This window comes from Bradyrhizobium sp. JYMT SZCCT0428 (assembly GCF_018131075.1).
In the GTDB taxonomy this organism is placed as follows: domain Bacteria; phylum Pseudomonadota; class Alphaproteobacteria; order Rhizobiales; family Xanthobacteraceae; genus Bradyrhizobium.
Window position 1 is genome coordinate 57,290 of sequence record NZ_JAFCLS010000021.1, and the last position, 56,677, is coordinate 113,966.

At 62.5% G+C, this 56,677-nt stretch carries 51 protein-coding genes and 3 pseudogenes (2 of these 54 cut by a window edge); 26 read left to right on the forward strand and 28 right to left on the reverse strand.

The genetic code is table 11. The annotated features are described in order from the left end of the window. Nucleotides 1-160: the start of an aminotransferase class III-fold pyridoxal phosphate-dependent enzyme gene (locus JQ575_RS22125; RefSeq protein WP_212035272.1), read on the reverse strand. It extends 1,088 nt beyond the left edge of the window; 160 of the gene's 1,248 nt are visible here — the first part of the coding sequence; it begins with the start codon at nt 158-160; the stop codon falls past the left edge of the window. Nucleotides 161-395: 235 nt separating this feature from the next. Here JQ575_RS22125 and JQ575_RS22130 point away from each other — a divergent pair, with 235 nt between their 5' ends. Next, entirely contained in the window at nt 396-2,702 is a 2,307-nt protein-coding gene (locus JQ575_RS22130) for a penicillin acylase family protein (RefSeq protein ID WP_312015989.1), read from the forward strand. A gap of 139 nt (nt 2,703-2,841) precedes the next feature. Here the strand turns inward: JQ575_RS22130 and JQ575_RS22135 are convergent, their stop codons facing one another. From JQ575_RS22135 to JQ575_RS22145, 3 genes are all read right to left on the reverse strand, one after another. After that, the gene (locus JQ575_RS22135) at nt 2,842-3,300 is read right to left on the reverse strand and encodes a RidA family protein (RefSeq protein WP_212035273.1); all 459 of its coding nucleotides are present in this window, start codon (nt 3,298-3,300) and stop codon (nt 2,842-2,844) included. An 88-nt stretch (nt 3,301-3,388) separates the two neighbouring features. After that, entirely contained in the window at nt 3,389-5,068 is a 1,680-nt protein-coding gene (locus tag JQ575_RS22140; RefSeq protein WP_212035274.1) for a benzoate-CoA ligase family protein, read from the reverse strand. A gap of 160 nt (nt 5,069-5,228) precedes the next feature. Continuing rightward, nucleotides 5,229-5,723 carry a MarR family winged helix-turn-helix transcriptional regulator gene (locus JQ575_RS22145; RefSeq protein WP_192734383.1) on the reverse strand — a complete coding sequence of 165 codons (495 nt, stop codon included), beginning with the start codon at nt 5,721-5,723 and terminating at the stop codon, nt 5,229-5,231. Between the two features lie 231 nt (nt 5,724-5,954). Between JQ575_RS22145 and JQ575_RS22150 the strand changes: the two genes are divergently transcribed. Further along, entirely contained in the window at nt 5,955-7,130 is a 1,176-nt protein-coding gene (locus JQ575_RS22150; protein WP_212035275.1) for an ABC transporter substrate-binding protein, read from the forward strand. Between the two features lie 47 nt (nt 7,131-7,177). Beyond that, nucleotides 7,178-7,633: a cupin domain-containing protein gene (locus JQ575_RS22155; protein WP_212035276.1), complete on the forward strand. Its 456-nt coding sequence runs from the start codon at nt 7,178-7,180 to the stop codon at nt 7,631-7,633. Between the two features lie 167 nt (nt 7,634-7,800). Here JQ575_RS22155 and JQ575_RS22160 read toward each other — a convergent pair whose 3' ends face one another. The 4 genes from JQ575_RS22160 to JQ575_RS22175 all read right to left on the reverse strand — a co-directional run bounded on the left by JQ575_RS22160 (nt 7,801) and on the right by JQ575_RS22175 (nt 13,306). After that, nucleotides 7,801-9,045 (reverse strand): flavin-dependent oxidoreductase, encoded by a 1,245-nt coding sequence (locus tag JQ575_RS22160; RefSeq protein WP_212035277.1) that lies wholly within the window; start codon nt 9,043-9,045, stop codon nt 7,801-7,803. Nucleotides 9,046-9,123: 78 nt separating this feature from the next. Beyond that, on the reverse strand, nt 9,124-11,475 hold the full coding sequence (locus tag JQ575_RS22165; protein WP_212035278.1) for a bifunctional salicylyl-CoA 5-hydroxylase/oxidoreductase: 2,352 nt from the start codon (nt 11,473-11,475) through the stop codon (nt 9,124-9,126). A 120-nt stretch (nt 11,476-11,595) separates the two neighbouring features. After that, nucleotides 11,596-12,432, reverse strand: a complete 837-nt coding sequence (locus JQ575_RS22170) for an enoyl-CoA hydratase family protein (RefSeq protein ID WP_212035279.1) — start codon at nt 12,430-12,432, stop codon at nt 11,596-11,598. Between the two features lie 112 nt (nt 12,433-12,544). Next, nucleotides 12,545-13,306: an SDR family NAD(P)-dependent oxidoreductase gene (locus JQ575_RS22175; protein WP_212035280.1), complete on the reverse strand. Its 762-nt coding sequence runs from the start codon at nt 13,304-13,306 to the stop codon at nt 12,545-12,547. Between the two features lie 156 nt (nt 13,307-13,462). On the opposite strand from JQ575_RS22175, the gene JQ575_RS22180 reads away from it, so the two are divergent. Further along, on the forward strand, nt 13,463-13,912 hold the full coding sequence (locus JQ575_RS22180; RefSeq protein ID WP_211996955.1) for a cupin domain-containing protein: 450 nt from the start codon (nt 13,463-13,465) through the stop codon (nt 13,910-13,912). Nucleotides 13,913-14,443: 531 nt separating this feature from the next. Here the strand turns inward: JQ575_RS22180 and JQ575_RS22185 are convergent. The 4 genes and pseudogenes from JQ575_RS22185 to JQ575_RS22195 all read right to left on the reverse strand — a co-directional run bounded on the left by JQ575_RS22185 (nt 14,444) and on the right by JQ575_RS22195 (nt 17,419). Next, nucleotides 14,444-15,642, reverse strand: a pseudogene (locus tag JQ575_RS22185) (ABC transporter substrate-binding protein). Nucleotides 15,643-15,721: 79 nt separating this feature from the next. Then, nucleotides 15,722-16,558 (reverse strand): SDR family NAD(P)-dependent oxidoreductase, encoded by an 837-nt coding sequence (locus tag JQ575_RS22190; RefSeq protein WP_212035281.1) that lies wholly within the window; start codon nt 16,556-16,558, stop codon nt 15,722-15,724. 17 nt (nt 16,559-16,575) lie between these two features. After that, nucleotides 16,576-16,734, reverse strand: a pseudogene (locus JQ575_RS44795) (carboxymuconolactone decarboxylase family protein); the annotation flags it as partial. Continuing rightward, the gene (locus JQ575_RS22195) at nt 16,712-17,419 is read right to left on the reverse strand and encodes a TetR/AcrR family transcriptional regulator (RefSeq protein WP_212035282.1); all 708 of its coding nucleotides are present in this window, start codon (nt 17,417-17,419) and stop codon (nt 16,712-16,714) included. The pseudogene JQ575_RS44795 and the gene JQ575_RS22195, both read right to left, overlap by 23 nt. A gap of 111 nt (nt 17,420-17,530) precedes the next feature. On the opposite strand from JQ575_RS22195, the gene JQ575_RS22200 reads away from it, so the two are divergent. Together JQ575_RS22200 and JQ575_RS22205 are read left to right on the forward strand one after the other, a co-directional pair. Further along, entirely contained in the window at nt 17,531-18,745 is a 1,215-nt protein-coding gene (locus JQ575_RS22200) for an ABC transporter substrate-binding protein (protein ID WP_212035283.1), read from the forward strand. A gap of 10 nt (nt 18,746-18,755) precedes the next feature. Further along, nucleotides 18,756-19,646, forward strand: coding sequence for an MBL fold metallo-hydrolase (locus JQ575_RS22205; protein ID WP_212035284.1), 891 nt, complete (start codon nt 18,756-18,758; stop codon nt 19,644-19,646). Between the two features lie 3 nt (nt 19,647-19,649). Here JQ575_RS22205 and JQ575_RS22210 read toward each other — a convergent pair whose 3' ends face one another. Genes JQ575_RS22210 through JQ575_RS22220 form a run of 3 tightly spaced genes read right to left on the reverse strand, consistent with a single transcriptional unit; the run spans nt 19,650 to nt 22,563 of the window. After that, on the reverse strand, nt 19,650-20,699 hold the full coding sequence (locus JQ575_RS22210; protein WP_212035285.1) for a hydroxyacid dehydrogenase: 1,050 nt from the start codon (nt 20,697-20,699) through the stop codon (nt 19,650-19,652). 15 nt (nt 20,700-20,714) lie between these two features. Further along, entirely contained in the window at nt 20,715-21,599 is an 885-nt protein-coding gene (locus tag JQ575_RS22215) for an amidohydrolase (RefSeq protein ID WP_212035286.1), read from the reverse strand. A gap of 16 nt (nt 21,600-21,615) precedes the next feature. After that, nucleotides 21,616-22,563, reverse strand: coding sequence for a tripartite tricarboxylate transporter substrate binding protein (locus tag JQ575_RS22220; protein ID WP_212035341.1), 948 nt, complete (start codon nt 22,561-22,563; stop codon nt 21,616-21,618). Between the two features lie 216 nt (nt 22,564-22,779). Here JQ575_RS22220 and JQ575_RS22225 point away from each other — a divergent pair, with 216 nt between their 5' ends. The 3 genes from JQ575_RS22225 (at nt 22,780) to JQ575_RS22235 (ending at nt 24,457) form a co-directional block, all read left to right on the forward strand. Then, a complete protein-coding gene (locus JQ575_RS22225) occupies nt 22,780-23,337 on the forward strand; it encodes a thiamine pyrophosphate-binding protein (RefSeq protein ID WP_212035287.1) in 558 nt (185 codons plus the stop codon). 8 nt (nt 23,338-23,345) lie between these two features. Beyond that, nucleotides 23,346-23,951 (forward strand): thiamine pyrophosphate-dependent enzyme, encoded by a 606-nt coding sequence (locus JQ575_RS22230; RefSeq protein ID WP_212035288.1) that lies wholly within the window; start codon nt 23,346-23,348, stop codon nt 23,949-23,951. A gap of 140 nt (nt 23,952-24,091) precedes the next feature. After that, the gene (locus tag JQ575_RS22235; RefSeq protein ID WP_212035289.1) at nt 24,092-24,457 is read left to right on the forward strand and encodes a VanZ family protein; all 366 of its coding nucleotides are present in this window, start codon (nt 24,092-24,094) and stop codon (nt 24,455-24,457) included. Between the two features lie 73 nt (nt 24,458-24,530). On the opposite strand, the gene JQ575_RS22240 is transcribed toward JQ575_RS22235, so the two are convergent. From JQ575_RS22240 to gcl, 4 genes are all read right to left on the reverse strand, one after another. Next, the gene (locus JQ575_RS22240) at nt 24,531-24,920 is read right to left on the reverse strand and encodes a DUF1236 domain-containing protein (protein ID WP_212035290.1); all 390 of its coding nucleotides are present in this window, start codon (nt 24,918-24,920) and stop codon (nt 24,531-24,533) included. A 120-nt stretch (nt 24,921-25,040) separates the two neighbouring features. Beyond that, on the reverse strand, nt 25,041-25,928 hold the full coding sequence (locus JQ575_RS22245) for a 2-hydroxy-3-oxopropionate reductase (protein WP_212035291.1): 888 nt from the start codon (nt 25,926-25,928) through the stop codon (nt 25,041-25,043). A gap of 26 nt (nt 25,929-25,954) precedes the next feature. Further along, entirely contained in the window at nt 25,955-26,740 is a 786-nt protein-coding gene (hyi, locus tag JQ575_RS22250; protein ID WP_212035292.1) for a hydroxypyruvate isomerase, read from the reverse strand. Nucleotides 26,741-26,754: 14 nt separating this feature from the next. Further along, nucleotides 26,755-28,548 (reverse strand): glyoxylate carboligase, encoded by a 1,794-nt coding sequence (gcl, locus tag JQ575_RS22255; RefSeq protein WP_212035293.1) that lies wholly within the window; start codon nt 28,546-28,548, stop codon nt 26,755-26,757. A gap of 1,088 nt (nt 28,549-29,636) precedes the next feature. Here gcl and JQ575_RS22260 point away from each other — a divergent pair. The 4 genes from JQ575_RS22260 to JQ575_RS22275 all read left to right on the forward strand — a co-directional run bounded on the left by JQ575_RS22260 (nt 29,637) and on the right by JQ575_RS22275 (nt 33,159). Next, nucleotides 29,637-31,055 carry an APC family permease gene (locus JQ575_RS22260; RefSeq protein ID WP_249166812.1) on the forward strand — a complete coding sequence of 473 codons (1,419 nt, stop codon included), beginning with the start codon at nt 29,637-29,639 and terminating at the stop codon, nt 31,053-31,055. A gap of 119 nt (nt 31,056-31,174) precedes the next feature. Then, entirely contained in the window at nt 31,175-31,762 is a 588-nt protein-coding gene (locus JQ575_RS22265; protein ID WP_212035294.1) for an N-acetyltransferase, read from the forward strand. 138 nt (nt 31,763-31,900) lie between these two features. Next, nucleotides 31,901-32,044 carry a bacteriocin gene (locus JQ575_RS22270; RefSeq protein ID WP_212035295.1) on the forward strand — a complete coding sequence of 48 codons (144 nt, stop codon included), beginning with the start codon at nt 31,901-31,903 and terminating at the stop codon, nt 32,042-32,044. A gap of 392 nt (nt 32,045-32,436) precedes the next feature. Then, the gene (locus JQ575_RS22275; protein WP_212035296.1) at nt 32,437-33,159 is read left to right on the forward strand and encodes a hypothetical protein; all 723 of its coding nucleotides are present in this window, start codon (nt 32,437-32,439) and stop codon (nt 33,157-33,159) included. A gap of 96 nt (nt 33,160-33,255) precedes the next feature. On the opposite strand, the gene JQ575_RS22280 is transcribed toward JQ575_RS22275, so the two are convergent. The 6 genes from JQ575_RS22280 to JQ575_RS22305 all read right to left on the reverse strand — a co-directional run bounded on the left by JQ575_RS22280 (nt 33,256) and on the right by JQ575_RS22305 (nt 39,998). Further along, nucleotides 33,256-33,576, reverse strand: a complete 321-nt coding sequence (locus tag JQ575_RS22280) for a DUF6665 family protein (protein WP_212035297.1) — start codon at nt 33,574-33,576, stop codon at nt 33,256-33,258. A 74-nt stretch (nt 33,577-33,650) separates the two neighbouring features. Continuing rightward, on the reverse strand, nt 33,651-35,150 hold the full coding sequence (locus JQ575_RS22285) for a tripartite tricarboxylate transporter permease (protein ID WP_212035298.1): 1,500 nt from the start codon (nt 35,148-35,150) through the stop codon (nt 33,651-33,653). After that, the gene (locus tag JQ575_RS22290) at nt 35,150-35,599 is read right to left on the reverse strand and encodes a tripartite tricarboxylate transporter TctB family protein (RefSeq protein WP_212035343.1); all 450 of its coding nucleotides are present in this window, start codon (nt 35,597-35,599) and stop codon (nt 35,150-35,152) included. The genes JQ575_RS22285 and JQ575_RS22290 overlap by 1 nt, the downstream gene beginning before the upstream one ends. A 31-nt stretch (nt 35,600-35,630) precedes the next feature. Next, nucleotides 35,631-36,599: a tripartite tricarboxylate transporter substrate binding protein gene (locus tag JQ575_RS22295; RefSeq protein ID WP_212035299.1), complete on the reverse strand. Its 969-nt coding sequence runs from the start codon at nt 36,597-36,599 to the stop codon at nt 35,631-35,633. A gap of 193 nt (nt 36,600-36,792) precedes the next feature. Next, nucleotides 36,793-37,641 carry an IclR family transcriptional regulator gene (locus JQ575_RS22300; protein ID WP_212035300.1) on the reverse strand — a complete coding sequence of 283 codons (849 nt, stop codon included), beginning with the start codon at nt 37,639-37,641 and terminating at the stop codon, nt 36,793-36,795. A 227-nt stretch (nt 37,642-37,868) separates the two neighbouring features. Beyond that, entirely contained in the window at nt 37,869-39,998 is a 2,130-nt protein-coding gene (locus JQ575_RS22305; RefSeq protein ID WP_212035301.1) for an acetate--CoA ligase family protein, read from the reverse strand. 214 nt (nt 39,999-40,212) lie between these two features. Here JQ575_RS22305 and JQ575_RS22310 point away from each other — a divergent pair, with 214 nt between their 5' ends. The 8 genes from JQ575_RS22310 (at nt 40,213) to oxlT (ending at nt 49,693) form a co-directional block, all read left to right on the forward strand. Continuing rightward, the gene (locus tag JQ575_RS22310; protein ID WP_192734726.1) at nt 40,213-40,908 is read left to right on the forward strand and encodes a GntR family transcriptional regulator; all 696 of its coding nucleotides are present in this window, start codon (nt 40,213-40,215) and stop codon (nt 40,906-40,908) included. A 95-nt stretch (nt 40,909-41,003) separates the two neighbouring features. Further along, entirely contained in the window at nt 41,004-42,737 is a 1,734-nt protein-coding gene (oxc, locus tag JQ575_RS22315) for an oxalyl-CoA decarboxylase (RefSeq protein ID WP_212035302.1), read from the forward strand. A gap of 61 nt (nt 42,738-42,798) precedes the next feature. Then, a complete protein-coding gene (gene frc / locus JQ575_RS22320; RefSeq protein WP_212035303.1) occupies nt 42,799-44,076 on the forward strand; it encodes a formyl-CoA transferase in 1,278 nt (425 codons plus the stop codon). Nucleotides 44,077-44,281: 205 nt separating this feature from the next. Next, the gene (locus tag JQ575_RS22325) at nt 44,282-44,419 is read left to right on the forward strand and encodes a hypothetical protein (protein ID WP_212035304.1); all 138 of its coding nucleotides are present in this window, start codon (nt 44,282-44,284) and stop codon (nt 44,417-44,419) included. 528 nt (nt 44,420-44,947) lie between these two features. Continuing rightward, entirely contained in the window at nt 44,948-45,958 is a 1,011-nt protein-coding gene (locus tag JQ575_RS22330) for a tripartite tricarboxylate transporter substrate binding protein (RefSeq protein WP_212035305.1), read from the forward strand. An 84-nt stretch (nt 45,959-46,042) separates the two neighbouring features. Continuing rightward, nucleotides 46,043-46,537 carry a tripartite tricarboxylate transporter TctB family protein gene (locus JQ575_RS22335; RefSeq protein ID WP_212035306.1) on the forward strand — a complete coding sequence of 165 codons (495 nt, stop codon included), beginning with the start codon at nt 46,043-46,045 and terminating at the stop codon, nt 46,535-46,537. 118 nt (nt 46,538-46,655) lie between these two features. Next, on the forward strand, nt 46,656-48,158 hold the full coding sequence (locus JQ575_RS22340; protein WP_212035307.1) for a tripartite tricarboxylate transporter permease: 1,503 nt from the start codon (nt 46,656-46,658) through the stop codon (nt 48,156-48,158). A gap of 242 nt (nt 48,159-48,400) precedes the next feature. Next, nucleotides 48,401-49,693 carry an oxalate/formate MFS antiporter gene (oxlT, locus tag JQ575_RS22345; protein ID WP_212035308.1) on the forward strand — a complete coding sequence of 431 codons (1,293 nt, stop codon included), beginning with the start codon at nt 48,401-48,403 and terminating at the stop codon, nt 49,691-49,693. Between the two features lie 108 nt (nt 49,694-49,801). On the opposite strand, the pseudogene JQ575_RS22350 reads toward oxlT, so the two are convergent. Next, nucleotides 49,802-50,226, reverse strand: a pseudogene (locus tag JQ575_RS22350) (Lrp/AsnC family transcriptional regulator). A 141-nt stretch (nt 50,227-50,367) separates the two neighbouring features. Here JQ575_RS22350 and JQ575_RS22355 point away from each other — a divergent pair. The 5 genes from JQ575_RS22355 to JQ575_RS22375 all read left to right on the forward strand — a co-directional run bounded on the left by JQ575_RS22355 (nt 50,368) and on the right by JQ575_RS22375 (nt 55,693). Then, complete coding sequence (locus JQ575_RS22355; protein ID WP_212035309.1) at nt 50,368-51,423, forward strand: ornithine cyclodeaminase; 1,056 nt, start codon at nt 50,368-50,370, stop codon at nt 51,421-51,423. 103 nt (nt 51,424-51,526) lie between these two features. Continuing rightward, nucleotides 51,527-52,456, forward strand: coding sequence for a citrulline utilization hydrolase CtlX (ctlX, locus tag JQ575_RS22360; RefSeq protein WP_212035310.1), 930 nt, complete (start codon nt 51,527-51,529; stop codon nt 52,454-52,456). Between the two features lie 204 nt (nt 52,457-52,660). After that, the gene (locus tag JQ575_RS22365) at nt 52,661-53,089 is read left to right on the forward strand and encodes a CBS domain-containing protein (RefSeq protein WP_192734339.1); all 429 of its coding nucleotides are present in this window, start codon (nt 52,661-52,663) and stop codon (nt 53,087-53,089) included. 225 nt (nt 53,090-53,314) lie between these two features. After that, nucleotides 53,315-54,394, forward strand: coding sequence for a hypothetical protein (locus JQ575_RS22370; protein ID WP_212035311.1), 1,080 nt, complete (start codon nt 53,315-53,317; stop codon nt 54,392-54,394). A gap of 234 nt (nt 54,395-54,628) precedes the next feature. Continuing rightward, entirely contained in the window at nt 54,629-55,693 is a 1,065-nt protein-coding gene (locus JQ575_RS22375; RefSeq protein WP_212035312.1) for a ketopantoate reductase family protein, read from the forward strand. A gap of 188 nt (nt 55,694-55,881) precedes the next feature. On the opposite strand, the gene JQ575_RS22380 is transcribed toward JQ575_RS22375, so the two are convergent. Both JQ575_RS22380 and JQ575_RS22385 read right to left on the reverse strand, forming a co-directional pair. Then, on the reverse strand, nt 55,882-56,100 hold the full coding sequence (locus JQ575_RS22380; RefSeq protein ID WP_212035313.1) for a hypothetical protein: 219 nt from the start codon (nt 56,098-56,100) through the stop codon (nt 55,882-55,884). A gap of 330 nt (nt 56,101-56,430) precedes the next feature. Beyond that, nucleotides 56,431-56,677, reverse strand: the end of a protein-coding gene (locus tag JQ575_RS22385; RefSeq protein ID WP_212035314.1) for a DUF6647 family protein. The gene runs 338 nt beyond the window's last position; the window shows 247 of its 585 coding nt (coding positions 339-585); the start codon falls outside the window, past its right edge; it ends in the stop codon at nt 56,431-56,433.

The window sequence follows — 56,677 nt, forward strand, 5'->3', positions numbered from 1 at the left end:
GGCATCCCTCGGCGGAGGCGAAGAACTGCGGATAGCCTTCCGGCAGCCGCGCGGCGTTGAGATGTCCCCACATGCCGCCGGGCACCACGCGCTCGGCTCGCGCCCGCAACATCGCATCCGCGCTCTGCGCTTCGCTCAATACCGCTGCTGGCTTGTTCATGGCGTCCTCTTGTGTGCGCTTATTGTTTTTCTCGCGTGCCGCAGACGTGGTGGCTCCCCGCTTCGATGAAGGGGGCGGCTCCATCCCGCCATCAAAGCATCGCACGCGAATAACGGCAAGATGCCGACGCAGCGAACCCGTTCCGGCGCAGCTATCAGGCATGGCTTTGCATGCGCGCATGCGTATGATGCGTCCGTCGCAAGAACAACAAATCAGAAAAACCCGGGAGCGCCCTGTGACCGCAACCTCCAACCGGATCAACCCAGCCGATCACCTGCCGGACTATGTCAGCCCGGCGCAGGTGAAGGGGCTGCTCGGCCATGTCGACATCTGGCGCGATGCGTGGGGCATCCCGCATGTCCGCGGCGGCACCTATCAGGATGCTTTTGCCGGGCTCGGGTTTGCACAGGCGCAGGACCGGCTCTGGCAGATGGAGGCGCTGCTGCGGCGTGGCACCGGCCGCTATGCCGAATGGCTCGGCGCCCGCGCTGTTGCCGGTGATGTGATTGCCCGGCAGATGAATGGCGACGCCGCTTCGCGCCGCGACTACGCCCTGCTCGGCGACGAGGCCAAGGCGATGCTGGTGGCGTACGCGCGCGGCGTCAACGCGTTCATCGCGCTGCGCCGATGGCCGGTCGAATACAAAATCCTCGGCTGCGAACCTGTCGCCTGGGAGCCCTGGCATTCCATCGCCGTGATGCGGCAGATCGGATTCCTGATGGGATCGGTGTGGTGGAAACTTTGGCGCGCCGCGGCGCTGCCGATCGTCGGCGCCGACAACATCGCCAAGCTGCGTTTCGATGATGGCGGCAGCGATCTGCTGTGTGTGCCGCCGGGCGTGGAAGGCAAGCGGCTCGCGGCTGTTCTTGCCGATCTCAAGCCCGGCATAACCGCCCTGCTGGCGACCGCACAGGAGCAGATGGGCGCCGAACTCGACGGCGGTAGCAACAATTGGGCGATCTCGGCCGAGCGCACCGCGACCGGCCGGGCGATCGTCGCCGGCGATCCGCATCGCGTACTGGAAATGCCGAACATGTACGCGCAGGCGCATCTCGCCTGCGACGAGTTCGACGTCATCGGCCTCACCGTCCCCGGCGTGCCCGGTTTCCCGCATTTTGGACACACGGCCAACGTCGCCTGGTGCGTGACGCATGCCTTTGTCGACATCCACGATCTTTATGTCGAGCAATTCGACGCCGACGCCCGCCACTATCGCTTTAAAGAAGAGATGCTGCCCGCGACGCATCGGCCCGAGACCATCAAGGTGCGCAACGGCAATGACGTCACGATCGACGTGGTCGAGACCCAACATGGGCCCGTTATTGCGGGTGATCCCAACAAGGGCACCGCACTGGCGCTGAAATCCGTGCAGTTCGCGGTGCCTGATTCGTCATTCGATTGCATGGTGCGGATGCTGCGCGCCAAATCGGTTGAGCAGTTATACGAAGCGACGCGCGGCTTTGCGCTGTTGGACCACAATGTCGTCGCCGGCGACACGTCAGGCAAAATCGGCCATCGCGTGCGCGCCTTGGTGCCGAAGCGGCCGCGCTCCAATGGCTGGCTGCCGGTACCGGGGTGGACCGGCGAGCACGAATGGGACGGCATGGTGCCGTTCGAAGATATGCCGCACACGATCGCGCCGGATAAGGGAATGATCGTCACCGCCAACAATCGCGTGGTGAAGCCCGAGCGCGAACCATATCTCTCGACCGACCCGATGCCGCCGCACCGCACCCGCCGTATCTGGCTGCGGCTCAAGGAGTTGAAGCGGCCCTCGCCCGAGCAGATGCCGGCGATTCACCGCGACCTCCTCAGCATTCCCGCCATCGAAATCCGTGAACGCCTGCGCGCGATCGGGCTGCCGGCGGAGACGAAGCAATTGTGCGACCTGATCCTCGGCTGGGATGGCGAGATGCGCGGCGACTCGGTCGCGGCCGCGGCCTATTCCGCCGTCCGGCGGGAACTGACAAAACTCGCGCTGCGCCGATCGGGGCTCGACAAGACCACTGAGAGCGATTTCACCAAGGTGGCTCCGGGCCTGTTTCCGGAAGTCCAGTTCTGGTGGACGCTGCCGCAACTGCTGCGCAGCAATGACGAGAGCCTGTTGAAGGGCGCGACCTGGAATGAGCTGCTGCGCGAGGCCGTGGTCACGGTGTCGAAGAATGCGCCGACCGCCGATTGGGGTACGCTGCATACGCCAAAGCTCAAGCACGCACTCTCGGTCGCTTTCCCCGACTATGCCGGCCAGCTCGACAAGGATTGCGCCAAGATTTCCGGCGACAATGATTGCGTATTCATGGCGGGATATTCGATGAAGCTCGGCTTCCAGGCCACTTCGTCCGCACTGTCCCGCTACGTCTTCGACGTCGGCGCATGGAACAACTGCCGGTGGATCGTCTTCCATGGCGCATCGGGCCATCCGGCCAGTCCGCATTACGCGAACCAGAATGCGACATGGGCGAAAGGCGAGATGGTGCCGATGCTCTACGATTGGGAGGCGATCAAGCGCGGGGCGAGTTCACACCAGACGCTCAGCAGGTGATGAGAGCCGGACAAAATAGGAGCGCGCTGTCCAGCAACTCCGTCATGCCCGGCCTTGTGCCGGGCATCCACGTCTTTGGTTGCGCTGCGCAAGGAAGTCGTGGATGGCCGGGGCAAGCCCGGCCATGACGAAGGAGGAACTACCGCGGCACCACGGCCGTCGCCTCGATCTCGACCCGTGCGGCCTTCTCGACCAGCCGCACCACCTGCACCAGCGCCATCGCCGGGTAATGCGCGCCAAAAATTTCGCGATACACTTTTCCGAGCGCTTTGAGATTCGCCAGGTATTCCTCGATGTCGACGACGTACCAGGTCAGACGCACGAGGTGTTCAGGCTTCGCGCCTCCCTCTGCCAGGATCGCCGAGATGTTCTCCAGCGTCTGCCGCACCTGCGCGATGAAGCCATCGGCCAGAACGTTGCTGGCGTCCCAGCCGATCACGCCGCCGGTCACCACCAGGCGGCCGTCGGCCGCCATGCCGTTGGCGTAACCTTTCGGCACCGGCCAGCCGCTCGGCTGCAGGATCTGCAGGCCTGAAGCCGGCCCCTCGCCCTTCGCCACCGGCAACACCGCCAGCGTGGGCCCTTTTTGCGTGCTCACAAAAATCTCTCCATCACTTCCAAATTGTTGTTTGACGCGTTTTCTTTACGCGAACCGGTATCCACTTCGCTCGAAAACGCTATGCGCTTCATTCCGCGGCCATGCCCGCCGAGGCCGGATTGGCGTGCGCCATCTGCCGCAGGGCGAAACGCTGCAATTTGCCGGTCCCGGTCTTGGGCAATTGCGCGACGAATTCGATTGCGCGCGGATATTTGTACGGCGCGATCTCGCGCTTGACGTGCTCTTGCAGCGCCGTCACCAGCGCGGCGTCGGCGTCGACGCCGGAGGCGACCACGATGTAGGCCTTGACGATCATGCCGCGTGCTTCGTCGGGCGCGCCGACGACGCCGCATTCGGCGACCGCCGGATGCGTCAGCAGTGCCGCCTCGATCTCGGGACCTGCGATGTTGTAGCCGGAGGAGACGATCATGTCGTCCGACCGCGCCACGAACGACAGGCGTCCCGTCTCGTCGCGGACGAAGGAATCGCCGGTCAGGTTCCAGCCGTCGCGCACGTAATTCGATTGCCTGCTATCCGCGAGATAACGGCATCCGGTCGGGCCGCGCACCGCGAGCTTTCCGACGGTGCCCGCCGGCAACTCCTTCATGTCATCGTCAACGATCCTGGCCTCGTAACCGGAGACCGGGAGCCCGGTCGTTCCCGCCACCGCCTCGCCGATCCGGTTGGTGATGAAGATGTGCAGCAACTCGGTGCTGCCGATGCCGTCAAGAATTGGCTTTCCGGTCTTGCGGGTCCAGCTGTCGAACACCGGCGCCGGCAAGGTCTCGCCGGCCGACACCGCCAGCCGCAACGACGACAGATCCGCGCCCTTGTCCATCGCGGCCATCATCGCGCGATATGCCGTCGGCGACGTAAAGCAGATCGTGGCCTTGTAGGTCTCGATGATCTTGACCATCTCGGGCGGTGAAGCGTTTTCCAGCAAAGTCGCAGTCGCGCCGAACCGCAGCGGAAAGATCGCAAGACCGCCGAGGCCGAACGTAAAGGCCAGCGGCGGCGAACCAACGAACACATCGTCTTCGGTGACGTTGAGCACTTCCCGCGCATAGCCATCGGCCACGATCAGGAGATCGCGATGGAAATGCATCGTCGCCTTCGGCTCGCCCGTGGTGCCCGAGGTAAATCCCAGCAGCGCGACATCATCCCGGCCGGTCTTGACGGCATCGAAGCGGACCGGCTTGTTGAGCGCCACCCGGTCGAGTTCGGCGTCATGGTTCGACGTGCCGTCGAAGTTCACCACCTGCTTGAGAAACTTGCTGGTCTTGGCACAGGCAACCAGCTCGTCGGCGATGCGGCTGTCGGTCAGCGCCAGCGCGATCTCGGCCTTGTCGACGATCTTGGTCAGTTCACCGGCGCGCAGCATCGGCATGGTGTTGACGACGACGGCGCCCGCTTTGGTCGCCGCGAGCCACGCCGCCACCAGCGCCGGATTGTTGCCGGAGCGGATCAGCACGCGGTTGCCGGGCTTGACGCCGTAATTCTCCACCAGCGCATGCGCCAGGCGGTTCGACCAATCGGCAAGTTCCTTGTAGGTCCGCTGCCGGCCATTGCCGATCAGCGCGGTGCGGTCACCAAAACCTTTCTCGACGATCCGGTCGGTCAGTTCGACCGCGGCGTTGAGATATTCGGGGTATTGAAATTCCGGCCGGTCGAGAACCAGTTCCGGCCATTGGTCCGGCGGCGGCAGATTTCGCCGCGCGAAATCATCGACGTGACCCGATGGGCCAAGATCTAAATTTCTACCTGACATTTCCATCGCCCTCGCGTTCGGGATGAAAGGCTTGTGAAGACCGTCCGGCAGTGCTCCATTGGCAATCATTTTATACTTAAAGTAATTTGGCGCAAGGGCCCAGATCAGGGCTGCTCCACTCTTTTTTGGAAGCCGGCGCGCCGCCCGTTCCCGGCTGCGCCTACGCGGTCCGCGCCTTCGCGGATTTCTGCGCGGAAGCCTTGGTCTTGGCCAGCAGCCGCATCAATTCGCGGACATCCTTCGGCGTCAAATCCCCGAAGATGTCGGCGATCCATAATTCATGCTCGGCCGCCATCTTGCGGAACTCGACACGGCCGGCCTTGGTCAGGCGGATCACCTGGACGCGGCGGTCGGCATCCGAAGTGCGGCGGTCGAGGTGACCGGATTCGACGAGGCGTTCGACCAGCCCGGTGACGTTGCCGTTCGACACCATCATCCGCTTCGAGACGTCTGACAGCGTCATGCCGTCGGGCACCTTGTCGAGCTGGGCCATCAGGTCGAAGCGCGGCAGCGTCACATCGAAGCGTTCGCGCAGACGGCTGCGAACCTCGCCCTCGATCAGGGTGGTACAGGTCAGAAGGCGGAGCCACAGCCTGATTTCATCCCCGTGATCCTCGGGGAGTTCGACCGCCTTGGTCTCTGAATCAAGCATCATGACGCCATCTTGTCTGATTTGCGTGCGCGGGGAATCGAGCAGGACCGCAGCTTGCTATCATGGTCCAGATTTCTTTAGGGTTCAAGCATTTGGCGCGCAGCTTGCATGGCTTTCTTACACGGATTCTTATCTGGTGCCTTGTTGCTTGCGGCGGCTGTCATCCTCAGAATAAGCTGCTTTGCGAGAAGCGATTTGTGGTGGTTTCGGCTGCGGCCGAATGAAGGAGTAGTCATGATGCAGCCGTTGAAACTGGCCGGACTTGCGGTCTTGCTGAGTGTCGCCGCAGAACAAGCCGCGGCGCAGGAGAAGATCAAGATCGGCGTCATCGTGACATTGTCCGGCCCTCCGGCGGCGCTCGGCCAGCAGGTCCGCGACGGCTTTGCGCTCGCGGTCAAGGACCTCGGCGGCAAGATGGCAGGCAAGGACGTCGAACTCGTCGTGGTCGATGACGAACTCAAGCCGGACGGGGCCGTGACCAAGGTCAAGGGCCTCCTGGAACGCGAAAAGGTCGATTTCGTCGTAGGCCCGATCTTCTCCAACATCCTCCAGGCCATTCACAGGCCGGTCACAGAAAACAAGACGTTTCTGATCAGCCCGAACGCCGGTCCGTCGACCTATGCCGGCAAGGAGTGCAGCCCGTTCTTCTACGTCACCTCCTACCAGAACGATCAGGTCCACCAGGTCCTCGGCAAGGTTGCCCAGGATCGCGGCTACAAGCGCGTCTATGTGCTGGTGCCGAACTATCAGGCGGGCAAGGATTCCGCCGCCGGATTCAAGATCGACTACAAGGGCGAGATCGTCGAGGAAAGCTATTTGCCGCTGAACACCTCCGATTTCCAGGTCGAGCTGACCAAGATCTCCTCATCGAAGCCCGACGCGCTGTTCACCTTCATGCCGGGTGGCCTCGGTGTCGGCCTTGTCAAGCAATACCGGCAGGCCGGCCTTGCCGATCGCATTCCCGTGCTGTCCGCCTTCACGGTCGATGAATCGACGCTGCCGGCACAGCAGGATGCGGCCGTCGGCATGTTCGGCGGTTCCAACTGGGCACCCAACCTCGACAATCCGCAGAACAAGAAATTCGTCGCCGGCTATGAGGCGGCCTACAACATCGTGCCGGGCACCTATGCCTTCCAGGCCTATGATGCGGCGATGCTGATCGACAGCGCCGTCAAGGCGGTGAAGGGCGATCTTGCCAACAAGGACGCGGTGTCGGCGGCGTTGAAGAAAGCCGACTTCACCTCCCTGCGCGGCGACTTCAAGTTCAACGTCAATGGCTATCCGATCCAGAACTTCTACCTGACCAAGGTGGCGAAACGCCCGGACGGCAAGTTCCAGACCGAGATCGTCGAAAAGGTCTTTTCGAACTACGCCGACCGCTACGCCAAGGATTGCGCATCCGGCAAATAGCCGGGCGAAGAAAACGCTGGCAAGAAAATCTGGGAGGAAACAACACAATGAAAACTGAAATCGCCGGCATCACCCGCGCCAACGAAGGCACCCAGGGAATCTCCTGGAACATCCTTGGCCAGACCTATGTGCCCAAAAGCGTCACCGAGCATTCCTTCTCATGGCATGCGACCTTCCCGCCCGACACTTTTGTGCCGCCGCACATCCACCCCGATCAGGACGAGTATCTCTACATCCTGGAAGGCAAGCTCGACTTCTTCCTCGACGGATCAGAGACGCAGGCTTCCCCGGGCGATCTGGTGCGGCTGCCGATGGGCAAACCGCACGGCATCTTCAACAAATCGGGCCGGACCTCGAAGGTGCTGTTCTGGGTGTCGCCGACGCGGCGGCTCTACGACCTGTTCTGGGGCATCCACAACATGAAAGAGCAGACGCCCGACGCCGTCGTGGCGTTGGCGGCCGAGCACAACATCCACTTCCTGCCGCCGCCTCCGGGGGCTTGAGATTGTCGTGCCCGCCACCCGGTCGGCCGAATGGCCGCCCGATGACAGGCTCCAGCGGGGCACCCGGTACGCCGCGGCTTCTCGATTCAATCACTGACGTCTCTGGAATACTGGATCGCCCGCTTTCGCGGGCGATTACAGTTTAGCGTGTGGCACTTACGCTGGCACTACCGCACCGCCGCCAGTGACGGCGCGGCAAAGCCGGCCTTTGAGGCATACCCCCGAACGATGGCTTCGCGCTGGCCGTAGCTCAGCACCTTCTCGATATCCGTAAAGCCGTCGGGCGCGAGTTGTTCGACAGCGTCGATGACGCCTTCGGGACCGCCGCGGCGGTTCGCGCGCACGATCTCTGCCGTCATCGGCAGCCGCTTCTGCTCGTAGGCCAGCAGCGCCTGGCGCGGATGCTCGGCGTGGGCCAGCGAATCCGCAAGCGCCCGCGCATCGAGGATCGCCTGCGAGGCGCCGTTCGATCCGACCGGATACATCGGATGCGCAGCGTCGCCGAGCAGCGTCACCCTGCCCCAGGTCCAGTACGGCAGGGGATCGCGGTCGCAGCAGGGGTATTCATAAAATTCCGGCGTCGCCGAGATCAGGTTGCGGACGTCGACATGCGGCACCGAGAACCGCGCGACATGCGGCATCAATTCCTCGCGCTTGCCCTGCCGCGACCAGTCCTCGCGGCGCGGCGGCGGCGCATTGCCTTCGCCAACCCTGACCATTACTGCCCAATTGGTCAGCCGGCTGGCGGGACTCGATCCTTCCGCGATCGGATAGACCACGACTTTTGCATTCAATCCGCCGGCCACGATCATCGAACTGCCGGTCAGGAACATCGGCCAGTCGCGCGCGCCGCGCCACAGCATCAGTCCGTTCCAGCACGGCGGCCCCTCGTCCGGAAACAGCATTTCGCGCACGCGCGAATGGATGCCATCGGCCCCGATCAGGACATCGCCGCGTGCGGACTTGATATGCGCACCGGTGCGGTCGAAGAAATGCGCGATCACGCCGCCTTCGTGCTGCGCGAAAGCGCCAAGCCGGCAGCCGGTATGGATCGCCTCCTTGCCGAGCCGTTCCTCGACGGCGCGATGGATGACGCTCTGCAGGCGGCCGCGATGGACCGAGAATTGCGGAACGTCGTGACCGGCGCCGAGGCCGCGCGGCTCGCGCCAGACTTCCTGGCCATGACGGTTCAGATAATACAAATCATCGGTACGAACAGCGGCCGCATCCAGCCAGTCCAGCAGGCCAAGGCCTGCGAGTTCGCGGATCGCATGCGGCAGCGTGTTGATGCCGACGCCGAGTTCGCGAATGCTGTCGGCCTGTTCGAACAATTCGCAGTCGATGCCGCGGGCGCGCAGCATCAGCGCGGTGGTGAGGCCTCCGATGCCGCCTCCGACGATGATCGCCTTCATCCGCTCAAACTCCACTCAACTGTCTACCCCTCTGCCCGCTAGCGCGGGGCGAGGGAGAGATAGAGCGTGCCATCCAGCCTATTCGGCCGCAAGCGGCTTTGTCGCCTCAGCCTTGAGCTCGGCGCGGGTTTTCGGCTTACCCTTAATTTTGAGGTCGTCGAAATCCTGCCGGTCACGGACAGAGTTGCGGAAAATCTGCTCTTTTCCGGGGAGATATTGCGGCGGACAGGCGATATCGGAGGCGCCATACCAGGCCGCCGCCCGCATGGTGAAGGAAGGATCAACCAGATGCGGCCGGCCCAGCGCCACCAGGTCGGCGCGGCCGGCGGCGAGGATGGTGTTGACCTGATCTGACGTCGTGATGTTCCCGACGCACATGGTCGCAACCCTTGCCTCGTTGCGGACCTGTTCGGAGAACGGCGTCTGGAACATGCGGCCGTAAATCGGCTGCGCGTCGCGCACGGTCTGTCCGGTGGAGACGTCCACGAGATCGACGCTGGCCTCGCCGAACGCGCGGGCAATCGCCACCGCATCGTCGCCGGTGACGCCGCCTTCGGCCCAGTCGGTCGCGGAGATGCGCACCGACATCGGCTTGTGCGCCGGCCACGCCGCGCGCATCGCCTCGAATATTTCGAGCGGATAACGCAACCGGTTCTCGAGCGTACCGCCATATTCATCGGTGCGCCGGTTGGTCAGCGGCGAGATGAAACTCGCGAGCAGATAACCGTGCGCACAGTGCAATTCCAGCATGTCGAAGCCGCAGGCATCGCCGCGCAGCGCGGCGGCCACGAACTCAGCCTTGACGCGATCCATCGCTGATCGGTCCATCTCGCGCGGCACCTGGCTGTCCGGGAAGTAAGGGATCGGCGATGCCGACAGCGTGTCCCAGCCGCCCTGCTCCAGCGGCCGGTCCATGCCTTCCCACATCAGCTTGGTGGCGCCCTTGCGGCCGGCATGGCCGAGCTGCAGGCAGATCCTGGCGGCCGAATTGGCGTGAACGAAATCCACGATCCGCGTCCAGGCGGCCTGCTGCGTGTCGTTCCACAGTCCGGTGCAACCCGGCGTGATCCGGGCGTCGCGGCCGACGCAGGTCATCTCGGTGAAAATCAGCCCGGCGCCGCCGATCGCGCGCGAGCCGTAATGCACCAGATGGAAATCGCCGGGTACACCCTCCTCGGCCGAATACATGCACATCGGCGACACCACCGCGCGGTTGGCCACCTCCATCTCGCGCAATTTGAACGGCTGGAACATCGGCGCGACCGGTTTTTCGATGTCGACGTCAAACCCTTTGGCGCGAACGGTCTTTGCAAACGCCTGGTCGACCTCGCTGACAAAGCCCGGCGCGCGCAGCGTGAGGTTATCGTAGGTGATCGCCTTGGCGCGGGTCATGACGCCGAACGCGAACTGCACGGGATCGAAATCCCAGAAGCGGTCGACATGCTCGAACCAGACCAGCGACACGTCGGCGGCGTGCTGGGTCTTCTCGACCTCCTCGCGCCGACCCTGCTCGTAGGTCTGCAAGGCAGCATCCACCGTGGGCGCCTGCGCCATCGCCTCTGCGAGCGCGATGGCGTCTTCCATGGCGAGCTTGGTGCCGGAGCCGATCGAGAAATGCGCGGTCGCCTTGGCGTCGCCGAGCAGCACCATGTTGTCCTTGACCCAGCGCTCGCTGCGGATCATCGGGAAATTGCGCCACATCGAACGGTTGGTCAGCAGCTTATGCTCGCCGAGGAACCAGCCGAAGATTTCCGCCATGCGATCGGCGGATTGCTGCTCGCTCAAGCCTTCGAGCCCGGCGCGCGCAAACGTCTCGGCATCGGTCTCGAAGATCCAGGTCGAGCGGCCGGCTTCATATTGGTAGGCGTGGGCGATGAACGGTCCCCACTCCGTCTCCTGGAAGATGAAGGTGAAGGCATCGAGCGGCCGGGTGGAGCCCATCCAGGCGAACTTGTTGGAACGCAGATCGATCTCGGGACGGAAATGCTCGGTATGCTTGTCGCGAAAACGGCTGTTGATGCCATCGGCGAGCACGATTAAATCGGCATCGGCAAAACGGGTTTCGTCGTCGACATCGGTTTCGAACAGCAGCGTGACGCCGAGTTCGCGGGCGCGCTCCTGCAGGATCAGCAGCAGCATGCGGCGCGAACAGCCGCAAAAGCCGTTGCCGCCCACCCGGTGCACGGTGCCGCGGAAATGCACGGCAATGTCATCCCAATAGGCGAATTCCTGGGTGATGCGGCGGTAGCTCGGCGGGTCGTACTTTTCGAAATTGTCCAACGTGGCGTCGGAGAACACCACGCCGAAGCCGAACGTGTCGTCGGCGCGGTTGCGCTCGTACACCGTGATCTCGGCCTGCGGCCGCTGCTTCTTCAAAAGGATCGCGGCATAAAGACCCGCCGGTCCGCCGCCGATTATCGCCACCTTCATCAGCGCCTCCGAAGCAAGCTAACAGGCCATCTGGGAAATTACTTTAAACCTAAAGCAATTTTCCCGCAAGGCCCAGCTGTAGCCCGGATGAGCGGAGCGACGCCCGGGCTACTTGGTTGCTCAATTCCCCTGGAACACCGGCGACCGCTTGTTGGAAAACGCCTCGAACGCCCGGGCAAAGTCCTCCGTGGTCATGCACAGGGCCTGGGCAACGGCTTCCGCCTCGATCGCCTCTTCCACCGACATCGCCCATTCCATCGCCAGCATCCGCTTGGTCATGGTGTTGGCGTAGGTCGGCCCGTCGGACACCTGTTTCGCCAGCGCTTGCGCCTGCGCCAGCACCTGGTCGGGCGCTACGATCCGGCTGAAGAAGCCCCAGCGTTCGCCCTCCTCCGCGGCCATGAAGCGGCCGGTGTAGAGCAGCTCCGACGCCCGCGACTGGCCGATGATGCGCGGCAGGATCGCACAGGCGCCCATGTCGCAGCCGGAGAGCCCGACCTTGTTGAAGAGGAAGGCGACCTTGGCGCCGGGCGCTGCCAGGCGCATATCCGAGGCCATCGCGATGATCGCGCCGGCGCCGGCGCAGATGCCGTCGACGGCGGCGATGACCGGTTGCGGACAGGCGCGCATCGCCTTCACGAGATCGCCGGTCATCCGGGTGAACGCGGTGAGGCCCTTGGTGTCCATCTGCACCAGCGGGCCGATGATCTCAAAGACGTCGCCGCCCGAAGAGAAGTTCCCGCCGGCGCCGGATACCACGATGGTCTTGACTTCTTCATCCATCGCGCAGGCGCGGAAGAAATCCGTCAGTTCGCGGTAGCTGTCGAACGTCAGTGGATTTTTCCGCTCGGGACGGTTCAGCGTCACGGTGGCGATCTTGCCGTCGACCTCAAGCAGAAAATGCTTCGGCGAATATTCTGATAGCGGCAGCGTGACGGGGTTGGCGGGTTTGCTCATGGGATCTCCCTTGTATCATTCGTCATTGCGAGGAGCGAAGCAACGAAGCAATCCATTCTTCCTTCGTGACAGATGGATTGCTTCGCTGCGCTCGCAATGACGGTTTCGGATTTCAAACCTCGCCGCCGGCAACCGCAACGGCCTGTCCGGTGATGGCGCCGGCGCCCGCGCCGCACAGCCACAGCACGGCATCGGCGACTTCCGACGGCGCAACGAGGCGGCCCTGCGGATTGTGCTTCGACAGCTCAGCCACCGCCTGCTCACGGCTGCGGCCGGTCTTCTTGATGATGTTGTCGATACTGCCCTCGAGCAGATCGGTTTCGGTGAAACCGGGACAGACGGCATTGACGGTGACGCCGCTCTTGGCCGTTTCCAGCGCCAGCGAACGGACCAGACCAATCACCGCGTGTTTGGCCGCACTGTAGGCGCTGACATAGGCGTAGCCCTTCAGGCCGGCGGTTGAGGCGATCGCAACCACCCGCCCCCGGCGGCGCTCCAGCATGCCGGGCAACACGGCCTGCGTGGCATGCACCACGCCCATGAGATTGACGTCCATCATGCGCTGGAACAGCGCCGCATCGGAGCGGCCGAACGGCGCGGATTCTGCCGCGCCCGCATTGGCGATCAGGATGTCGATCGGCCGCCGCGCGGCGGCCTCCGCAACGGCTGATTTCACGGAAGCCGCATCGGCGACATCGGCAGCAACCGCGAACTGCGCGGCGCCTGAGGCAACGGCTTCATCCAGCGTCGCCCGATTGCGGCCGAGCACGGTGACGACAGCGCCGGCTTCGGACAGTGCTGCCGCGATCGCGCGGCCAATGCCTCGCCCGCCGCCGGTGACGAGCGCATGCTGGGAATGCAACGGTTTGGACATCGGTCGGCCTCCCGGAACTGACCCCCGACATTTATTTTAAACTTCAAGCTTTTGCAAGGAAGCAAGTAAGGAAGCATTCCTTGCCTGCCCACATCCGCTTGACAGGAGGCCGGCCCGGGGTAGCGTCGTCGCGACAGCCAAAGAGGGATCAACAACATGGCGGCGCTCGAAAAAGGCATCACACAGAACGGCACCGGTTATTCCGGCAAGACCTGGAACATCCTCGGCCAGGTGTATTTCCCCAAGGCCGTGACGGATTCGACCTTTGCGTTCGAGACCAACAGTGATCCCGGCCAGTTCGTGCCGGTCCACATCCACCCCACGCAGGACGAATTCATCCTGGTGCAGGATGGCATGCTCGACCTGAAACTCGATGGCGTCTGGGTGCAGGCCAAGGCCGGCGACCTGGTCCGGCTGCCGCGCGGAATCCCGCACGGCTATTTCAACAAATCGGACAAGCCGGCGCGGGCGCTGTTCTGGGTTTCACCGACCCAGAAGCTGGAAGCACTTTTCAACCAGCTGCACAATCTGAGCGACGTCGCGGAAATCGTGCGCATCTCGGCCGAGCATGAAGTGAATTTTCTGCCGCCGGAAGCCAATGACTAAAACTCTTCGCGAACTTTAGCTGAGCCCGCGCGCAATGTGCCGCGCGGGCGGCGATGGCAAGGCTCTGACGCTGCGCGAGAGAATTTGCGCCAGACATGGCGCGACAAGCCCGGTATCCGCTAACCGTAGAGTTCGCGCAACTTTCAAGATTGACGTAAGCGGCCCTAAGCCCCGGCAGCCGGCAGGCTGGCGGCGGCGATCGCGACGATCTGGGCCAGGCGACGTCCGATCCGGGACGGCGCGTTGCGCAGAAATGTACCTACCTGTCGCATCTCATCTTCCATGGCGCCCGGCGGAACGGTTGTTCCGGAGAAACGGGGCGCACAAAGGAAAATGGTCGTAACGGGCTAACTAGTCGAGATGTCTACGAAAATAGCAATGCGCCCGTCGTCCGGGCGCCCTTTGACAGTGGAATTATTGCCGTAATCGCGCCCACCGCGGCGCAAATCTTCTACGCGGATTTGGCCATTAGAACTGCATTTTCGGCATTGAACCCGTCCCCGGAGAGGACGGGTTCAAGGCCGCCTCGGCTCACTTCGGCATCACGATCCAGGACGTGCCGTCAAAGCGCGCCAGCCGCATCTGCTTGATCGGGAAAAAATCCTTGTCACTGGTGCTGAGTTGATGCCCGGCAGCAGCATCGGAAGCTCCAGATCCTTCATGGAGGCCGCCTGCTTCATGACGTTCTCGCGCGTCAGCTCGTCGCCGCATTGCTTGAGGACTTGGACGATAGTCTGCGCCATGGAGTAGCCGTAGACATTGCTGCCGTCGATCAGGCTTCCGCGCGGATACCACTGCTTCATGAAGGCGAGCCAGTCCTGAAAGCCCTTGTCGCTTTCCCACACTTTGTCGGTGGGATCCTTCATATAGGCCGCGGTCACGGCGCCGATCGACTTCTCGAGACCGGGCGGAGCCAGAGCCGCGCCGACCGAGGCGCCAACGCTCGGCAGGATGATCGCGGGCTTCCAGGTCAGCTCAAAGGTCCGGCGGATCGCCTGGGCGACGAATCTCGGATTCGCGTGCAGGAAAAACACCTCGGCGCCCGCGGTCTTCAACGTGATCACCTGCGAGTCGACCGTAGGATCCGACAATTCATACGAGGTCTCGGCCACGATCAGCTTGGCGGCGTCACCCAGGCCCGCCTTGAAACCCTTGATATAATCCTTTCCGGAATCGTCGTTCTGATACAGCACGCCGATTTTTGCCGTCGGATAGGTCGCAGCCGTGTAACGGCCGAGAATGGCGCCTTCGATCTGGTAGCTGGGCTGCCATCCCATGGTCCACGGAAAATGTTCGGGATCGCCCCACCGCGTCGCGCCGGTCGCAACGAAAAGCTGCGGCACCTTCTTGATGTTCAGATATCTCTGAACGGCGGCGTTCGGCGCGGTGCCGAGCGATCCGGCGATGAACAGAACATCATCCTGCTCGACCAGCTTGCGCGTGGCTTCCACCGTCTTCGAGGAAACAAACCCGTCGTCCTGCGACAGCAGCGTGATCTTCCGGCCGTTGACACCGCCCTCCGCATTGATCTTGTCGAAATAGGCCTTCATCGCCAGGCCGATCGTGGCATAGGACGAAGCCGGCCCGCTGTACGGCATGGTCTGGCCGATCTTGATCTCGGTGTCGGATGCGCCGGGATCGTATTTCTTCTGTGCGGAGGCTGCGCCCGTCCAGACGATGGCACTGACTACACCGGCAACAAGGGCCGGCCACAACGACTTGCTCAACATACGCTCACTCCCCTGTTTTCACTTTTCTTTCCGGCACGAGAAGATGCCGGCTATTGTTCGATCGGTTGCCTCACCGTGCTCATAGCCCGGTGATGCCGCTGTCGACCGCCAGCGTCTGCGCGTTGACGTAAACGCTCTCGTCGGACATGAAGAACAGCGCCGCGTAGGCGATCTCCCACCCCGTCGCCATCCGCCCGAACGGCGCGCCGGAAGCGTTTCGGGAAGGCCGGCCGGCGCTGGTGTGGCGTCCGAGCGGCGTATCGACCAGTCCGGGGCAGATGATGTTGGCGCGGATGCCGCGGCGCGCGCCTTCCTTGGCGACGTTGCGCATCAGGCCGCCAAGCGCGGCCTTCGACGTGTCATAGGCAACCAGCCGTGAGCCCGAGCGAAGCCCGGCGATCGACGAGATGAACACGATCGACGCCCCATCGGCGATATGCTTCAGCGCCTTGCGGCAACAGAGCATCGGACCGGTCAAATTGACCGCGAACGTGTCATTCCACTCCTTGAGATCGACACCGTCAAGCCCCAGCGCCCCGACGCCGATGCCGACGTTGAGCACCATGCCGTCGAGCCCGCCGAGACCATCAACGGCCTCGTCGATCATCCTGTTCACATCGGCTTCGCGCGCGATATCCGCCTTGATCGAAAAGGCGAGACCGCCCTCGCCGGCAATGCGCTTTACGGTGTCATCGGCGCTGGCGCGGTGCAGGTCGGCGACCGCGACATGGGCGCCTTCCCTGGCAAACAGCATCGACATCGCCCGGCCGTTTCCAACCGGATCGGTCGCGGCGTCGAACGTCCGCTGACCGCCACCGACGACCAGGATCCTGCGGCCCCGAAGCCGGCCGCGGCCCGGAGCCTGACCTTCGGACGCCGCGCTGAGCTTGCGGACATAGCGCATCTTCTCTGACATTTTTATCTCGCGTCGTGTTGGCGCAGAATGGATCTGCACAGCCGCATCGGCGGAATCATGCCGGCTTCGGCATGCGCCATCATGCGGAAGATGCTTGGGCTGAACGGCATCCGGTCAAAGGATGCGCAGATATCTCCGTCGGTCGCGCCCGGATCAATCAGGGGTAACCTTGCCACGCGCTTCTCCCTTGCCTTTTCGTTTTTTTGTATTTGTTGGCTCTGCGACGTCGCTGATGGCGATCAGCGAAAAGAAGAAACCGAGAAACCGCTCGATGGCTTCCATCACCTTGTCGCGCGGTGACGACTGCGCGCCCATCACATAGTGCTCGAGGCGGATGTAGATCAGGCCGGCTGCGAACAGCCGTGCGGTCTCGCGCGGATCCGGTGTCTTGACGAGACCGGCCAGCGTGAAGCCGCGGAAATAATCCGTCATCAGGCGCTGCTCGCGCGCATAAAACTGATCGGCGAATTTCGCGCGAATGCCCGGCACGCGGTTTCGTTCCGCCGTGATGACTTTCTGGAACTGATGCTCGCGCGGGTCCGACCATTGGTCGACGAGGTCGAGGGCAAACTGCCGGCAAAACGCCGCGGGCTGGTCGCGCAATTGGCGATAGCGCGGCTGCTCGAGGCGGCTCGCCGAACTCGCCGGCCCGTGCTCGCTGACGATCGCTTCCAGGATCGCCGCCTTGCCCGGGAAGTGGTTGTAAAGGCTGCTTTCGCGGACGCCGACCCGGCGCGCCAGTTCGCGCATCGAGGCGCCGCCATAGCCGCTCTCGGCAAACAGGCTGAGCGCTTCGGCAAGAATGCGCTCGCGGGTGGAGGTCGCGACCGTTTCGGCCGCATTGGAAACTGAGGAAATCATCCACATTGACTAACGAACGATCGTTCGATAGTCAAACGAACGATCGTTCGTACGCCCGAACGACCGCAAAAAGCCGCCCGAAGAGGCGGGAAACCTGGGAGGAGCTACAAAGTGCGCCGTTTTCCTGGACCCCGACTTCACGCCCTCGGCATCGCCCTGTCGGTGCTGGCGGCCATCCCCGCGCAGGCGCAAGGCGCCGCGAAATACGACACCGGAGCTGACGACAAAACGATCAAGATCGGCACCACGGCCCCCCTCAGCGGGCCGGTTTCCGCCTTCGCGCAGATCGCGAAATCCGCCGAAGCCTATTTTCGCAAGGTCAATGACGAAGGCGGCGTCAACGGGCGGCGGATCCAGATGATCATCGCGGACGACGCCTACAGTCCGCCGAAAACCGTCGAGCAGACCCGGCGCCTGGTCGAAAGCGATGAGGTGCTGCTGATATTCGGCGGGGTCGGGACGCCGACCAACAACGCCGTGCACAAATATCTCAACGACAAGAAGGTGCCGCAACTCTTCCTCGGCTCCGGCGCCGCGAAGTGGGACGATCCGAAGAGTTTCCCGTGGACGGTCGGCTGGCAGCCGACCTATCGCGACGAAGCTCTCGCATATTCCAAATACATCAGGGACAGCCACCCGAAGGCAAAGATCGGTGTTCTCTATCAAAACGACGATCTCGGAAAAGATTATCTGAAGGCGCTGGAGGAAGGTCTCGGCGGCAGCAATCAGATCGTCTCCAAGGCCCCCTATGAAACCACCTCGCCCACCATCGATACCCAGATACTGCTCTTGAAGAGCAGCGGCGCCGATGTCGTGCTGGTAGCGGCGACACCGAAATTCGCCGCGCAGGCGATCCGCAAGATCGGCGAGATCGGTTGGAAGCCGACCACGATCATTTCAAACGTATCTGCCTCCATCAGCGGCGTGCTCGAACCGGCGGGGCGCGAGAATTCGGTCGGCGTCATCTCCAGCCAGTATCTGAAAGACAGCACCGATCCCGGCCTGAAGGATGACCCTGGCTACAAGGAATGGCTGGCCTTCATGGAGAAATATCTGCCGGACGCCAACAAGAGCGACTGGCTCAACGTGTATGGCTACACCATCGCCCAGACATTGGTAACGACGCTCAAGGCCGCCGGTAACGATCTGACCCGTGTCAATGTGATGAAGCAGGCGACCAATCTGAAAGACGTTCGCCTGCCGATGCTGATCAGCGGCACTGCGGTGAATAATTCGCCGGAACGCTATACGCCGATGACGAGCATGCGGCTGATCCGCTATGACGGAACACGCTGGGTGCCGTTCGGCGATCTGCTGCGGAATTGACAAGCCCAGCATGGAGACGCTGAAAATTGGCAGCATGCGGATCGACCGGCTGGTCGAGATTGCCAGCCTGCCGTTTGAAAAGACCTGGTTGTTCGCCAATGTCGATGACGAGGTGATCGCGGCCAATCGAGACTGGCTGGACGAGCGATACATCGAGCCCGGCACCGGGCGGATGATCCTCAGCCACCACTCCTATGTAGTCCGCACCGAGCGATGGACAGCCCTGGTCGACACCTGCTGCGGCAATCACAAGCCGCGGCCGCGCGTCCCGGTATGGAACCAGCTCAACCAGCCTTATCTGGAAAACATGCAAGCACTCGGCGTTCGTCCCGAAGACGTCGACTTCGTGATGTGCACGCATCTGCATGTCGATCACGTCGGCTGGAACACGCGGCTCATCGACGGGCGTTGGGTCCCGACCTTCCCGAACGCACGCTACCTGATGGGCCGCACCGAGTATCACCATTGGGAGCAGGCCCACGCTGCCAACCCCACGAATCCGGTCAATCACGGATCGTTCGCAGATTCGGTGTTGCCGGTGGTTGCCGCCGGACAGGCGGAATTCGTGGAGACCGACCATCTGCTGTTCGACGATCGAAACGCGATGATGCACTTTGAGCCCGCCCCGGGCCATACAATCGGCAATATGCAGATCCATTTGAACGGCAGGCATGATCACGCGGTCATGTCCGGCGACATCATCCATCATCCGATCCAGTGCGCGGCGCCCTGGCTGTCGAACGCGGCGGATTTCGATCGGGAGGCCGCGCGGGCCACCCGTATCAAACTGCTCGAGCGGCTCGCGGACACGCCGAGCATCCTGCTTGCGGCGCACTTTCCGGCCCCGACCGCCGGCCGCGTGGTATCGAAGGGAACCACCTTCCGGTTCGTTTTCCTGTAGCGCCTATTTCGGCGCAAACCCGAACGTCTTCTCGAAGCGCTTGGCATAGGTCGGCCAGACCTCGGGATTGACGATGCGCGGCGGCCGCTTGCCGTCAAGCGCGTCGAGGATCTGTTCGGCGGCGATCCTGCCGATGTTGACGCGGGCTTCCTTCGTAACACCCGCCGTATGCGGGCTCGCCAGCACATTGTCGAACTGCAGCAGCGGATGTTCCGGCGGCGGCGGCTCCTTGTCCCAGACGTCGAGCCCGGCACCGGCGATACGCTTGTCGCGCAGCGCGTCGTACAACGCGGCCTCGTCGTGAATGAAGCCGCGCGCGGTGGTGATGAAGAAGGCGTGCGGCTGCATCAGCGCGAACTGTTTTGCGCCGATCATGCGGCGATTGTCTTTTGTCAGTGGGCAGGAAATCGAAACGAAGTCCGAGCGGCGCATCAGATCGTCGAGTTCGACCTTCTCGGCACCCCGCGCCGCGATTTCGTCCGCCGTGAGATAGGGATCGTACGCGATCACCTTCATGTGCAGCAGGCCCTTGCAGAGCTCGGCGATGCGACGGCCGACATTGCCGATCCCGACAACGCCGATGGTCTTACCCTGCGCTTCGTTGCCGATCAGCGCATTGCGATTGACATTGGCCTCGCGCCGCAATGCGCGGTCGGATTCGAGAATGCGCTTCGACAGCGTCAGCAGCATGCCAAGCGCGTGCTCGGCCACGGAATTGGCGTTGCCGCCGGTCTGGTTGACCACCAGCACGCCCGCCGCGGTGCAGGCATCGACATCGACGGGGTCAAAGCCCGCGCCATTGCTGGAGACGATGAGCAAATTCGGCGCCCGCTTCAGAAGATCTGCATGGGCATGAAAATGCGGCGCCAGTTCATCGCGCGCCGCCCCGATCTGATAGGCGTGCGCCGCCGCCAGAATCGGCGCCGCGACGGATTCAGGGCTCTCGTTTTCCAGCTTGTCGAGCCGCACATCGGCCCTGGCCGCCAGGATCTCGGTGTAGATCTCGTGGGCGAGATATTTGACGTAGAACACGCGCTTGTTGTTGACGGTCATCTTGTTGTGCAACTTTCAGTTCGGGAAGTCATAGAGTTTGGCGGGATTGCTGACGAGGATGCGCTGCTGCGTCGCTTTATCAGGCGTCCACATCTGAAACAATTCGAGCAGGTGTCCGGCGTCCGGCATTTCGCCCTCGACCCGCGGATGCGGCCAGTCGCCGCCCCAGACCAGGCGCTCCGGATTGGCCTTGACCAGCGCTTCGTGAAACGGCCGCGCGTCGGGATAATCGGGCGCGTTCTGGCTCAGCCGATGCGCGCCCGACAATTTGGACCAGCACCAGCCCTCGCCGACCGCACGCAACAGGCTCTGGAAGCCCTCGGTGCCGGTGCCGGCGCGCGCATCGGTGCGGCCCATGTGATCGATCACGACAGGCAGGCCGAGTTTTTGGAGGATCGGAATCGTCTGCGGCAAATCCTTGACGTCGATCCAGAGCTGCAGGTGCCAGCCAAGCTCGGCCATGACCGGCGCAAGCTTCTCGGCCTCCGTCAACGGCACGCCGCCGCGATAGTGCAGTTGCCCGTCGCGGAAGAAATGATTGAAGCGCAGGCCTCGGACGCCGGCACCGTGCCACGCGCGCAATTCGTTCGGCGAAACTTTGGCGTCGGCCACCGCGACGCCGCGCAGGCGATTGGGCTCTCGCCGCAGCGCATCGAGCATTGCCGAATTGTCACGGCCGTGTGCACTGCCCTGCACCAATATGCCGCGCGCAAAGCCGAGCGTGTCGAGCATCCCGAGATATTTTTCCAGCGGCGCATCCGGCGGCGTGTAGCTGCGATCATCCGCATAGGGAAAGCGATCAGATGGGCCGAACACATGGGCGTGCGTGTCGCAGGCCCCCGGCGGCAGCGGAATTTTGGGACGGCTGACGGGACGAGGCGGCAGGCAGGCTGGAATCATCGGAGGCACCACATCGTTATTCCGCCTTCATCCCGGAAGCCTTGACGATTGGCTCCCATTTTTCGTAATCGGCACGGATCCTGGCGTCGAATTGTTGCGGTGAGCTGCCGATCGGCTGCGCGCCGAGCTTGCCGAGGCGCTCCTTCACGGCCTCCGTGTTCAAGGCCGCGACGAAATCATGTGAGAGTTTTGCGAGGATCTCCGGCGGCATGCCGGCCGGCCCAAGCAGGCCCCACCACACGCCGGTGTCATAGCCCGGCACGGCTTCCGACATGCTCGGCACGTTGGGCAGCAACGGCGCGCGATCGGCCGTGGTGACGGCGAGCGCGCGAAGCGTGCCGGCCTGAAGCTGTCCGACCGATTCCGGCCCGTTGTTGAACGACATTGGAATTTGCCCGCCGAGCAGATCGTTGATCGCGGGTGCCCCGCCCTTGTACGGAATGGCGTTGAGATCGACCTTGGCGAGATTCTTCAGGAGTTCGCCAGCCAGATGCGTCGACGTGCCGGTGCCGGCGTGGGCAAACGAAAGGCTCCCTGGCTTTGCCTTCGCCGCCGCGATCACATCGGCCACCGTCTTGAACGGAGAATCCGCGCGCACCAGCAGGATATTGGGCGACGACCCGAGCAGCGAAATCGGCGCGAAGTCCCTGAAGGTGTCGTAGGGAATTTTGGGGTACAGCAGCGGATTGGTGGCATGACCGCTCGCCACCATGATCAGCGTGTAGCCGTCAGCCGGCGACGTCACGACCGCCTGCGAGGCAATGACGCCGCCGGCGCCTGGACGGTTCTCGACCACGACCGACTGGCCCCATTGTTTGGACACCACCTCACCCAGCGTGCGCGTCAGGACATCGACGCCGCCGCCGGCGGGATAGGGCACGAGAATGCGCACGGGCTTTGACGGGAACGATTGCGCGGATGCCGCGCCGGCCGCAGCGAGAATCAATCCCGCGACCGCAGCCATCCGGAACCAAACTCCCACGGCAGCCCTCCCGATGTTCTCGTTATCTCACATTGTCGCATGCCGGCGCGTTGAAGCCATCGCCAAGTCTGCAGATCACGGTAACGATGAAGGCATGTTGACAATCTCGTCCGCGACGTCAAGTTTCGGCGCGGCAAAAGCTGCGCGACGGCACGACGTCGCGAACGCGAATTTTCGGAAGATCGAGGGAGACACAGTATGGCGGTTGCGGAGGAAAAGACCTCGCCCGAGATCTCGCAGGAGAAGAGCTGGCACGGCATCGTGCTGCAAGCGCTCAAGCGCAACGATGTCAGCCTGGTGCCCTATGTGCCCGATCGCATCCTGACGACGCTGATCAAGAACCTGCATGCCGATCCGTTTTTCACGACCTTTCCGACCGCGCGCGAGGAAGAAGCCGTCGGCATCGTCGCCGGCGCCTGGATGGGCGGGCGGCGTGGCGCGGTGCTGATGCAGACGTCGGGCTTTGCGACGCTCGCCAACGTGCTGGCCTCGCTGGCGATGCCCTACCAGATCCCGCTGATCATGTTCGTGACCGAACGCGGCACGCTCGGCGAGTTCAACTACGGCCAGTCGCTGGTGTGCCGCACTATGCGCCCGGTGCTGGATTCGCTTGCGATGGAGCATCACACCTGCACACGGCTCGACGAGTTCGAGTTCATCTGCGACCGCTCGATCAAGCAGTCCATCACCACGCAGGCGCCGGTGGCGCTGATCCTCTCGCCGCTTTTGACCGGCGGCAAGACCTTCGACAAGTGAGCGATGTCATGAACAGCACCCCTGCCCGAAATACCAAGGTCATGAACCGCTTCGATCTCACCTCGCGGCTGGTCGCCAAGCTGAAGAACGAGGAAGCCGTGGTCGGCGGCATCGGCAACACCAATTTCGACCTGTGGGCCGCCGGCCATCGGCCGCAGAATTTTTACATGCTCGGCAGCATGGGCCTCGCCTTTCCAATCGCGCTCGGCGTGGCGCTGGCGCAACCCGAGCGCCGCATCTTCGCGCTCGAGGGCGACGGCTCGCTGTTGATGCAACTGGGCGCGCTGTCGACGATCGCCACCCTGGCGCCGAAGAATCTCACGATGGTGGTGATGGACAACGGCGTCTACCAGATCACGGGTGCGCAGCCGACGCCGGGCGCTGTTGTGGCCGACATCGTTGCGATTGCGATCGCCAGCGGCCTCGGCAACAGCGCCTGGGCCGCGGACGAGGACGATTTCGAGCGCCTGATCGACCAATCCATGTCCGCCGCGGGACCGACGCTGATCGGCGTGCGGATCGACGACAAGCCGGGCGTCGGCACCACCCGGCGCGATCCCGTGCAGATCAGGGAGCGCTTCATGCACGGGCTGGGCGTGCGGGAACCGCTCTAGCTTTTTGTTTTGACGCGTTTTCTTCACGCGAACCGGGCTCCACTTCGCTCGAAAACGCTCTAGAATTAGGCATTAACCACACGGCATTGTGGCTGTTCGCAGGTGCAATACTCGCGTCCCGATCGTGCTAAGCCGAGGCCATGTCAGTCGCCCTCAAGCTCTTCGCCTGGTGTCTTGCCGCAGCCGTTACGTTCGCGACGCTCGGACCGCCCGGATACCGGCCGCACGCCAGTATCCTCGGACAGGACGGCGAGCATGCGCTCGCCTTCGTATTGCTTGGCCTCGTTTTCGGCCTCGCCTACACGCGAAACCGTTTGTTGACGGCGACCGTTGCCGTCGGCCTGACCGGTGTGATCGAGATCCTGCAATTCTGGGCGCCGGGGCGGCACGCGCGGCTGGAGGATTTTCTGGTCGACGCGCTTGCGGTCTGCGTTGGCCTCGCCGTCGCGGCGGCCTTCGATCTGGTCGTCAAGCGCACGCAGCGATCGAGCGCCGGTGCGTCCTGACGGCCGGTGCGTCCTGACGCAACAATCCCCGCGGGAGGAATGCCCCCGCGAGGATCAATTGCAAGCTGCGCGCTTAGTCGATGATCTTGATGACCTTGCGGGTGCGCGGCTCCACGATCACCCGGCGATCATTGACGATCGCATAGCGATATTCGGTGTGGCTCGGCACCGTGCGCAATTCGACGGTCGACGGCAGCGGCTCGCCGACCACGACGCGCTCACGCACCACGACCGACGGCCCGCGCTCCGCCTGGATCGACGTGATCACGGCGTTCGGAATTTCCAGGCCGAGGCCCACGGCCGCACCCACGGTGCCGCCAACGACCTCGCCGACCGGACCGCCAACCTGGCCACCCGCTCGGGCGCCGTCCTGTGCGCCCTGAACGGTGGTGGATTGGGCAAACGCCGCGCCCGATGTCAGCAGCGAAGCGGCAATGAGCGAAACAGCAAGACGATTGTTCATTATGTCCTCCAGTGAATTGATGGTGCGTTTCAACCATCGGAGGCATCAGATGTTCCGGTTCCGCATGCACCAAGATCGTGCGCGCGGAACAGGAACTTTCGCATCAGGTTCCGCGTTCGATCAAGTCTTTCCGATCTCGTGGTTGGCCATCATCTCCAGCGCCTTCACCATGCCGGAATGATCCCACGCCTTGCCGCCATGCGCGGCGCAGGAACTGAACAATTGCTGTGCGATCGCCGTGTTCGGCAAGGATATGCCGAGTGAGCGCGCGCCTTCCAACGCGAGGTTGAGATCTTTCTGATGCAGCTCGATGCGGAAACCGGGATCGAAATTCCGCTTGATCATGCGCTCGCCATGCACCTCGAGAATCCGCGACGAGGCAAAGCCGCCCATCAGCGCCTGCCGCACCAGTGCCGGATCGGCACCGGCCTTCGATGCGAACAACAGCGCTTCGCCGACCGCCTCTATCGTCAGCGCCACGATGATCTGGTTGGCGACCTTGGTGGTCTGGCCATCGCCATTGCCGCCGACCAGCGTGACGTTCTTGCCCATCTTGTCGAACACCGGCTTCATGGTGTTGAACGCGCGCTCGGGTCCACCCACCATGATGGTCAGGCTCGCGGCCTTGGCGCCGACCTCGCCGCCGGAAACCGGGGCATCGAGATAATCGGCGCCGAGCGCCTCGATCTTCTTGGCGAATTCTTTTGTCGCGAGCGGCGAGATCGAACTCATGTCGACCACGATCTGGCTCTTTGAAATCCCCTGCGCGACGCCGCCCTCGCCAAACAACACCGCTTCGACATGCGGCGTATCCGGCACCATGATGATGACGATGTCGGATTTTTCCGCGACCTCCTTGCCCGATTTGCAGGCCACGCCGCCTTCAGCGACCAACTCAGGCGGAATCGGCGCCACGTCGTGCAGGAACAGGCGATGGCCGGCAGTCTGGAGATGCTTCGCCATCGGGCGACCCATGGTGCCGAGGCCGATAAAGCCGATATCGATCATCTGGATTTTCCCTTGTTATTGACCAATCAGGTATCGAGCGTCAGGGCCGCGTGCCAGCCGAGGCCGTCGACGGTCGTCGTCCTCGGTTTATACTCGCATCCGACCCAGCCGCGATAGCCGATCGTATCGAGGTGCCGGAACAGGAACGGGTAATTGATCTCGCCGGTGCCGGGCTCGTTGCGGCCGGGATTGTCGGCAAGCTGGACGTGGGCGATGCGCGGCAGATGCTTCTGCAGGCTGCGCGCGATGTCGCCCTCCATGATCTGCATGTGGTAGATGTCATATTGCACGAACAGGTTGCTCGACCGCACGTCGGATATGAGCTGGATCGCCTGTTCGGTGCCGTTGAGGAAGAAGCCTGGAATGTCTGTTGTGTTGATCGGCTCGACCAGCAGCCTGATCCGTTCCTTGGCCAGCGCGTCGGAGGCAAATCGCAGATTGCCGATCAGCACCTCGTTCAGTTCGCGCGCATCGGCGCCATCAGGTGCAATGCCGACCAGGCAATTGAGCTGACGGCAATCCAGCGCCCTGGCGTAATCGATGGCGCGTGCGACGCCGTCGCGGAATTCCTCGACCCGGTCAGGAAAAATCGCGATGCCGCGCTCACCCGCCGCCCAGTTGCCCGCGGGCAGATTGTGCAGCACCTGGGTCAACCCGTGCTGCTGCAATTGCTCGCTGAGCTCGGCCTTGTCGAAATCATAGGGAAACAGATATTCGACCCCGCTGAAGCCGGCGGCCTTGGCCGCCGCAAAGCGATCCGGGAATGGCAGTTCGCCGAACAGCATGGTGAGGTTGGCGGCAAATTTGGGCATCGTCGATATCCCCCTTAGGCCGGCAACAATGTGCCGGATGTGGTCGACTTCGCCGGCGCATCGTCCAGCGGCAAATCCAGCACTTCCTCGAACTCGATGATGTTGTCGATCTCGGTGCCCATGGAAATGTTGGTGACGCGTTCGAGGATGAACTCGACCACCACAGGCACCTTGTGCTCCGCCATCCATTCGCGCGCGGTCGCGAACGCCGCCTGCGCGTCGTGCGGATCGGTGACGCGGATCGCCTTGCAGCCGAGACCTTGCGCGACCGCGACGTGGTCGACGCCGTAAACGCCGAGTTCGGGCGCGTTGATGTTCTCGAACGAGAGCTGCACCTGATAGTCCATCTCGAAGCCGCGCTGCGCCTGGCGGATCAGGCCGAGATAGGAATTGTTCACGACGACGTGGATGTAAGGCAGCTTGAACTGCGCGCCGACCGCGAGTTCCTCGATCAGGAACTGGAAGTCATAGTCGCCCGACAGCGCCACGATCTCGCGGGTCGGATCGGCGGCGCGCACGCCGAGTGCGGCAGGCAATGTCCAGCCGAGCGGGCCGGCCTGCCCGGCATTGATCCAGTTGCGCGGATGATAGACGCCGAGGAATTGCGCGCCGGCGATCTGCGACAGTCCGATCACGCTGACGTAGCAGGTGTCGCGGCCGAACGCCCGGCTCATCTCCTCATAGACGCGCTGCGGCTTGATCGGGATGTCGTCGAAGCGGCTCCGGCGCAGCATCGTGCGCTTGCGGTCCTGGCATGCGGCCGGCCAGGCCTGACGGTCCCGGAGCTTGCCGTCCCTGCGCCACTCCTTTGCAACCGTGACGAACAATTCCAGCGCCGCCTTGGCGTCGGAAACGATGCCGAAATCCGGGTTGAAGACGCGGCCGATCTGCGTCGGCTCGATATCGACATGCACGAAGGTGCGGCCCTTGGTGTAGGTCTCGATCGAGCCGGTGTGGCGGTTGGCCCAGCGGTTGCCGATCCCGAGCACGAAGTCGGATTGCAGCATGGTGGCGTTGCCGTAGCGGTGGCTGGTCTGCAGCCCGACCATGCCCGCCATCAGCACGTGATCGTCGGGGATGGCGCCCCACCCCATCAGGGTCGGCACCACGGGAACGTTGACGGCCTCGGCAAACGCCACCAGCAATTCGGATGCGTCGGCATTAATGACGCCGCCGCCCGCCACGATCAGCGGCCGCTCCGCGGCGTTGAGCATGGCGAGCGCCTTCTCGATCTGCCTGCGCGTCGCTGACGGTTTGTAGACCGGCAGCGGCTCGTAGGTCTCGTCGTCGAACTCGATCTCGGCCAGCTGCACGTCGAGCGGCAAATCGATCAGCACAGGCCCGGGACGGCCCGAGCGCATGATGTGAAACGCCTGGCTGAACACGCGCGGCACCAGCGCCGGCTCGCGCACCGTGACAGCCCATTTCGTCACGGGTTTTGCGATCGACTCGATGTCGACGGCCTGGAAGTCTTCCTTGTAGAGCCGCGCGCGCGGCGCCTGTCCGGTGATGCACAGGATCGGGATCGAATCCGCGATCGCCGAATAGAGCCCGGTGATCATGTCGGTGCCGGCCGGGCCCGAGGTGCCGATGCAGACGCCGATATTCCCGGCCTTGGCACGGGTATAGCCCTCGGCCATGTGGGACGCGCCCTCGACATGGCGCGCCAGGATGTGGCTGATCGAGCCGCGCCGCTTCAGCGCGGAATAAAGCGGATTGATCGCCGCACCGGGCACGCCGAAGGCGGTCACCACGCCTTCCTTTTCGAGGATACGTACCGCGGCATCGATCGCTCGCATCTTCGCCATTTTGCACCTCGCTTGACCGTGTTGCTCTGGCGCGATCATCACGGCTGCCACCTCCGATCTCAACGACGTCGCATTTGTTTCCCGCGATGTGGGAGGAATGGGGAAAATGGCGTGAGATCAGGTGGTTGGATGGGATGCGGGGTGAAACAATTGGGTCGCGGACGAGAGGCGAGGCTCTATCAGCCGTCATTGCGAGCCACCGGGTCGCGCGAATGCGCGCCCGATGACAGGCTCCGCGAAGCAATCCATAGCGCGGCAGAGAAGGTGGATTGCTTCGTCGCTTCGCTCCTCGCAATGACGCGGAAATAGCTTCGCATTCTCGCGGCGCTGATCGCCCGAGGTTTGGCAGAAACTTCCCGCCCTCTTCAAACAGAGGGCGCAGGGAAGACCGGGTGCGCGCTGCACCCGCGGTCCCGTGTGCGGATTGCACTAAGTAGGCTGCACACGAGCATACAGGGCAGCGGAGAACACCCGGCCTTCCCTGCGCAATGGCTCTACGGCTTATGCCGTGCTCTCCCCGGAGACGAGTTCTTGGTTGACTCCGTCGCCGACGTTTCCGCTTGCGCTTCTCCGACAGCTTGACGCCTGCAACGGGCGCCAGGACCACACGGTTTTGCCGTACGCTTAGTCCACGCCGTCGTCAGACGTGAACCCAGCGTCCACCGCAACCCGCCCAACGTCCGTGACGACGACCGACGCCCTTCTGACCAGGACGGGATGGCGATAGATGCGCACTGATTTGGGTCGACCGACAACAGAAATCTTTTTGATTTACAGAAACTTTCTACTTGACACGATTTCCGTAAATCAGAAATGATTTGCCCGTCGGGTCGTTTTGTCGCAGCGCCGTCATTGCGAGCCAACGGGTCGCGCGAATGCGCGCCCGATGACAGGCTCCGCGAAGCAATCCACGGCACGGCTTGGCGCAATATGGATTGCTTCGCTACGCTCGCAATGACGAGAGAACCGACCAAACAACGTCCCGCAGTGCGGTGCACCGAGCTGTGAATGGTTTGCCCCGCACCTTCCACAAACCGCCAACCGCCGATACACTGCACCGGCGCTACCGAGAGTGGAAAGGACGTACGATGGCCGATGTCACCGTCAACGCCGGTACCCCGTCAAGCAGCGTCGAACCTAGCCTTCACAGGGTCATGGGCCCCTGGCTGCTCCTCCTGTTTATCGTCGGCGACATTCTCGGCACCGGTATCTACGCGCTGACAGGCCAGGTCGCCAAGCAGGTAGGCGGGGTGGTGTGGCTGCCCTTCGTGGTGGCATTCGTGGTCGCGCTGGTGACCGCGTTCAGCTATCTCGAACTGGTCACGAAATATCCGAAAGCGGCAGGCGCGGCCCTCTATACCCACAAGGCCTTCGGCATCCATTTCATCACGTTCATCGTCGCGTTTGCAGTGATGTGCTCGGGGATCACCTCGGCATCGACGGCGTCCCGGGCGTTCGCCGCGAACATGTCGCACGCGATGGGGCTCGGCCTGACCGGTTTTGGCATCACCGTCACGGGTCTTGCTTTCATGGCGGTGGTTGCCGCGGTCAATTTCCGCGGCGTCGGCGAAAGCGTGAAGGCCAATGTGGTGCTCACCTGCGTCGAGCTGACCGGCCTCTTGATCATTATCGTCATCGGCCTTTGGGCCATCGGCCTCGGCCAGGGTGACGTTTCGCGCGTGATGCAGTTTCGCGTAACCCCGGATGGCGGCATGTTCTGGCCGGTGATCGCAGCGACCACGCTCGCCTTCTTCGCCATGGTGGGCTTTGAGGATTCGGTCAACATGGCCGAGGAATGCAAGGATCCAACCCGTCACTTCCCGAAGGTGCTGCTGGCGGGCCTGGCGATTACCGGTGCCATCTATGTGCTGGTCTCGATTTCCGCGATCACGCTGGTGGCTCCCGAGCAATTGGGCGAAGGCGAGACCCCACTTCTGCAAGTGGTTCAGAAAGGCGCGCCCGGTTTCCCGCTCTGGATCTTCGGCTTCATCACCATGTTCGCGGTGGCGAACAGCGCGCTCATCAACATGCTGATGGCCAGCCGCCTCGTGTATGGCATGAGCCGCGAGCATGTGCTGCCGCCCACCCTCGGCAAGGTGCACGCGACGCGGCGCACGCCCTACGTCGCCATTGGCTTCACGACGCTGCTGGCCTTCGGACTGATCACCTTTGTCGGCGAGGTGCCGGCGCTCGGAGGCACCACGGCGCTGCTATTGCTGTGCGTGTTCACGGTGGTCAATGTTGCGGTGCTGGTGCTTCGGCGCGACCCTGTCGATCATCAGCATTTCCGCACGCCGACCATTCTGCCGATCCTGGGCGCCGTGTTCTGCGCCTTCTTGACCGGTCCCTGGACCGGCCGTGACCCCGTGCAGTACCGCGTCGCCGGCGTCCTGCTCGCGGTCGGCGTCGTTCTCTGGTTCGTCACGGTCATGGTCAACCGCGCGACCGGGGTAACGCGCGCGGACCCGGATACGGAAAATCTCGGTCGCGGCGGGCCCGTCAACTAGGCGGCGATTGCCATCGACGATTTGCGGATCGCCGCGCCTACCACGCCGCCAACGCCTGGAAAGAAGGCAGTCGCACACCTACATTGCGCGGTGACGGGATCGAAATGAGGGATGACCCGATGTCGGCGGTGCCGGAAGTGAAATCAGCGGACGCAAGCATCGAGAAAACGGTCATCAGCACCATCGTGCTCGGGTTCGCGGCCGACCCGATGACGCGCTGGGTTTGGCCCGACGCGTCCGAATATCTCAGGGTGATGCCGCGATTCGTCAAAGCTTTTGGCGGCCGCGCATTCGACCATGGCACAGCCGACATCACGGAACACGCTCGCGCCGCCGCTTTATGGCTGCCGCCGGGCGTCGAGCCCGACGAAACAGCGATGGACGCGGCCATGGAAGGGGCGCTGCGCCCGGAGATCGCGGAGGATGTTGGCGCTGTGATGAAGGCCATGGCCGAGCATCATCCGCACGAGCCGCATTGGTACCTGCCCGTTATCGCCGCCGATCCGAAATGGATCGGGCAAGGGCTCGGCGCGCTCTTGATGAAACACGCCCTTCGACGCTGCGACGAGCAAGGCGCCCCCGCCTACCTCGAAAGCTCGAACCCGCGCAACATTTCCCTGTACGAACGCCACGGCTTCAAGATTATCGGCAGGATACAAAGCGGCTCGTCTCCCGCATTGACGCCAATGCTGCGGGCGCGGCGGTGAGCCACAGTGCGGATTGGTTCAACGGATCCGCGCACACCCCGCAGAGTGCGTGACGTGGATCACACCCTCGGCTGAGAGCCCGTTCTACCCTCCCCGGCACGGTGGATGAGGCGTCCATCGGTTGAGAGGAGATCACGGATGCAAAACGATCACGAGTTGAACATCGACGAGTTGTCCGCGGTGTACGGAGGCATGGCTACGTCCAGGGATGGCACGATGCCCCATCCCAAGCCTTCGCCGGTGGATCAGCTGATCAAGTGGATTCTCGGCATGTTCAAGTGACAACGGTCCGCGGAGCGGACTGACGCAACAGTCCGCCCTGCGGCCCTTGGCCGGCTTCACGGCGTCATTCCGTCGATCGCTGGTTCGGCTGCCGGTTGCGACGGCCCATTTCCTGTTTTCCCAACAACGCTTTTGCACAATCAGCGCGATAGTGATCACCGCCCCTGTCCACGGTGGCGCGACAGCGTGCTAGCCTTGCTCCGGCACCTGCGGAAACTGTCGGAGGAAACCCTTGATGGGCAAGCGGATCAGTCGCTGCATCGAACTGCTGGAGCAGGATCAGGCGATCTATTATGACGGCCCGCACAGCGGCCATGTGCTGACTCATGCGCAGGGCCGCACCGATGCCGGGACCTGGGCCGACTACATGCATGGAGCACGGCGCCTTCGATATGACCGGCCTTGCCGAGTACATGCGCGGCATGGTCGACGCCGGGCCGACGCGTTCGGGGCACCGCACGCCGACGGTCATCGTCGAGGCGCCGGTCAATGGCATCGACGCCGCGCATGTGCGTTACAACGCCTGGCAGTTCCGCCAGATCCTCGGCCGCGGCGTGCATGGCATCCTGCTGTGCCAGGCGGAAACCGCCGACGCAGTGCGGGCCTTCGTTGAATCCTGCCGCTATCCGCACAACACCGATGGCGTCGATCCCGAAATTCCCTCGCCGCTGGCACGGATGGCCGGAGCGATACGCGCCAAAGACGGCGGCACCGACGCCGCCGGCCGCAAGCTGCTCGGCATCGGCACGCGGGGGCGCGGATCGGAAACCACGGCGGCGCCCGTGTGGGGCCTGTCGACCGAGGAATATATGGCGCGCTGCGATCCCTGGCCGCTCAATCCGAAAGGTGAGTTGCTGCTGGGGGTGAAGCCCCGAGGGCGTCGCCAATTGCGAGGAGATCCTTGGCGTGCCCGGACTGGGATTTGCCGAGATCGGCCCGGGCGACCTCAGTCTTTCGCTCGGCTATCGCGAAATTCCTCGCGAACCCCTTTCCGCGGGAAATGCAGGCGGCGCGCGACCGCATTCTGGCGGCCTGCCGCACCAACGGCGTCGCGTTCCTGCAAGGCTGTACGGCCGACAACATCACGATACGGATTGACGAGGGCGTGCGCGTGATCGCGGGGCATAGCGAGGCCGCCGCCATCAAGGGCCGGGCACATCAGGGGCGGAAGCTGCCGGTGTAGCCGGAGCGGGATTGCGACGGCCGCTGGATCACGCCGGAGGGCGGGCTTTCGGCAATGGCCCCATGCGGGCAAGCACCTCGTTAGGCACCCCGTAGAGCTTGATCACGTGGTCGATCTTGTTGAGACCGCAGGCTTCGCGCTGCACGACGAAGAGCCAGAGCGCATACCCCGCCTGTTCGACCAGACCATCACGGATTTTTCGATCGGTGTTGGCGGTCCGCGGACATGCGGCAAGTGCCGTCAACGCGGCCTCGAGCCGCCGTCCAAGCCGCCCGAGCGCTGACGCCCTCTCCTCGGCGATCTCGTATTGGAGAGTTGCGAATCCGGATTGAAGTAAATTCAACGCCATAGCGGCGCGCTCCGAAACATGGCCTGCCAACTATATATTATTGGCCAGTACCGGCATGTTCAAGACAGCCCGCCCTAATCCTCGTTCGCCTTGAACCGGCCCAGCCCCTGCATCACGAACGGCGCTACCAGCGCGATCAGCGCGATGCCGAGCAGCGTCGCCGACATCGGGCTTTGCAGCAGCGCCATGGGATCGCCGAGGCTGATCGACATCGCGCGGCGCAACTGGCTTTCGGCGATCGGCCCCAGGATGAGACCGACCACGACAGGCGCGATCGGAAAATCGAACCGGCGCATCAGGAAGCCCATCACGCCGAAACCCGCCAGCATCGACAGTTCGACCACCGACGGTTTTGCCGCGATGGTGCCGGTGGTCGCAAACACCAGAATGCCGGCGTAGAGCCACGGCTGCGGGATCGCGAGCAGTTTCACCCACAGGCCGACCAGCGGCAGGTTGAGCACCAGCAGCATGACGTTGGCGATGAACAGGCTGGCGATCAGGCCCCACACCAGATCGGGCCGCTCGGCGAACAGCAGCGGTCCCGGGTTCAGGCCGTATTGCTGAAAGCCCGCCAGCATCATCGCGGCGGTAGCCGAGGTCGGAAGCCCCAGCGTCAAGAGCGGCACGAGGGTGCCGGCGGCGGATGCGTTGTTGGCGGCTTCCGGCCCGGCGACGCCTTCGATCGCGCCCTTGCCGAATTCCTCGGGGTGTTTCGACAGCCTCTTTTCAGTTGAGTAAGACAGAAAGGTTGGAATCTCGGCGCCGCCGGCGGGCAGCGCGCCGATCGGAAAACCGAACATGGTGCCGCGCAGCCACGGTTTCCACGACCGTTGCCAGTCCTCTTTGGTCATCCATAGCGAGCCGCGCACCGGCTCAAGCTTTTCTTCGGAGTGATGACGGCGCGAGACGACGTAGAGCGCCTCCCCCACCGCGAACAGGCCGACCGCCAGCGTCGTCACTTCGACGCCGTCGAGCAGTTCGGGGATGCCGAAGGCGAGCCGGGGCTGGCCGGTGAGCTTGTCGATGCCGACGAGCCCGAGCGTCAGCCCGATGAACAGGCTGGTCAGTCCGCGGATCGGCGAACTTCCGAAGGTTGCCGACACTGTGACGAAAGCCACGCACATCAACGCAAAATAATCTTCCGGCCCGAAGTGCACCGCAAAGTCGACCAGCCAAGGTGCAAGAAAGGCGAGACCAATGGTGGCGATGGTGCCGGCGACGAACGAGCCGATTGCGGCGGTCGCCAGTGCAGGCCCGCCGCGGCCGGCCTTGGCCATCTTGTTGCCTTCCAGCGCGGTCGCCATCGATGCGCTCTCGCCGGGCGTGTTGATGAGGATGGCGGTGGTGGAGCCGCCATACATGCCGCCATAATAGATGCCGGCGAACATGATCAGCGAACCGCCGGGATCGAGCTTGTAGGTCACCGGCAGCAGCAGGGCGACGGTGAGCGCAGGCCCTATGCCGGGCAACACGCCAACCGCGGTGCCGAGCAGCACGCCGATCAACGCATAGAGCATGTTCATGGGCTGGATAGCGACAGCCATGCCGTTAGCGAGTGCGACGAAGGCATCCATCAAAACAGCCTTTCCAGTGGGCCGGCGGGAAGGCTCAACGTCAGCAGCCGACTGAAGGCGACATAGATCAGGGTGGTCATTACGAAGCCGATGGCCAGATCGGCGAGAATGGCGCGCCGCCCGAAGGCCGTCGCCGTGGCGACGAACAATGCCGTGGTCGCCGGGATAAAGCCGCCGCCAAGACCGATGATGGCGATCAGCAGCGCCAACCCGCCGAGAATCAGCCACACCGCTTTGGCATCGGCACTCTCGCGTGCCGGCAGATTGCCGCGCAGCGCCTCGACCAGATTGCCGATCGCGAGAATGCCGAGCCCCACGGCGATGACAACAGGCATCACGTGGGGGCCCATACCGTAGGGATTGTTGGATTGCAGCTGGCTCGCGTCCCACACCAGCACCGCGGCCAACGCCGCGAGCGCGAGCGCAATGACAACGCCCGCGGAATCGATGCGCCGCTCCGCCGTCCCCTGCGGAAGGCGCTCATGATTTGACGAGGCCGACCGACTTCAGCACGTCGGTAACGCGCACCGTTTCCTTCTTCAGGAAATCCGCGAACGCGTCCCCGGAAAGATAAGCGTCATCCCAGCCCTTCTGCTTGAGAACCTCTTTCCAGGCGTCGGACTTGACCATCTTCTCCACGGCATCGCTCAGCGTCTTCTTCTGTTCCGCGGTGATGCCGGGAGGCGCCATCACCGCGCGCCAATTGGCCAGCACGAGGTCAATGCCCTGCTCCTTGAAGGTCGGAATATCGCTGCCGGGGATCCGCTTTTCCGACGTCACGCCGATCGCGCGCAATTTGCCGGACTTGATCTGACCGTCGTATTCGCTCATTCCCGAAATGCCCGCGGTGACCTTTCCGCCAAGGATGGCCGCCAGCGACTCGCCGCCTCCGGAAAACGGGATGTAGTTGACCTTCTTGGCGTCGGCGCCTACGGCGCCCGCGAACAGTGCCGCCATCACATGGTCGACGCCGCCGGCCGAGCCGCCGGCAAACGTGACCTTGGCGATATCGGCCTTGAGCGCGGCGGCCAGATCCTGCGCCGTCTTGATCGGCGAATTCGCCGGCACGACGATGACCTGGATCTCCTCGGTGAGGCGCGCAATCGGCGTCACCTGTTCGAGCGTGACCGGCGATTTGTTCATGGCGAGCGCGCCGACCATGACGAAGCCGTTCACCATCATCTGGTTACCGTCGCCCTTGGCGCCGTTGACGAACTGCGCGATGCCGACGCTCCCGCCCGCGCCGGCGACGTTGGTGACCTGGACGCTGCGCGCGATACCGGCGGCGACAAACGCCTGCTGCATCGCCCGGGCGGTCTGATCCCATCCGCCGCCGGGCGCCGCGGGCGCCATCAGCTTGAGTTCGAGCTGCTGCGACAGCGCCGGGCTGCCTGCCGCGAGCGTCAGCGCGACCGCCGCGCCGAACACGCGCGTATAAAACGGGATCATGGGAGTTCCTCCAGGCTGATGCAGATGGCTACGCATTTGCCGCATCGTGTCATTTCGTCGCATATCAGCCGGAAAAGCCGCCGCTGTCCAGACGGACTGTTCACCGGCGTCGTGTTCCGCTGCAAAAACGTGGGGGATTGCCTGCCGACCCGCCCAAGACGCCCGGCCGCGCTTTCGCGAAAACTTCCGTCGCTCAGGCCGGTTTCGCCACCGGCTTCACGCCGCCGAGCGCCACCGTCAGTTCGGCCGCCACCTCGCGCACGGTCTGCCCCAGCTGCGGCAGGCGATCGTCGGTGAGACGGCTGGTCATGCCGGACACCGAGATCGCGGCCAGCGGCTCGCTGCAGTCGTTGTAGACCACGGCGGCGATGCAGCGCAGGCCCATGCACGCTTCCTCGTCGTCGATGGCAAAACCCTGGCGGCGGACTTTTTCGAGTTCCTTGAACAGATCGCTCGGCCGCACGATCGACTTTTCGGTCAGGCGCGGCATGCCGTGATGGCGGATGATCACGTTGACGTCCTCGTCGGACCAGGTCGCGAGCACGGCCTTGCCGACGCCGGATGCCACCATCGCGACGCGGCCGCCGACTTGTGTCAATGACCGCATGATTTCGCGGCTTTCCATCCGCGTCAGCACGACGATGAACTCGTCGTCGACGACGGCCAGATTGGCGGTCTCGCGCGTCAGGTCGCGCAGTTTGCGCAAATAAGGTACCGCCTGCGCGGAAAAATTGCGGCGGCGGGCGAAGGTCGCGCCGACCGTAAAGCTGCGCGCGCCGACATGCCATTTCGATTCGGTGCGGTCGAACTGTACGAACCGCCGGCTTTCCAGTGTCGACAGCAGCCGGTGCACGGTCGAGGTCGACAACCCCGTGCGGATCGCAAGATCGCTCAGGCGATAGCCCGCGTCGTCTTCGGCGAGCGTTTCGATGATCGAGAGCGCGCGATCGACGGACTGCACGCCGCCGTCCCTCGACTCGGCCTCACTGTCCGGGCCCGATTTCGGCTCGAGTGGTTTGCGCCGGATCACGTTTCGCTTCATCGCGACCTGCATCCATCCGTAGGTTGGATCAACACCGCGTATCCGTGGCCTCGTGGTTCGAGACGCCGCTACGCGGCTCCTCACCATGAGGGTCTAAGACCGAATTCATGGCCAGACCCAGACCTCATCCTGAGGAGCCGCGTAGCGGCGTCTCGAAGGATGAAAGCCCCCATTTCTCCGTCAGAAAATGCCGCTTCGGCAAACCGAAGCGGCATTGATCGTTTGTCTCAGAGCAGGCCCGCGCCGCGCGCCCACTTGTACTTGGCGCCGAGCACTTCGACCGGAAGTTCGGTCGAGTACGCATAGGCCGGGATGCCGTTCTGGTAGAGATATTCGGCGGCCTCCTCGACCTCGACGTCGCCGGCGAGCGAAGCGACGATCGGCTTCACAAAGCCCTTGGCCTCCATCTCCTTCTTCACCTCGACCATGTTGCGGGCGAACACCATCGGCGGCGTGACGATGGTGTGCCAGTAGCCGAGGATCAGCGAATGGATGCGCTCATCCGACAGGCCGAGCTTCACCGTGTTGATGTAGGTGATCGGCGGCTCGCCGCCGGTGATATCCACAGGATTTCCTGCCGCACCGAACGGCGGGATGAATTTGCGGAACGCCGCGTCGAGGTCCGGCGGCATCGCCATCAGCGACAGGCCGTTATCCACGCAGGAGTCCGACAGCAGCACGCCGGAGCCGCCGGCGCCGGTGATGATCAGCACGTTCTCGCCCTTCGGCGTCGGCAAGACAGGCATGCCGCGCGCGAATTCGAGCAGTTGGCGCAGACTGCGCGCGCGGATCACGCCGGATTGCTTGAACACGTCTTCATAGATCTTGTCGTTGCCGGCAAGCGCGCCGGTGTGCGACGAGGCCGCTTTCGCGCCGGCCGAGGTGCGGCCGGCCTTGAGCACCACAACCGGCTTCTTCTTGGAGACGCGCTTGGCGGCTTCCGCAAAGGCGCGGCCGTCCTTCAGGTCTTCGCAGTGCTGGGCGATCAAATTGGTGTTGGGATCCTGCTCGAAGAAGGCGAGCAGATCATCCTCGTCGATGTCGGACTTGTTGCCGAGACCGACGATCGCCGAGACGCCCATTTTCGCCGAGCGCGAGAAGCCGATGATCGCCATGCCGATGCCGCCGGACTGCGACGACAGCGCCGCATGGCCCTTGACGTCGTAGGCGGTGCAGAACGTCGCGCAGAGGTTCGACCAAGTGTAGTAGAAGCCGTAGATGTTCGGCCCCATCAGGCGGACATTGTACTTCTTGCCGATCTCGACGATTTCGTCCTGCAACTCGGGCGCGCCGGCCTCGGCAAAGCCCGAGGGAATCAGAACCGCGCCGGGAATTTTCTTCTCGCCGCATTCGATCAAGGCGCCGGCGACGAACTTTGCCGGGATCGCGAACACGGCGGTGTCAATCACGCCGGGCACGTCCTTGACGCTCTTGTAGGCCTTGTAGCCCAGGATCTCTGATGCCTTGGGGTGGATCGGATAGATGTCGCCTTTATATCCGCCGTTGATGAGGTTCTTCATCACGGAGTTGCCGATCTTGCCGTCCTCGGCGGAGGCGCCGACCACGGCGACCGCTTTCGGCTGCATGATGCGGTTCATCGCGGTGACGATTTCTTCGGTCGGGCGCGGCGCCGGACGCGGCCGGTAGTCGAAGTCGACGACGATGCGCACGTCTGCGGCGATCGCGTCGTTCTTGGTGGCGAATACGGGATTGAGATCGAGTTCGACGATTTCGGGGAAGTCGCTGACGAGCTGCGACACTTTGACGATGACTGCGGCCAGCGCCTCGCGGTTGACGGGGTCGCCGCCGCGCACGCCCTTCAGCATCTCATTGGCCTGGATGCCGTCGAGCATCGACAGCGCGTCGTCCTTGGTCGCAGGCGCCAGGCGGAAAGTGATGTCTTTCAAAACTTCGACCAGCACGCCGCCGAGGCCGAAGGCGACGAGCTTGCCGAACGAGCCGTCGGTGATGGAGCCGACGATGACCTCGGTGCCGCCGGCCAGCATCTGCTGGACCTGGATGCCCTCGATCTTGGCGTCCGCCTTGTACTTCTTGGCATTGGCGAGAATGGTCTCGTAATTCTTTTCCGCATCCGCCGCGGTCTTGACACCGACCATGACGCCGCCGGCCTCGGTCTTGTGGAGAATGTCCGGCGAGACGATCTTCATCACGACCGGGAAACCCATGTCGGACGCGAGCTTGGCGGCCTCGGCCGCGGATTTGGCCACGCCCTCCTTTGGAACCGGAATTCCGTAGGCATCGCAGACCAGTTTGCCCTCCGGGGCCGTCAGGCTGGTGCGCTTATCGGCCTTCACCGCATCGAGAACTTTGCGGACCGCATCTTTGGGATTCGACATGGACTTCCTCCTGGGGCATATTTTATGGCATTTGGTATGCCAGCGCGGAGAAAGTCAAGTCACCTGATGCCCCGGAAACGCTGAAAATACTGTCAACTTGACATGGTGGTATTTGGTATGCCAAAAATATTAGACGTTATTCCTGTTACAACTGGTCTCCCACCGGAGGAGACGAATCGTGCCCGCACACAAACAACCCAAGGCCACGCCTGCCATGGCTGATGCAGATATCGCAATCGTTCGGATTGCACCTGAGACGAGCTTCAAGAACAAGGCGTACGAAGCCTTGAAGGAAGCTATTCTCAAGATGGATATCTATGCGACGCCCGAGCAGGTGATGCTCGACGAACGCGCGTTGTCCGAACGGCTCGGCGTCAGCCGCACCCCCATCCGCGAAGCCATCGCGATGCTGGAGCAGGACGGCTTCGTCAAAACCGTGCCACGCCGCGGCATCGTCGTGGTCCGCCGCACCAAGACCGAGATCGTCGACATGATCCGCGCCTGGGCCGCGCTCGAGAGCATGGCCGCGCGCCTGATCACCACCACCGCGCGCAAGAAAGACATCACGGCGCTGCGCGATTTTTTCAAGGATTTCGGCAAGGACCGCCTGCCGCAGGACCACGTCGAGGAATACTCCAAGGCCAATATCGCCTTCCACCAGGCGCTGATCTCGCTCTCGGAGTCGCCGGTGCTGGTCGATATGACCAACGACATCCTGCTGCATGTGCGCGGCTACCGGCAATTGACGATCGGCCGCACCGATCGCACCGCGACCTCGCTGCCCGAGCATCTGGCGATCATCGAAGCACTGGAAGCGCGCGACACCGAGCTCGCCGAGAAACGCGCGCGCGATCACACGCTGGGCCTCGCTTCTTATGTCGAAGCGCATGGCCAAGAACTCTTTAGCTAGAGGACTGTTTAGTTAGAGACTTACCTAGTTAGAACGACTTCACAGCAGAAGACGATCAACTCGTCCGAACCACACACGATCAGGGAGAAAGTGGAATGTCCGTAACCGCAGCCAAAAGCATCGATACCAATCAAGCCGAGCGCGAGCTCACCGACGGCTTTAATCTCATGATCGATGCGCTGAAGCTCAACGGCCTTACCACGATCTACGGCGTGCCCGGCATTCCGATCACGGATTTCGGCCGCATGGCGCAGGCCGCAGGCATTCGCGTGATCTCGTTCCGCCACGAACAGAATGCCGGCAACGCCGCCTCGATCGCCGGCTACCTGACCAAGAAGCCCGGCGTCTGCCTCACGGTTTCGGCGCCCGGTTTTCTCAACGGCCTCACCGCCCTCGCCCACGCCACCACCAACTGCTTCCCGATGATCCTGATCTCCGGCTCGTCAGAGCGCGAGATCGTCGACCTGCAGCAGGGCGACTATGAAGAGATGGATCAGCTCGCGATTGCAAAGCCGCTGTGCAAGGCCGCCTTCCGCGTGTTGCATGCCCAGGACATCGGCATCGGCCTGGCACGTGCGATCCGCGCCGCGGTCTCGGGCCGTCCGGGCGGTGTCTATCTCGATCTGCCCGCGAAACTGTTCGGTCAGGTAATGGATGCCGAGGCCGGACAGAAGTCTCTGGTGAAGGTGATCGACGCCGCTCCGGCGCAGATCCCCGCCCCGTCAGCGGTGAAACGCGCGCTCGACGTGCTCAAGGGCGCAAAGCGTCCGCTGATCATCCTCGGCAAGGGTGCCGCCTACGCGCAAGCCGATGATGAGATCAAGAGCTTCGTCGAGAAGAGCGGCATTCCGTTCCTGCCCATGAGCATGGCCAAGGGATTGTTGCCCGACACCCATCCGCAGTGCGCGGGTGCTGCGCGCTCGACCGTCCTGAAAGACGCCGACGTCGTGATGCTGATCGGTGCGCGCCTCAACTGGCTGTTGTCGCACGGCAAGGGCAAGTCCTGGGGCGATGCGCCGAAGAAGTTCATCCAGATCGACATCGAGCCGAAGGAAATGGATTCCAACGTCGAGATCGTCGCTCCCGTGGTCGGCGACATCGGCTCCTGCGTCTCGGCGCTGCTCGAAGGCAGGGGCGCGAACTGGACGGCGGCACCTTCCGACTGGACCGGTGCGGTGACCAAGAAGCGCGAAGAGAACGTCGCCAAGATGGCGCCGCGGCTGATGAACAACAATTCGCCGATGGATTATCACGGCGCGCTCGGCGTGCTCAGAACCATCATCAAGGAACGGCCTGACGCCATCCTCGTCAACGAAGGCGCCAACACGCTCGATCTCGCCCGCGGCGTCATCGACATGTACCAGCCGCGCAAGCGGATCGACGTCGGCACCTGGGGCGTGATGGGCATCGGCATGGGCTATTGCATCGCCGCCGCGATCGAAACCGGCAAGCCGGTGCTCGCGGTCGAAGGCGACTCAGCGTTCGGTTTTTCCGGCATGGAGGTCGAGACCATCTGCCGCTACAATTTGCCGGTCTGCATCGTGATCTTCAACAATGACGGCATCTATCGCGGCACCGACGTGAACTCGGTCGGCTCCGATCCGGCGCCCACCGTGTTCGTCAAGGGCTCCCGCTACGACAAGATGATGGAAGCGTTCGGCGGTGTCGGCGTCCACGCCACCTCGCCGGATGAACTGAAGCGCGCGGTCAACGCCGCGATGGATTCCGGCAAGCCGACGCTGATCAACGCGGTGATCGATCCCGCTGCCGGCTCCGAAAGCGGCCGCATCGGCAACCTCAATCCGCAAAGCGTGCTGAAGAAGAAGTAATCCAATCACTTTCCAATCCATCCTGCGCGTTGCAGGGCAGACAGAGTACGGAGCACAGACGATGACAAAGGCGCTGAAGGGCGTTCGCATTCTCGATTTCACCCACGTCCAGTCGGGACCGACCTGCACGCAGTTGCTGGCCTGGTTCGGCGCCGACGTGATCAAGGTCGAGCGTCCCGGCGTCGGCGATATCACGCGCGGCCAGCTGCAGGACATTCCCAATGTGGACAGCCTGTATTTCACCATGCTGAACCACAACAAGCGTTCGATCACGCTCGACACCAAGAACCCGAAGGGCAAGGAAGTCCTGACCGCACTGATCAAGAATTGCGACGTGCTGGTGGAGAATTTCGGCCCCGGCGTGCTCGATCGCATGGGTTTCCCCTGGGAGAAGATCCACGCCATCAACCCGAAGATGATCGTGGCCTCCATCAAGGGCTTTGGCCCCGGACCTTACGAAGATTGCAAGGTGTATGAGAACGTCGCCCAGTGCACCGGCGGCGCAGCGTCGACCACCGGCTTCCGCGACGGCCTGCCGCTGGTCACCGGCGCGCAGATCGGCGACAGCGGCACCGGGTTGCATCTCGCGCTCGGCATCGTGACCGCGCTCTATCAGCGCACCGTCACCGGCCAGGGCCAGAAGGTCACAGCTGCGATGCAGGACGGCGTGTTGAATCTGGCGCGCGTAAAGCTGCGCGACCAGCAGCGCCTCGCCCATGGTCCGCTGAAGGAATACAGCCAGTTCGGCGAAGGCATTCCGTTCGGCGACGCGGTGCCGCGCGCCGGCAACGATTCCGGCGGCGGCCAGCCCGGCCGCATCCTCAAGTGCAAGGGCTGGGAGACCGATCCCAACGCCTACATCTATTTCATCACCCAGGCGCCGGTGTGGGAGAAGATTTGCGACGTGATCGGCGAACCGACCTGGAAGACCCATCCGGATTACGCCAAGCCGCCTGCCCGGCTGTCGCGGTTGAATGAGATCTTCGCGCGCATCGAACAATGGACCATGACCAACACAAAGTTCGAGGCGATGGAAATCCTCAACAAGGACGACATCCCCTGCGGCCCGATCCTGTCGATGAAGGAGATCGCGGAAGACCAGTCGCTGCGCGCCACCGGCACGGTGGTCGAGGTCGATCACCCGACCCGCGGCAAGTACATCTCGGTCGGCAATCCGATCAAGCTGTCGGATTCACCGAGCGAGGTGACGCGCTCGCCGCTGCTCGGCGAACATACCGACGAAATCCTGCGCCAGGTGCTCGGCTTCAGCGATCACCAGGTGGCCGAGATCCACGACTCCGGCGCGCTCGAGCCGCCGCGCAAGCAGGCGGCCGAATAAACCGCCTCATCTCTCAAACTCCGTCAAAGGCCGCCGGTTTCCGGCGGCCTTTTCGTTTGGGAACCCCAATAGCCTTCCTTATGTTGCAATGCAGAAGGCTAATTGCTGCTATGCAAACAAAGACGTTGTTTCTGGCATCTGGTATACATAAATTTGGTGGAGATCACGAAGCGGAGCTACTCCGCGACACAGAAAAGGGGACCAAATGTCCAAGACCGCCTCTATCAGCCTCGCACCCTCAAGCGCATTCTTCGGCCGGCTGATGGCCTCCATCGACCGCCTGCTGACCGCGAGCGCCCGCATCGCCATTCGCAACGGCGACCTCCCCCGTTTCGGTCTCTGAGCACGCTAAGGCGCAGTACAGACTGCGTTTTCAGGCTCGACCACTTCAGGTTTCCTCCCAGACTAAAGGCCCCGGTTTTCCGGGGCCTCTTTTTTTGGCGTCGTCTTAAGCACTCCGGGCCAGGCGCCAACTGCGACAAATTAGCCTGAGCTATGTTCTGGCATCATTATTCGATTGCAGTATTGGCATATCGCATACCAATATGTCTTCCAAGCGTTCCGGCCCAACAACAACGGAGGCGATCAGGAGGATGGCGGCAGGCTCTTCGGCGCCAAGGCGGCGATATCAGCAGGCGGTGTCGCGGTTCGCAGTTCAGACTTATCCGAAAGACGCGGATGCTGCGCCGAGCAGTCAGGCTTACAGTTCACAAAGGTCTGCAACCCTGACCTGCAATGCCATCTGACCAAACCTCATGAGATAATTGGACAAATGGGGAAATCCGGCTGGATCAGAAGTGTTCAGTTAAGAGTTGAGTTAAAGACAAAGCCGGCAAAGAACGGCGTTTGAATTTTACGGGGAGTACGTCAAATGAAGCATTCTGTCTTGCATACCGCGTTAGCCGCGATTGCCATCTTCGGCGCCGGCAATATGGCCGCCTCCGCCGCGTGGGAGCCGGTTCGCCCGGTCGAATTCATCGTACCCGCCGGTACCGGCGGCGGCGCCGACCAGATGGCCCGCACCATCCAGGGCATCGTGACAAAACACAGCCTGATGAAGCAGCCGATGGTCGTCATCAACAAGTCAGGCGGCGCCGGCGGCGAAGGCTTTCTTGACATCAAGGGTTCGGGAAACAATCCCCACAAGATCATCATCACCCTGTCCAACCTGTTCACGACACCGCTTGCAACTGGCATTCCCTTCAGCTGGAAGGACATGACGCCGGTCGCGATGCTGGCGCTCGACGAGTTCGTGCTCTGGGTCAATGCCGAGAAGCCATACACCACCGTCAAGGACTACGTCGATGCCGTGAAGCTGGCGCCCGCCGGCGGCATGAAGATGGGCGGCACCGGATCGAAGCAGGAAGACCAGATCATCACGGTCGCGCTCGAGAAGGCTACCGGCGCCAAGTTCACCTACATTCCCTACAAGGGCGGCGGAGAGGTCGCGGTCCAGCTCGTCGGCAACCACGTCGATTCAACGGTCAACAATCCGATCGAAGCAGTGGCGCAATGGCGCGGCGGCAAACTTCGCCCGCTCTGCGTGTTCGACGCCAAGCAGATGGCCTATGACGAAGTCGTCGCGGACGGCAAGGGCTGGAAGGATATTCCGACCTGCAAGTCGCAGGGCCTCGACATCGAATATCTGATGCTGCGCGGCATCTTCATGTCGCCCAAAGCCACCAAGGATCAGGTCGAATACTACGTCGAGCTGTTCAAGAAGGTGCGGGCCACGCCGGAGTGGCAGGATTTCATGAAGAGCGGCGCCTTCAACACCACCTTCCTGACCGGGGCTGATTACGCCAAATGGGTCGAGACGGAAGAGAAGCGCCACGAAACCCTGATGAAAGAGGCCGGTTTCCTCGCTACCCCCGGAAACTGACCTTTAGTCACGTCGCGTACACCGGCGAATGCGCAGCGCATGAAGCGCTGCGACCCCAGAACCGTGATTCCGGATGGAGTTTGAATGACTACGAATAGCCCGCACGCCGGCCCGACCCACAAGGCCGTGGAAGCCGGCGTCACGCTGCTGATCGCGTTGTTCGGCGCGATCGTCGTCTACGGCAGCATCAAGGCCGGCATCAATTGGGGCGCGGAGGGACCGCGTGCCGGTTTCTTCCCGTTCTACATCGGGATCTTCATTATCGCCTCCAGCGCGATCAACCTGTGGAACGGGCTGCGTGACGGCGACGACGGGCTGTTCGCGGAATGGGGCCAGTTGCGCCAGGTGCTGAGCGTCGTCATACCGACCGCGATCTATGTCGGCGTGATGCCGTTCACCGGCCTCTATCTCGCCTCCATCATCTTCATCGGCTGGTTCATGCGATGGCTCGGCAAATACAGCTGGCTCGTCGTCACCGCCGTCGCCCTCGGCATGCCGATCGTTACTTACCTGATTTTCGAGCGCTGGTTTCTGGTCCCGCTTCCCAAGGGACCGATCGAGGAATGGCTTGGTCTCTAGAGCATGATCCGGAAAAGTGGGTACCGGTTTTCCGAAAAGATCATGCTCAAATAAAAAATAGAATTCTCGTGTCGTCGGAATTGTCACGTCATTAGCTCACGCTTGCAGGACTTGAAGCATGGAAGAACTCGTCAATCTTTTTCACGGCTTTGCGGTCGCCCTGCAGCCATTCAACATCATGGTGATGGTGCTGGGCATCGTGCTCGGCGTCATCATCGGCGTGCTTCCGGGATTGGGCGGCGCCAACGGCGTCGCGATCCTGTTGCCGCTGACATTCAGCATGCCGCCGACATCGGCGATCATCATGCTGTCTTGCATCTACTGGGGCGCGTTGTTCGGCGGCGCCATCACGTCCATCCTGTTCAACATACCCGGTGAACCCTGGTCGGTGGCGACCACGTTCGACGGCTATCCGATGGCACAGAAGGGCAAGGCCGGCGAAGCGCTGACCGCCGCCTTCACCTCCTCCTTCGTCGGCGCGCTGTTCGCCGTCATCATGATCACGCTGGTCGCGCCGCTGGTCGCAAGTTTTGCGTTACGCTTCGGTCCAGCGGAAAAATTCGCGGTTTATTTCCTGGCGTTCTGCAGTTTCGTCGGCTTGAGTAAGGAGCCGCCATTCAAGACCATCGCCGCGATGATGATCGGCTTTGCGCTGGCGGCCGTCGGCCTCGATTCCATCACCGGACAATTGCGGCTGACATTCGGGTCGACTGAATTGCTCAACGGTTTCGACTTCCTGATCGCCGTCATCGGCCTGTTCGGCATCGGCGAGATCCTGCTGACCATGGAAGAGGGTTTGGCCTTCCGCGGCGGCAAGGCGAAGATCGACCTGCGCGTCGTCCTGCAGACCTGGAAGGAGATGCCGCAGTATTGGGTGACGTCGCTGCGATCCTGCCTGATCGGCTGCTGGATGGGCATCACGCCCGCGGGCGCCACGCCGGCGTCGTTCATGAGTTACGGCATCGCCAAGCGGGTCTCCAAGAACGGCCATAATTTCGGCAAGGGCGAGGTCGAGGGCGTGGTCGCGCCGGAGACCGCGGCGCATGCCGCCGGTACCGCGGCATTGCTGCCGATGCTGTCGCTCGGCGTGCCGGGATCACCGACCGCGGCCGTGCTGCTCGGCGGCCTCCTGATCTGGGGCCTGCAGCCCGGCCCGATGCTGTTCGTCGAGCAGAAGGAATTCGTCTGGGGCCTGATCGCCTCGATGTATCTCGGCAATCTCGTCGGCCTGATCGTCGTGCTGACCTGCGTGCCGATCTTCGCGGCGATCCTGCGCGTGCCGTTCAGCATCATTGCGCCGCTCATTCTGGTGCTGTGCGCGATCGGCGCCTATTCGGTCCACAGCTCAACCTTCGACGTCGTGCTGATGCTGGTGTTCGGCGTGGTCGGCTATCTCCTGAAGAAGTGCAACTATCCCCTCGCCCCTCTCGTGCTTGCCATCGTGCTCGGCGACAAGGCGGAGGAAGCCTTCAGGCAATCGCTGCTGGGATCGCAAGGTTCGCTCGGCGTGTTCTTCTCGAACTCGCTGGTCGGCACGATCATGGTGCTTGGATTGATCGCGCTGTTCTGGTCCGCGATCCAGGAAGGCTACAGCCGCTTGCGTCCCCATTCGGTCGCCTGACAGCTAAAAATACCAGACAAAAATATTTTTCGCGCCTGTAAAGCCGTCGGATCGCAACGCGATCCGGCGGCTAAGTCTTTTTATCTGCAGCATTTTCTAAAAGGACCGAGAAAGAGACATCCGCAAAAAAATCGACTAGCCTGCGACATCTAGTCAAGATTTCTCTTGTCTACTGGCATATCATATACCAAACTCCTTCCTCAGAGCTGTCGGGCGATAGAACAGCGCACATAGGAGGGAAGATGACGGACACAGTTCAAGGAGCGGCCCCTGCAGTAGCCCGCGTCAGCGATACCTACCGCTGGACGCAATTGGCGATCGGCGTCGCCGCCATGGTGATGATCGCGAACTACCAATACGGCTGGACATTCTTCGTCCCCGACATCCAGAAAAAATTCGGTTGGGATCGCGCGTCGATCCAGTGGGCGTTCACGCTCTTCGTCTTGTTCGAAACCTGGCTGGTGCCGGTCGAAGGCTGGTTCGTCGATAAATACGGCCCGCGCATCGTGGTTCTCGTCGGCGGCGTCCTCTGCGCCGTCGGCTGGGCGATCAACGCGCAGGCAGAAACACTCAACGGCTTCTATCTCGGCATGATCATCGCGGGCATCGGCGCCGGTGGCGTCTACGGCACCTGCGTCGGCAACGCGCTGAAATGGTTTCCCGACAAGCGCGGCCTCGCCGCCGGCATCACCGCGGCCGGCTTCGGCGCAGGCTCCGCGCTGACGGTCGCCCCGATCCAGGCGATGATCAAGGATTCCGGCTTCCAGACCACCTTCCTGTATTTCGGTCTCGGACAAGGCATCATCATCGTGCTGCTTGCCTTCCTGATGTTCTCGCCAAAGGCTGGACAGGTCCCCGCCGTGATCCAGAACGCCAACGTGATCCAGAGCCGGCGCAATTATTCGCCGACCGAGGTGATCCGCCAGCCGATCTTCTGGCTGATGTACTTCATGTTCGTGATCGTGGGCGCCGGCGGATTGATGGTCACTGCCAACCTCAAGCCGATCGCGGTCGACTGGAAGGTCGACAGCGTACCGGTGACGCTGATGGCGGTAACGATGACCGCGGTGACGTTTGCCGCGACGATCGACCGTGTCCTCAACGGTCTGACCCGGCCGTTCTTCGGCTGGATCTCCGACATGATCGGCCGCGAGAACACCATGTTCATCGCCTTCGGCATGGAAGGCGTCGGCATCTGGGCGCTGTACATGTGGGGCCACGATCCGATCTGGTTCGTGCTGCTGTCGGGCTTCGTGTTCTTTGCCTGGGGCGAGATCTACTCGCTGTTCCCCTCGACCTGCACGGACACGTTCGGTGCGAAGTTCGCAACCACCAATGCCGGCCTGCTCTATACGGCGAAGGGCACCGCAGCCTTGCTGGTGCCGATCGCGAACTACATGCAGCAATCGTCCGGCACCTGGGACAGCGTGTTCATCATCGCGGCGGGCGCCAATATCCTCGCCTCGCTGCTGGCGATCTTCGTGCTCAAACCATGGCGCAAGGTGGTGGTCGCGAACGCAAAGGCGTCCGCCTAACCTGCCCTACCTGATCCGACGACAAGCGCGCTCATCCCTGCGGGATGGGCGCGTTTTCGCTTTGTGGGACCTCCTGAACTTGCATGCGCTAACAGGTCCACATCCCGGTCAAACCGTGCTCAGCAAAAGGCTGGTCTCGCTGTTGGCGATGCCATCGATCATCCGCACCTCGCGAAGAAGCCTGTCAAAATCTGCGAGGCTCGCCGCCCGGATATCGGCGACAAGGTCCCAGTTGCCGTTGGTCGTGTGCAGCGCTGAAATTTCCGTCAGGCCGCGTAGCCTTCGCACGACCTGGGTGGTCGATTTGCCGACGACCTCGACCATCATCACGGCACGGATGGTATTGACGTCGTAATCGTCCCGTACGCGGACGGTGAAGCCGAGCAGCGTACCGGTGTCGATCAAGCGATCCAGCCGGTTTTGCACCGTGCCGCGCGCGACCCCGAGGGCGTCGGAAAGCTTGGTCAGTGATGCGCGTCCATCGGTCCGAAGGTGCGATCCAGATCATCCGGTGCATACTTTGCTGCGGCCATCTCTGCTCCAGTGTACAATTCGCGCAATTGAGCTGTACAAATTGCCCAATTATATGACCGAAATAGCACAAAACTAATATTTCGGCCAGCATGTACGGTCGCTATCCTTCGCCATCAAACATGTGCGATCGGAACCCGACAATGTCTTCGCTCCTTCCATCGGAAAAAGCGTTTGTGCCGTTCGTCAGTGTCGCGAACATGATGCGCCTCGTGCATCACATCGGCATCGAGACCCTGCTCAGCGAACTCACTGACGTCATCGAGGCAGATTTCCGTCGCTGGGAGTCGTTCGACAAGACGCCGCGCGTTGCATCTCATTCCGGCGAAGGCGTGATCGAGTTGATGCCGACCTCCGATGGCGAAATCTACAGCTTCAAATATGTGAACGGCCACCCGAAGAACATGGCGCACGGCCTGCAAACCGTGACGGCCTTTGGCCTGCTGGCGGAAGTCTCGACCGGCTATCCCGTGCTGCTCACGGAAATGACGCTGCTGACGGCGCTGCGGACCGCAGCCACTTCGGCCATGGCGGCGCGGCACCTCGCGCCCAAGGGTACCCGCACGATGGCAATGATAGGGAATGGCGCGCAAGCCGAGTTTCAGGCGCTCGCCATGAAAGCCGCGGTCGGCATCGATCATATCCGGCTCTACGACATCGATCCGCAGGCGACGGCAAAGACGGTTCGCAACCTTTCCGGCATGGGTCTGACTGTCACCGCCTGCACATCATCGCAATCCGCGATCGAAGGTGCAGGGATCATCACCACCTGCACCGCCGACAAGTCGTATGCGACGATCCTGACGGACAACATGGTTGCGGCCGGGGTTCACATCAATGCCATCGGCGGCGACTGTCCGGGCAAGACCGAACTGCATCGCGATATCTTGCTGCGCGCCGATACCTTTGTGGAATATCCGCCGCAGACCCGCATCGAGGGCGAAATCCAGCAGATGGACGCAGATTACCCCGTCACTGAGTTGTGGCAGGTTATCACGGGACACGTGACCGGCCGCCGCGATGCAAACCAGATCACCCTGTTCGACAGCGTCGGCTTCGCGGTCGAGGATTTCTCCGCCCTTCGCTATGTCCGGCGCAAGCTCGGGGGCACGGGGTTTTACCAGGACCTCGACATTATCGCCGATCCCGATGAGCCCCGCGACCTGTTTGGCATGTTGCTGCGCGCAGAGCAGGCCTAGAGCCTTTTCCGTTTCGATTGAATCGAAACGGGGCTCTAGATTCCTTGTTTTGACGCGTTTTCTTAGCGCGAACCGGGTCCACTTCGCTGGAAAACGCTATCGCATGGCAAGATACATTCCATACTCCGTCCAGGCGCCTTCTGCGGTGATCATGGTTCGGCCGGACCACTTCACGGTGAATACCGAGACCGCCACCGACAATTTCTTCCAGGCCTGCCCCGACCCGCAGGACGACCTCTCGTTGACGGCCTACGCCGAGATCACGCAAGCGGCCGATACGCTCCGCAGCCATGGTGTGAACGTGCATCTGTTCGACAGCACCGGCACCGACACACCGGATGCGGTCTTTCCAAACAACTGGTTCTCCACCCACGCCGGCGGTCATGTGGCGATCTATCCGATGAAGGCTGTCAGCCGCAGGCGCGAGCGTCGCATCGACGTCATCGAAATGCTGAAGAGCCATTATCGGGTGCAGCAGGTTATCGACTATTCGGGTCTCGAGGCCGACGGGCTGTTTCTCGAGGGGACCGGCGCCATGGTTCTCGATCATATCGACCGTGTGGCTTATGCGGTCCGCTCCGATCGGACCAATCCGATTGCGCTTGAGCGCTTTTCGACCCAATTCAATTTCGAGCCGATGGTCTTCGATGCGCGGGACCATAATGGAGTCGCGATCTATCACACCAACGTCCTGATGTGCATCGCGACCGACTTCGCCCTGATGGGACTGGACATGATGACGGACCTCACAAGACGGCGGGAGGTCGTTACGAGGCTGGAGCGTTCCGGCCGCCGTGTTATCGCGCTCGCGAACGAACAGATTGCAAAATTCGCCGGCAACGCCCTGGAACTTCAGGGAAACGATGGTCGAATCCTGGCCCTCTCGACGACGGCGCTTGCCTCGCTTAACCAGGATCAACTGGGCATGATCTCGGAAAGCGCCAAACCCGTCGCACTCGATATCCCCACGATCGAAAGAGCCGGTGGTTCGGTGCGCTGCACGCTTGCAGGAATTCATCTGGCGCCGAGATAGACCGGCCTCTGGTATACCTGATCGCCTCAGACCAGATCTTCGTCCCTTCCGGATCGCCTCGCCCTCCCCTCGCCAAACCTCGAAAATGTCAGCAATACTGCCTATTTCTGTCCGCGACGCGTGCGCGATGTCCGTTCTTTTCCGTGTTGACTTATGGTATTATGTATACCAGAATTGCGCATGATCCACCCCAAGGAGGTTGCCATGCAAGTCGGAGATATCCTGCGCAAGAAAGCCGCCCGTGTCGCAACGGTTCGCATGAACGAGACGGTTGCCATCGCCGCGCAACTGATGCGCTCCAGCAATATCAGCGCGCTGGTGGTCAAGGATGTCGTTCGCACCGAGGGCAATACGGCGGTCGGCATGTTCACCGAGCGCGACGTGGTTCGCGCAATCGCCGAGTACGGCGCCGCCGGCGCCAATCTCAAGGTTTCGCAGTTCATCTCGGTGCAGCAGCTGGTGTCGTGCAGCTCGCAGGATTCACTCGAGCACGTTCGCCATCTCATGAACAGGCACCACATCCGCCATGTGCCGGTGCTCGAGAATTACAGCCTGATCGGCGTCGTCAGCATCCGCGACATCTCGACCGCGTTTGACGAGGAAGCCAACGCCCAGCTGGCCATTTCGGCCTAACGTCGACTTCGGATCGCCGCACCGCACACAAGTTTTAGCTCTGTCGCAAACGGCGTTTGTACACCTGCGCCGCAGGAGCGGTGCGCCGACAAAAAGGACCGATGTAAAGGCCTGGGCTGCGCCGTTCCTTCGCCCAGGAAGACCTCAGAGCAGACCTAAGAGCCTCATACGGGAATTTCGAGTGTGGCTTCGATTGAAAATTCTAGCATCGGTGGAAGAGAGAGTATGGCGCGCAACATTCTGATACTTGGAGCCTCTTATGGCTCATTGCTGGCGACAAAGTTCTTGATGGCGGGTCACAACGTGACCTTGGTTTGCCGGAACAATACCGCCGAACTCATCAATCGCGACGGCACCGAAGTTCGCATCAAGCTGCGTGAGGAGGCGACGCACCGGGCGATCTTTTCGCGCGATCTGCCGGGAAAGCTGGACGCGGCCACGCCCGCCGACGTTGACCTGTCGCGTTATGATCTGGTCGGCCTTGCGATGCAGGAACCGCAATACTCCGACCATGCGATCGAGGTCCTGATGATCGAGATCGCCGAGGCGAAGCTGCCCTGTCTGTCGATCATGAACATGCCGCCGCTGCCGTACCTCAAGCGGATCCCGGCACTGGCGGAAACGAATCTGGAAGCGGCCTATACCAATGCGGTTGTATGGGAGCGGTTCGAGCCGGGACTGGTATCGCTCTGCTCGCCCGATCCGCAGGCGTTCCGGCCGCCGGAAGAGCCGGCGAATGTCCTTCATGTCGGCCTGCCGACGAACTTCAAGGCCACAACCTTCGAGGACGAGAAGCACAACGCCATGCTGCGCGAGCTGGAAGCCGACATCGACGCGGTGAAGCTTGATGGGTTGGACGTTCCGGTGAAGCTCAGGGTGTTCGATTCACTGTTCGTCCCGCTGGCAAAGTGGTCGATGCTGCTAACCGGGAATTACCGCTGCGTCACGCTGAACGGACCGAGGTCGATCCGCGACGCGGTATACGATGATCTGTCGCTCTCGCAGTCGATCTATGACCACGTCGATGCCATTGCTCAACGTCTGGGGGCGGACCCAAAGGATCAGGTGCCATTCGCAAAATATGCCAAGGCGGCTGAAAGCCTTCTGAAGCCATCGTCGGCAGCGCGTGCGGTGTCCAGCGGCGCGCCGTTCATCGAGCGGGTCGACCTGCTGGTGAAGTTGATTTCGCATCAGCTCGGCATACCCAATGCCGAGATCGACCGCACGGTTCAGACCGTAGATCAAAAACTGAACGAGAGGATCAAGCTGCCGGAACCGGCCCGCAGTGACGCGCTCCAAACCTAGTTCGAGAAAGCCCTCAGCCACGCGCAGAACTCCGGCAGTAGGCAGCGAACTCAGGTCCAATTGGCATTTGTAATGCCAGCCGACTTGCGATAAGCACGGTCGCTCCTCGCCCGAAGGAGCTGCCCCCAAGGCCTCCTACGTTTCCCCGCCTCCAGGCGCGAGGCAATTCGTGAGGCTTGGCGTGGGGCGAAACATCAAAGCAAAACCCAGCACAACCGGTGGAAGAGAGAGAGTATGGCGCGCAACATTCTGATCCTTGGAGCTTCCTACGGCTCGTTGCTGGGAACGAAACTGCTGATGGCCGGTCACAACGTGACCCTGGTCTGCCGGAAGAAGACGGCCGAACTGATCAACCGCGAGGGCACTGAAGTCCGCATCAAGCTGCGCGACGAGCCGGCGCATCGCCCGATCTTTTCGCGCGACCTGCCGGGCAAGCTCGACGCGGTCACGCCTTCCGACGTCGACCTGTCCCGTTACGACCTGGTTGGCCTTGCGATGCAGGAGCCGCAATACACCAACCACACCATCCGCGTGCTGATGATCAAGATCGCCGAGGCCAAGCTGCCTTGTCTGTCGATCATGAACATGCCGCCGCTGCCCTATCTCAAACGGATCCCCGCACTGGCGGACATGGACCTCGAAGAGGCCTACACCAACGCGCTGGTATGGGAGCGCTTCAAGCCGGGACTGGTGTCGCTCTGCTCGCCCGACCCGCAGGCCTTCCGCCCGCCGGACGAAGCGGCGAACATTCTTCATGTCGGCCTGCCGACCAACTTCAAGGCAGCGGCATTCGAAGACGAGAAGCACAATAAGCTGCTGCGCGAGCTGGAAGCCGACATCGACGCGGTGAAGCTGGATGGCCAGGACGTTCCGGTCAAGCTCAAGGTGTTCGACTCGCTGTTCGTGCCGCTGGCCAAATGGTCGATGCTGCTGACCGGCAATTACCGCTGCATCACGCCGAACGAGCCGCAGTCGATCCGCGACGCGGTGCATGGTGATCTGAAACTGTCGCGATCGATCTACGACCATGTCGACGGCATCGCGCGGCGTCTCGGCGCCGACCCGATAGATCAGGTGCCGTTCGAGAAATATGCCAAGGCGGCGGAAAGCCTGCTCAAGCCGTCATCGGCGGCCCGCGCCGTGGCCGCTGGCGCGCCGTTCATCGAGCGGGTCGATTTGCTGGTGAAGCTGATTTCGCATCAGCTGGGTGCGCCCAACGCCGAGATCGACAACACGGTGCAGGTGGTCGATCAGAAGCTGAGCGAGAAGATCGTGGGGAGCGGGTCCGGCTCGGCGTGATCCGTCGCTGGCGCGGCCGACACGCTAGGCGCGTGCGGCTTCGTCAGGCCCGTAACGGCAGCCGCTCTTCGTAGCAAAACGCGTCATGCCCGGCCTTGTGCCGGGCATCCACGTCTTGGCTTCCACTAAACAAGAAAGACGTGGATGGCCGGGACAAGCCCGGCCATGACTGAAAGTGGGGCAAGCCCTTAGAAAATCGGCGTCGGGTACGGCTGGCCGATCCAGGGATTCCAGGTGACCGTTCCCGGGGGATAGCCGCCGAACGGGGGCTGCGTGGTGCAGCCGATGATGACGACCTTGTCGCCGAAGAGGCCGCCGCCGATGCGGCCGCCGCTGACGGCTTCGAGTTGCGCGAGGCTGAGGATTTCGCAGTCAGCGCCCGTGTTCTGATTCAGGGAATTGCTCATGATCATCCTATCCGTTCGCTAGAGTGGTTGATGTTCCGGGCATTCGCGGCCCGTGATCGCAACTTGCCCCAGCGCTCCCGGACGTACCGTGATTTTGATCACCCAGCGAATGGAGGGTGGTTGCCCGGGCTTCGCGCGCCGGTCCTCTAGGGGATAAGCGCCGCCGGCATCGGGCCAGTTGGCAGGGGTTTGAACTGGCGCTGATGCCCCTGCACCATCGCCAGGAGCGCTACAGCAAACGTAATGGCCGTCAGGAGCTTGAACATGAGCGTCGGAATGGTTGCAGATTGCCCACCCAGATCTCCCTGATTCAGTTTTGCCGAATGGCGGTCAATACATGCACGCGGAGGAGATCAGAACCGTAAACATGTCGAGCTCAAATTCCGATTCCAGGCTCGTTCCAAACCGCTTTAGCCATTTGTCCTGTGCCATGTAGGCGACCTTCTCCCGCGCCATCGGGCATTCAAACTTGAGTCCTGCGAGATTTTGAAGGTGATGAACCATTTCATGAACCAGGATCGATTGGCCCGCTGGTGATTTTCCGTTCCAGTCGTCAGGCAGAAAGATTGTTTTCAGA

What these genes read in the sequence shown, in the direction of transcription:
- JQ575_RS22140 (WP_212035274.1), bottom strand. Translation starts at nt 5,068, where the DNA reads ATGTCAGGTAGAAATTTAGATCTTGGCCCATCGGGTCACGTCGATGAT.
- JQ575_RS22145 (WP_192734383.1), bottom strand. Translation starts at nt 5,723, where the DNA reads ATGATGCTTGATTCAGAGACCAAGGCGGTCGAACTCCCCGAGGATCAC.
- JQ575_RS22150 (WP_212035275.1), top strand. Translation starts at nt 5,955, where the DNA reads ATGATGCAGCCGTTGAAACTGGCCGGACTTGCGGTCTTGCTGAGTGTC.
- JQ575_RS22155 (WP_212035276.1), top strand. Translation starts at nt 7,178, where the DNA reads ATGAAAACTGAAATCGCCGGCATCACCCGCGCCAACGAAGGCACCCAG.
- JQ575_RS22160 (WP_212035277.1), bottom strand. Translation starts at nt 9,045, where the DNA reads ATGAAGGCGATCATCGTCGGAGGCGGCATCGGAGGCCTCACCACCGCG.
- JQ575_RS22165 (WP_212035278.1), bottom strand. Translation starts at nt 11,475, where the DNA reads ATGAAGGTGGCGATAATCGGCGGCGGACCGGCGGGTCTTTATGCCGCG.
- JQ575_RS22170 (WP_212035279.1), bottom strand. Translation starts at nt 12,432, where the DNA reads ATGAGCAAACCCGCCAACCCCGTCACGCTGCCGCTATCAGAATATTCG.
- JQ575_RS22175 (WP_212035280.1), bottom strand. Translation starts at nt 13,306, where the DNA reads ATGTCCAAACCGTTGCATTCCCAGCATGCGCTCGTCACCGGCGGCGGG.
- JQ575_RS22180 (WP_211996955.1), top strand. Translation starts at nt 13,463, where the DNA reads ATGGCGGCGCTCGAAAAAGGCATCACACAGAACGGCACCGGTTATTCC.
- JQ575_RS22190 (WP_212035281.1), bottom strand. Translation starts at nt 16,558, where the DNA reads ATGTCAGAGAAGATGCGCTATGTCCGCAAGCTCAGCGCGGCGTCCGAA.
- JQ575_RS22195 (WP_212035282.1), bottom strand. Translation starts at nt 17,419, where the DNA reads ATGATTTCCTCAGTTTCCAATGCGGCCGAAACGGTCGCGACCTCCACC.
- JQ575_RS22205 (WP_212035284.1), top strand. Translation starts at nt 18,756, where the DNA reads ATGGAGACGCTGAAAATTGGCAGCATGCGGATCGACCGGCTGGTCGAG.
- JQ575_RS22210 (WP_212035285.1), bottom strand. Translation starts at nt 20,699, where the DNA reads ATGACCGTCAACAACAAGCGCGTGTTCTACGTCAAATATCTCGCCCAC.
- JQ575_RS22215 (WP_212035286.1), bottom strand. Translation starts at nt 21,599, where the DNA reads ATGATTCCAGCCTGCCTGCCGCCTCGTCCCGTCAGCCGTCCCAAAATT.
- JQ575_RS22220 (WP_212035341.1), bottom strand. Translation starts at nt 22,563, where the DNA reads ATGGCTGCGGTCGCGGGATTGATTCTCGCTGCGGCCGGCGCGGCATCC.
- JQ575_RS22225 (WP_212035287.1), top strand. Translation starts at nt 22,780, where the DNA reads ATGGCGGTTGCGGAGGAAAAGACCTCGCCCGAGATCTCGCAGGAGAAG.
- JQ575_RS22230 (WP_212035288.1), top strand. Translation starts at nt 23,346, where the DNA reads ATGAACAGCACCCCTGCCCGAAATACCAAGGTCATGAACCGCTTCGAT.
- JQ575_RS22235 (WP_212035289.1), top strand. Translation starts at nt 24,092, where the DNA reads ATGTCAGTCGCCCTCAAGCTCTTCGCCTGGTGTCTTGCCGCAGCCGTT.
- JQ575_RS22240 (WP_212035290.1), bottom strand. Translation starts at nt 24,920, where the DNA reads ATGAACAATCGTCTTGCTGTTTCGCTCATTGCCGCTTCGCTGCTGACA.
- JQ575_RS22245 (WP_212035291.1), bottom strand. Translation starts at nt 25,928, where the DNA reads ATGATCGATATCGGCTTTATCGGCCTCGGCACCATGGGTCGCCCGATG.
- hyi (WP_212035292.1), bottom strand. Translation starts at nt 26,740, where the DNA reads ATGCCCAAATTTGCCGCCAACCTCACCATGCTGTTCGGCGAACTGCCA.
- gcl (WP_212035293.1), bottom strand. Translation starts at nt 28,548, where the DNA reads ATGGCGAAGATGCGAGCGATCGATGCCGCGGTACGTATCCTCGAAAAG.
- JQ575_RS22260 (WP_249166812.1), top strand. Translation starts at nt 29,637, where the DNA reads ATGGCCGATGTCACCGTCAACGCCGGTACCCCGTCAAGCAGCGTCGAA.
- JQ575_RS22265 (WP_212035294.1), top strand. Translation starts at nt 31,175, where the DNA reads ATGTCGGCGGTGCCGGAAGTGAAATCAGCGGACGCAAGCATCGAGAAA.
- JQ575_RS22270 (WP_212035295.1), top strand. Translation starts at nt 31,901, where the DNA reads ATGCAAAACGATCACGAGTTGAACATCGACGAGTTGTCCGCGGTGTAC.
- JQ575_RS22275 (WP_212035296.1), top strand. Translation starts at nt 32,437, where the DNA reads ATGACCGGCCTTGCCGAGTACATGCGCGGCATGGTCGACGCCGGGCCG.
- JQ575_RS22280 (WP_212035297.1), bottom strand. Translation starts at nt 33,576, where the DNA reads ATGGCGTTGAATTTACTTCAATCCGGATTCGCAACTCTCCAATACGAG.
- JQ575_RS22285 (WP_212035298.1), bottom strand. Translation starts at nt 35,150, where the DNA reads ATGGATGCCTTCGTCGCACTCGCTAACGGCATGGCTGTCGCTATCCAG.
- JQ575_RS22295 (WP_212035299.1), bottom strand. Translation starts at nt 36,599, where the DNA reads ATGATCCCGTTTTATACGCGCGTGTTCGGCGCGGCGGTCGCGCTGACG.
- JQ575_RS22300 (WP_212035300.1), bottom strand. Translation starts at nt 37,641, where the DNA reads ATGAAGCGAAACGTGATCCGGCGCAAACCACTCGAGCCGAAATCGGGC.
- JQ575_RS22305 (WP_212035301.1), bottom strand. Translation starts at nt 39,998, where the DNA reads ATGTCGAATCCCAAAGATGCGGTCCGCAAAGTTCTCGATGCGGTGAAG.
- JQ575_RS22310 (WP_192734726.1), top strand. Translation starts at nt 40,213, where the DNA reads ATGGCTGATGCAGATATCGCAATCGTTCGGATTGCACCTGAGACGAGC.
- oxc (WP_212035302.1), top strand. Translation starts at nt 41,004, where the DNA reads ATGTCCGTAACCGCAGCCAAAAGCATCGATACCAATCAAGCCGAGCGC.
- frc (WP_212035303.1), top strand. Translation starts at nt 42,799, where the DNA reads ATGACAAAGGCGCTGAAGGGCGTTCGCATTCTCGATTTCACCCACGTC.
- JQ575_RS22325 (WP_212035304.1), top strand. Translation starts at nt 44,282, where the DNA reads ATGTCCAAGACCGCCTCTATCAGCCTCGCACCCTCAAGCGCATTCTTC.
- JQ575_RS22330 (WP_212035305.1), top strand. Translation starts at nt 44,948, where the DNA reads ATGAAGCATTCTGTCTTGCATACCGCGTTAGCCGCGATTGCCATCTTC.
- JQ575_RS22335 (WP_212035306.1), top strand. Translation starts at nt 46,043, where the DNA reads ATGACTACGAATAGCCCGCACGCCGGCCCGACCCACAAGGCCGTGGAA.
- JQ575_RS22340 (WP_212035307.1), top strand. Translation starts at nt 46,656, where the DNA reads ATGGAAGAACTCGTCAATCTTTTTCACGGCTTTGCGGTCGCCCTGCAG.
- oxlT (WP_212035308.1), top strand. Translation starts at nt 48,401, where the DNA reads ATGACGGACACAGTTCAAGGAGCGGCCCCTGCAGTAGCCCGCGTCAGC.
- JQ575_RS22355 (WP_212035309.1), top strand. Translation starts at nt 50,368, where the DNA reads ATGTCTTCGCTCCTTCCATCGGAAAAAGCGTTTGTGCCGTTCGTCAGT.
- ctlX (WP_212035310.1), top strand. Translation starts at nt 51,527, where the DNA reads ATGGCAAGATACATTCCATACTCCGTCCAGGCGCCTTCTGCGGTGATC.
- JQ575_RS22365 (WP_192734339.1), top strand. Translation starts at nt 52,661, where the DNA reads ATGCAAGTCGGAGATATCCTGCGCAAGAAAGCCGCCCGTGTCGCAACG.
- JQ575_RS22370 (WP_212035311.1), top strand. Translation starts at nt 53,315, where the DNA reads ATGGCGCGCAACATTCTGATACTTGGAGCCTCTTATGGCTCATTGCTG.
- JQ575_RS22375 (WP_212035312.1), top strand. Translation starts at nt 54,629, where the DNA reads ATGGCGCGCAACATTCTGATCCTTGGAGCTTCCTACGGCTCGTTGCTG.
- JQ575_RS22380 (WP_212035313.1), bottom strand. Translation starts at nt 56,100, where the DNA reads ATGAGCAATTCCCTGAATCAGAACACGGGCGCTGACTGCGAAATCCTC.